Source organism: Amycolatopsis sp. ATCC 39116 (assembly GCF_000231075.2).
Lineage (GTDB): Bacteria > Actinomycetota > Actinomycetes > Mycobacteriales > Pseudonocardiaceae > Amycolatopsis_E > Amycolatopsis_E tucumanensis.
This window is the reverse complement of record NZ_AFWY03000004.1, coordinates 1-55,064: the sequence shown is the minus strand read 5'-3', so window position 1 is coordinate 55,064 and position 55,064 is coordinate 1. Positions and strand designations below refer to the sequence as shown.

Annotated in this window: 53 protein-coding genes (1 of these 53 running past the window's edge); 21 read left to right on the top strand and 32 right to left on the bottom strand. The window is 71.1% G+C overall.

Annotation, left to right across the window (positions count from 1 at the left end; genetic code table 11):
- The 3 genes in view from AMY39116_RS0306350 to AMY39116_RS0306340 are tightly spaced (at most 11 nt apart) and all read left to right on the top strand, a layout consistent with a single transcriptional unit that may run on beyond the window.
- Window positions 1–841, top strand: partial view of an aldose 1-epimerase family protein gene (locus tag AMY39116_RS0306350; RefSeq protein ID WP_020416860.1) — the 3' portion only. Its footprint begins 68 nt before the window's first position; only the last 841 of its 909 coding nucleotides appear in the window; its start codon lies off the left edge, out of view; it ends in the stop codon at window positions 839–841.
- On the top strand, window positions 834–1,298 hold the full coding sequence (locus tag AMY39116_RS0306345) for a GNAT family N-acetyltransferase (protein WP_020416859.1): 465 nt from the start codon (window positions 834–836) through the stop codon (window positions 1,296–1,298). The genes AMY39116_RS0306350 and AMY39116_RS0306345 overlap by 8 nt, the downstream gene beginning before the upstream one ends.
- A gap of 11 nt (window positions 1,299–1,309) precedes the next feature.
- The gene (locus AMY39116_RS0306340; RefSeq protein ID WP_027933879.1) at window positions 1,310–2,521 is read left to right on the top strand and encodes an amidohydrolase; all 1,212 of its coding nucleotides are present in this window, start codon (window positions 1,310–1,312) and stop codon (window positions 2,519–2,521) included.
- A 228-nt stretch (window positions 2,522–2,749) separates the two neighbouring features.
- Here the strand turns inward: AMY39116_RS0306340 and AMY39116_RS0306335 are convergent, their stop codons facing one another.
- Window positions 2,750–3,886 (bottom strand): acyl-CoA dehydrogenase family protein, encoded by a 1,137-nt coding sequence (locus AMY39116_RS0306335; protein ID WP_020416857.1) that lies wholly within the window; start codon window positions 3,884–3,886, stop codon window positions 2,750–2,752.
- Window positions 3,887–3,956: 70 nt separating this feature from the next.
- Here AMY39116_RS0306335 and AMY39116_RS0306330 point away from each other — a divergent pair, with 70 nt between their 5' ends.
- The 3 genes from AMY39116_RS0306330 (at window position 3,957) to AMY39116_RS0306320 (ending at window position 6,983) form a co-directional block, all read left to right on the top strand.
- Complete coding sequence (locus AMY39116_RS0306330) at window positions 3,957–4,562, top strand: TetR/AcrR family transcriptional regulator (protein ID WP_020416856.1); 606 nt, start codon at window positions 3,957–3,959, stop codon at window positions 4,560–4,562.
- Entirely contained in the window at window positions 4,559–5,479 is a 921-nt protein-coding gene (locus AMY39116_RS0306325; RefSeq protein ID WP_020416855.1) for a carbohydrate kinase, read from the top strand. The genes AMY39116_RS0306330 and AMY39116_RS0306325 overlap by 4 nt, the downstream gene beginning before the upstream one ends.
- A 193-nt stretch (window positions 5,480–5,672) precedes the next feature.
- Complete coding sequence (locus AMY39116_RS0306320) at window positions 5,673–6,983, top strand: citrate synthase (protein ID WP_020416854.1); 1,311 nt, start codon at window positions 5,673–5,675, stop codon at window positions 6,981–6,983.
- 650 nt (window positions 6,984–7,633) lie between these two features.
- On the opposite strand, the gene AMY39116_RS0306315 is transcribed toward AMY39116_RS0306320, so the two are convergent.
- Window positions 7,634–10,372, bottom strand: a complete 2,739-nt coding sequence (locus tag AMY39116_RS0306315) for a hypothetical protein (RefSeq protein ID WP_202961398.1) — start codon at window positions 10,370–10,372, stop codon at window positions 7,634–7,636.
- A 123-nt stretch (window positions 10,373–10,495) separates the two neighbouring features.
- Between AMY39116_RS0306315 and AMY39116_RS0306310 the strand changes: the two genes are divergently transcribed.
- The gene (locus AMY39116_RS0306310) at window positions 10,496–11,818 is read left to right on the top strand and encodes a deoxyribodipyrimidine photo-lyase (protein WP_027935684.1); all 1,323 of its coding nucleotides are present in this window, start codon (window positions 10,496–10,498) and stop codon (window positions 11,816–11,818) included.
- Here AMY39116_RS0306310 and AMY39116_RS0306305 read toward each other — a convergent pair.
- On the bottom strand, window positions 11,811–12,236 hold the full coding sequence (locus AMY39116_RS0306305; protein WP_020416851.1) for a DUF6640 family protein: 426 nt from the start codon (window positions 12,234–12,236) through the stop codon (window positions 11,811–11,813). The two genes, AMY39116_RS0306310 and AMY39116_RS0306305, sit on opposite strands and share 8 nt — an antisense overlap.
- Complete coding sequence (locus AMY39116_RS0306300; RefSeq protein ID WP_020416850.1) at window positions 12,233–13,339, bottom strand: FAD-dependent monooxygenase; 1,107 nt, start codon at window positions 13,337–13,339, stop codon at window positions 12,233–12,235. The genes AMY39116_RS0306305 and AMY39116_RS0306300 overlap by 4 nt, the downstream gene beginning before the upstream one ends.
- Before the next feature lie 191 nt (window positions 13,340–13,530).
- On the opposite strand from AMY39116_RS0306300, the gene AMY39116_RS0306295 reads away from it, so the two are divergent.
- On the top strand, window positions 13,531–14,238 hold the full coding sequence (locus AMY39116_RS0306295; RefSeq protein ID WP_039791261.1) for a TetR/AcrR family transcriptional regulator: 708 nt from the start codon (window positions 13,531–13,533) through the stop codon (window positions 14,236–14,238).
- A gap of 67 nt (window positions 14,239–14,305) precedes the next feature.
- Here the strand turns inward: AMY39116_RS0306295 and AMY39116_RS0306290 are convergent, their stop codons facing one another.
- The 7 genes from AMY39116_RS0306290 to AMY39116_RS0306260 form a co-directional block, all read right to left on the bottom strand.
- Complete coding sequence (locus tag AMY39116_RS0306290; RefSeq protein WP_020416847.1) at window positions 14,306–15,493, bottom strand: ABC transporter permease; 1,188 nt, start codon at window positions 15,491–15,493, stop codon at window positions 14,306–14,308.
- Window positions 15,490–16,392: an ABC transporter ATP-binding protein gene (locus tag AMY39116_RS0306285; protein ID WP_027935682.1), complete on the bottom strand. Its 903-nt coding sequence runs from the start codon at window positions 16,390–16,392 to the stop codon at window positions 15,490–15,492. The genes AMY39116_RS0306290 and AMY39116_RS0306285 overlap by 4 nt, the downstream gene beginning before the upstream one ends.
- 8 nt (window positions 16,393–16,400) lie before the next feature.
- Window positions 16,401–17,054, bottom strand: a complete 654-nt coding sequence (locus tag AMY39116_RS0306280) for a TetR/AcrR family transcriptional regulator (protein WP_027935681.1) — start codon at window positions 17,052–17,054, stop codon at window positions 16,401–16,403.
- Window positions 17,055–17,271: 217 nt separating this feature from the next.
- Window positions 17,272–18,453, bottom strand: coding sequence for a C39 family peptidase (locus tag AMY39116_RS0306275; RefSeq protein WP_020416844.1), 1,182 nt, complete (start codon window positions 18,451–18,453; stop codon window positions 17,272–17,274).
- Window positions 18,454–18,492: 39 nt separating this feature from the next.
- Complete coding sequence (locus AMY39116_RS0306270) at window positions 18,493–18,900, bottom strand: PaaI family thioesterase (protein WP_020416843.1); 408 nt, start codon at window positions 18,898–18,900, stop codon at window positions 18,493–18,495.
- Window positions 18,901–18,909: 9 nt separating this feature from the next.
- Complete coding sequence (locus tag AMY39116_RS0306265) at window positions 18,910–20,628, bottom strand: TIGR03767 family metallophosphoesterase (protein WP_051123486.1); 1,719 nt, start codon at window positions 20,626–20,628, stop codon at window positions 18,910–18,912.
- A gap of 64 nt (window positions 20,629–20,692) precedes the next feature.
- Window positions 20,693–22,315: a long-chain fatty acid--CoA ligase gene (locus tag AMY39116_RS0306260; RefSeq protein WP_027935679.1), complete on the bottom strand. Its 1,623-nt coding sequence runs from the start codon at window positions 22,313–22,315 to the stop codon at window positions 20,693–20,695.
- A gap of 259 nt (window positions 22,316–22,574) precedes the next feature.
- On the opposite strand from AMY39116_RS0306260, the gene mihF reads away from it, so the two are divergent.
- Together mihF and AMY39116_RS0306250 are read left to right on the top strand one after the other, a co-directional pair.
- Window positions 22,575–22,886 carry an integration host factor, actinobacterial type gene (gene mihF, locus AMY39116_RS0306255; protein WP_026153534.1) on the top strand — a complete coding sequence of 104 codons (312 nt, stop codon included), beginning with the start codon at window positions 22,575–22,577 and terminating at the stop codon, window positions 22,884–22,886.
- An 81-nt stretch (window positions 22,887–22,967) separates the two neighbouring features.
- Window positions 22,968–24,095 carry an isochorismate synthase gene (locus AMY39116_RS0306250; RefSeq protein WP_020416840.1) on the top strand — a complete coding sequence of 376 codons (1,128 nt, stop codon included), beginning with the start codon at window positions 22,968–22,970 and terminating at the stop codon, window positions 24,093–24,095.
- On the opposite strand, the gene AMY39116_RS0306245 is transcribed toward AMY39116_RS0306250, so the two are convergent.
- Window positions 24,076–24,780, bottom strand: a complete 705-nt coding sequence (locus AMY39116_RS0306245) for a 4'-phosphopantetheinyl transferase superfamily protein (RefSeq protein ID WP_020416839.1) — start codon at window positions 24,778–24,780, stop codon at window positions 24,076–24,078. The two genes, AMY39116_RS0306250 and AMY39116_RS0306245, sit on opposite strands and share 20 nt — an antisense overlap.
- A 67-nt stretch (window positions 24,781–24,847) precedes the next feature.
- Between AMY39116_RS0306245 and AMY39116_RS0306240 the strand changes: the two genes are divergently transcribed.
- A complete protein-coding gene (locus AMY39116_RS0306240) occupies window positions 24,848–25,693 on the top strand; it encodes an alpha/beta fold hydrolase (protein ID WP_020416838.1) in 846 nt (281 codons plus the stop codon).
- A 33-nt stretch (window positions 25,694–25,726) separates the two neighbouring features.
- A complete protein-coding gene (locus AMY39116_RS0306235; protein ID WP_020416837.1) occupies window positions 25,727–26,896 on the top strand; it encodes an acyl-CoA dehydrogenase family protein in 1,170 nt (389 codons plus the stop codon).
- Window positions 26,897–26,960: 64 nt separating this feature from the next.
- Here AMY39116_RS0306235 and AMY39116_RS0306230 read toward each other — a convergent pair whose 3' ends face one another.
- The 8 genes from AMY39116_RS0306230 to AMY39116_RS0306195 form a co-directional block, all read right to left on the bottom strand.
- Window positions 26,961–27,290 (bottom strand): hypothetical protein, encoded by a 330-nt coding sequence (locus AMY39116_RS0306230; RefSeq protein ID WP_026153533.1) that lies wholly within the window; start codon window positions 27,288–27,290, stop codon window positions 26,961–26,963.
- A gap of 43 nt (window positions 27,291–27,333) precedes the next feature.
- Complete coding sequence (locus AMY39116_RS0306225; protein WP_020416836.1) at window positions 27,334–27,975, bottom strand: TetR/AcrR family transcriptional regulator; 642 nt, start codon at window positions 27,973–27,975, stop codon at window positions 27,334–27,336.
- Complete coding sequence (locus AMY39116_RS0306220) at window positions 27,966–29,453, bottom strand: AMP-binding protein (protein WP_020416835.1); 1,488 nt, start codon at window positions 29,451–29,453, stop codon at window positions 27,966–27,968. The genes AMY39116_RS0306225 and AMY39116_RS0306220 overlap by 10 nt, the downstream gene beginning before the upstream one ends.
- Window positions 29,450–30,157, bottom strand: coding sequence for an enoyl-CoA hydratase/isomerase family protein (locus tag AMY39116_RS0306215; RefSeq protein WP_020416834.1), 708 nt, complete (start codon window positions 30,155–30,157; stop codon window positions 29,450–29,452). The genes AMY39116_RS0306220 and AMY39116_RS0306215 overlap by 4 nt, the downstream gene beginning before the upstream one ends.
- A gap of 900 nt (window positions 30,158–31,057) precedes the next feature.
- Entirely contained in the window at window positions 31,058–31,804 is a 747-nt protein-coding gene (locus AMY39116_RS0306210; protein WP_020416833.1) for an ESX secretion-associated protein EspG, read from the bottom strand.
- 4 nt (window positions 31,805–31,808) lie between these two features.
- Window positions 31,809–33,077, bottom strand: coding sequence for a hypothetical protein (locus AMY39116_RS0306205; RefSeq protein WP_039791281.1), 1,269 nt, complete (start codon window positions 33,075–33,077; stop codon window positions 31,809–31,811).
- 196 nt (window positions 33,078–33,273) lie between these two features.
- Window positions 33,274–33,879: a DUF3558 domain-containing protein gene (locus AMY39116_RS45240; RefSeq protein WP_084506021.1), complete on the bottom strand. Its 606-nt coding sequence runs from the start codon at window positions 33,877–33,879 to the stop codon at window positions 33,274–33,276.
- Window positions 33,880–33,887: 8 nt separating this feature from the next.
- On the bottom strand, window positions 33,888–34,289 hold the full coding sequence (locus AMY39116_RS0306195) for a hypothetical protein (RefSeq protein ID WP_020416830.1): 402 nt from the start codon (window positions 34,287–34,289) through the stop codon (window positions 33,888–33,890).
- A gap of 103 nt (window positions 34,290–34,392) precedes the next feature.
- Between AMY39116_RS0306195 and AMY39116_RS0306190 the strand changes: the two genes are divergently transcribed.
- The 5 genes from AMY39116_RS0306190 (at window position 34,393) to AMY39116_RS0306170 (ending at window position 38,355) form a co-directional block, all read left to right on the top strand.
- Window positions 34,393–34,836 (top strand): GNAT family N-acetyltransferase, encoded by a 444-nt coding sequence (locus AMY39116_RS0306190; RefSeq protein ID WP_020416829.1) that lies wholly within the window; start codon window positions 34,393–34,395, stop codon window positions 34,834–34,836.
- 43 nt (window positions 34,837–34,879) lie between these two features.
- Window positions 34,880–35,566, top strand: coding sequence for a metal-dependent transcriptional regulator (locus AMY39116_RS0306185; protein WP_020416828.1), 687 nt, complete (start codon window positions 34,880–34,882; stop codon window positions 35,564–35,566).
- 80 nt (window positions 35,567–35,646) lie between these two features.
- Window positions 35,647–36,459 carry an LLM class flavin-dependent oxidoreductase gene (locus AMY39116_RS0306180; RefSeq protein WP_020416827.1) on the top strand — a complete coding sequence of 271 codons (813 nt, stop codon included), beginning with the start codon at window positions 35,647–35,649 and terminating at the stop codon, window positions 36,457–36,459.
- A gap of 19 nt (window positions 36,460–36,478) precedes the next feature.
- Window positions 36,479–37,519 (top strand): zinc-dependent alcohol dehydrogenase family protein, encoded by a 1,041-nt coding sequence (locus AMY39116_RS0306175; protein ID WP_020416826.1) that lies wholly within the window; start codon window positions 36,479–36,481, stop codon window positions 37,517–37,519.
- A complete protein-coding gene (locus AMY39116_RS0306170; RefSeq protein ID WP_020416825.1) occupies window positions 37,516–38,355 on the top strand; it encodes a MurR/RpiR family transcriptional regulator in 840 nt (279 codons plus the stop codon). Before AMY39116_RS0306175 ends, AMY39116_RS0306170 begins: the two co-directional genes overlap by 4 nt.
- A 58-nt stretch (window positions 38,356–38,413) precedes the next feature.
- On the opposite strand, the gene AMY39116_RS0306165 is transcribed toward AMY39116_RS0306170, so the two are convergent.
- The 11 genes from AMY39116_RS0306165 to AMY39116_RS0306115 all read right to left on the bottom strand — a co-directional run bounded on the left by AMY39116_RS0306165 (window position 38,414) and on the right by AMY39116_RS0306115 (window position 49,697).
- The gene (locus tag AMY39116_RS0306165) at window positions 38,414–41,167 is read right to left on the bottom strand and encodes a PQQ-dependent sugar dehydrogenase (protein ID WP_020416824.1); all 2,754 of its coding nucleotides are present in this window, start codon (window positions 41,165–41,167) and stop codon (window positions 38,414–38,416) included.
- 146 nt (window positions 41,168–41,313) lie between these two features.
- On the bottom strand, window positions 41,314–42,483 hold the full coding sequence (locus AMY39116_RS0306160; protein ID WP_020416823.1) for an acyl-CoA dehydrogenase family protein: 1,170 nt from the start codon (window positions 42,481–42,483) through the stop codon (window positions 41,314–41,316).
- Complete coding sequence (locus AMY39116_RS0306155) at window positions 42,480–43,328, bottom strand: 3-hydroxyacyl-CoA dehydrogenase NAD-binding domain-containing protein (RefSeq protein WP_020416822.1); 849 nt, start codon at window positions 43,326–43,328, stop codon at window positions 42,480–42,482. The genes AMY39116_RS0306160 and AMY39116_RS0306155 overlap by 4 nt, the downstream gene beginning before the upstream one ends.
- Entirely contained in the window at window positions 43,325–44,065 is a 741-nt protein-coding gene (locus AMY39116_RS0306150) for an acetoacetate decarboxylase (protein ID WP_020416821.1), read from the bottom strand. Before AMY39116_RS0306150 ends, AMY39116_RS0306155 begins: the two co-directional genes overlap by 4 nt.
- Window positions 44,062–45,204 carry a CaiB/BaiF CoA-transferase family protein gene (locus tag AMY39116_RS0306145; protein WP_020416820.1) on the bottom strand — a complete coding sequence of 381 codons (1,143 nt, stop codon included), beginning with the start codon at window positions 45,202–45,204 and terminating at the stop codon, window positions 44,062–44,064. Before AMY39116_RS0306145 ends, AMY39116_RS0306150 begins: the two co-directional genes overlap by 4 nt.
- Before the next feature lie 100 nt (window positions 45,205–45,304).
- Entirely contained in the window at window positions 45,305–46,210 is a 906-nt protein-coding gene (locus AMY39116_RS0306140; RefSeq protein ID WP_020416819.1) for a LysR family transcriptional regulator, read from the bottom strand.
- 10 nt (window positions 46,211–46,220) lie between these two features.
- The gene (locus AMY39116_RS0306135) at window positions 46,221–46,769 is read right to left on the bottom strand and encodes a hypothetical protein (RefSeq protein ID WP_020416818.1); all 549 of its coding nucleotides are present in this window, start codon (window positions 46,767–46,769) and stop codon (window positions 46,221–46,223) included.
- A gap of 101 nt (window positions 46,770–46,870) precedes the next feature.
- A complete protein-coding gene (locus AMY39116_RS0306130) occupies window positions 46,871–47,443 on the bottom strand; it encodes a TetR/AcrR family transcriptional regulator (protein ID WP_020416817.1) in 573 nt (190 codons plus the stop codon).
- 28 nt (window positions 47,444–47,471) lie between these two features.
- Window positions 47,472–47,729, bottom strand: a complete 258-nt coding sequence (locus tag AMY39116_RS0306125) for a glutaredoxin domain-containing protein (RefSeq protein WP_020416816.1) — start codon at window positions 47,727–47,729, stop codon at window positions 47,472–47,474.
- Between the two features lie 16 nt (window positions 47,730–47,745).
- Entirely contained in the window at window positions 47,746–48,801 is a 1,056-nt protein-coding gene (locus tag AMY39116_RS0306120; RefSeq protein ID WP_020416815.1) for an SDR family oxidoreductase, read from the bottom strand.
- Window positions 48,802–48,869: 68 nt separating this feature from the next.
- Window positions 48,870–49,697, bottom strand: coding sequence for a phosphoribosylaminoimidazolesuccinocarboxamide synthase (locus AMY39116_RS0306115; RefSeq protein WP_020416814.1), 828 nt, complete (start codon window positions 49,695–49,697; stop codon window positions 48,870–48,872).
- Between the two features lie 98 nt (window positions 49,698–49,795).
- On the opposite strand from AMY39116_RS0306115, the gene AMY39116_RS0306110 reads away from it, so the two are divergent.
- The 3 genes from AMY39116_RS0306110 to AMY39116_RS0306100 are packed head-to-tail and all read left to right on the top strand — an operon-like array spanning window position 49,796 to window position 52,623.
- Entirely contained in the window at window positions 49,796–51,190 is a 1,395-nt protein-coding gene (locus AMY39116_RS0306110) for an MDR family MFS transporter (protein ID WP_235716071.1), read from the top strand.
- A gap of 9 nt (window positions 51,191–51,199) precedes the next feature.
- Window positions 51,200–52,099, top strand: a complete 900-nt coding sequence (locus tag AMY39116_RS0306105) for a LysR family transcriptional regulator (RefSeq protein WP_039791279.1) — start codon at window positions 51,200–51,202, stop codon at window positions 52,097–52,099.
- A gap of 59 nt (window positions 52,100–52,158) precedes the next feature.
- Complete coding sequence (locus AMY39116_RS0306100) at window positions 52,159–52,623, top strand: MarR family winged helix-turn-helix transcriptional regulator (protein ID WP_020416811.1); 465 nt, start codon at window positions 52,159–52,161, stop codon at window positions 52,621–52,623.
- Between the two features lie 198 nt (window positions 52,624–52,821).
- Here the strand turns inward: AMY39116_RS0306100 and AMY39116_RS0306095 are convergent, their stop codons facing one another.
- Window positions 52,822–53,610: an alpha/beta fold hydrolase gene (locus AMY39116_RS0306095; RefSeq protein WP_020416810.1), complete on the bottom strand. Its 789-nt coding sequence runs from the start codon at window positions 53,608–53,610 to the stop codon at window positions 52,822–52,824.
- Window positions 53,611–53,682: 72 nt separating this feature from the next.
- On the opposite strand from AMY39116_RS0306095, the gene AMY39116_RS0306090 reads away from it, so the two are divergent.
- Entirely contained in the window at window positions 53,683–54,996 is a 1,314-nt protein-coding gene (locus tag AMY39116_RS0306090; RefSeq protein ID WP_020416809.1) for a PLP-dependent aminotransferase family protein, read from the top strand.
- Window positions 54,997–55,064 lie beyond the last annotated feature (68 nt).

Sequence of the window (55,064 nt, the reverse complement as noted above, 5' to 3'; positions counted from 1 at the left end):
CGGTGCGGGCCTGCGGGCGTTCGAGATCAGCGGCGTGCCCTACCTGGAGACCTTCGCCGAGGACGAGCACCCGCCGAAGGGCGCCGGGCAGATCCTGCTGCCGTGGCCCAACCGGACCAAGGCCGCGCGCTGGACCTACCAGGGCGAGGAACAGCAGCTGGAGGTCACCGAGGAGGCCCGCGGCAACGCGATCCACGGCCTGACCCGGCACCGCGAGTGGACGCTCGTCGAGCACGCCGAATCGTCGATCACGTTCGAGATCGAGGTCGGGAAGCAGCCCGGGTGGCCGGTGCCGCTGCAGGCGCGGATCACCTACGACCTGGCGCCGCGCGAGCTGACCGTCACCCACGAGATCCGCAACGAGGGCGAATCCGCCATCGGGGTCGGCGTCGGCGCGCACCCGTACTTCCGCATCGGCGACGTGCCGACCGACGAGCTGACGCTGACCCTGCCGGCGACCCGGGTGCGCCCCTACGTGGGTGACCAGCAGCTGCCCTACGGCGACGAGCAGGACACCGCGGGCACCGAGTACGACTTCCGCGAGGGCCGGGTTCTCGCCGAGGTCGACCTGGACACCGCGTTCGGCGGTCTCGTCGCGGCCGAAGACGGCCGGTTCCACCACGTGCTGTCCCACGGCGAGCGCAGCGTCGACGTGTGGGCCGGGCCGGACTTCGGCTGGGTGCAGGTGTTCACGCCCACCGACCTGGTCGGCCGCGGCCGCGCCGTCGCGATCGAGCCGATGACCTGCCCGGCCGACGCGCTGAACTCCGGCACCGACCTGATCGAGTTGGAGCCGGGCGGCTCGTGGACCGGCAGCTGGGGCATCCGCGTCCATGGCTGACCCGGTCAGACTTGGCACAGCGGACGCGGGCGAGCTGCTGACCCTGCAGCGCGCCGCGTTCGTCACCGAGGCGCGGGCGCACCGGAGTCTCGACCTGCCGCCGCTGGTCGAGACCCTCGACGAGCTGCGTGCCGTGCTGTCCGATCCGGACGTGGTCACGTGGGGCATCCGCGAGTCGGGGCGGTTGGTCGCGAGTGTCCGGATCCGTCTGCGGGGTGAGGTGGGCGAGGTCGGCCGGCTGGTCGTCGCGCCCGACCGCCAGGGCGCGGGACTCGGCTCGGCGCTGATGAAGGCCGCCGAGGACCGGCTGCCGCCGGAGGTGCGGGTGCTGCGGCTGTTCACCGGCGAGCTCAGCGAAGGCCCGCTGCGCCTGTACGCCCGGCTGGGATACGTCGAAACCGGACGAACCCCCGAGGCGCACTACCACCTCGTGCACCTGGAGAAGCGGTTCCGTTAGCGTGGCTGACCATGGTGAAGGCGATTGTTGGCGGATACGTGGTGCCGGTCGAGGGTGACCCGATCGACGGCGGCACGGTCCTGGTCGAGAACGGCAGGATCACCGCGGTCGGCACGGCCGCGGAGGTCGACGTCCCGGAGGACGCGGAGCTGGTGGACGCGTCGGGCACCTGGGTGCTGCCCGGGTTCGTCGACGCCCACACCCACCTCGGCGTGCACGAGGAGGGCGAGGGCTGGGCCGGCAACGACACGAACGAGATGACCGACCCGAACGGCGCCCGCTTCCGGGCGATCGACGGCATCGACCCGTTCGAGATCGGCTTCGACGACGCCCTCTCCGGTGGGGTCACCAGCGTGGTGATCAAGCCCGGTTCCGGCAACCCGATCGGCGGGCAGACCGTTGCGGTGAAGACGTGGGGCCGCACCGCGCTCGACATGGTCTTCGACGAGGCGGTCAGCGTGAAGAGCGCGCTGGGCGAGAACCCGAAGCGCGTGTACGGCGACAAGCAGCAGACGCCGTCGACCAGGCTCGGTGTCGCGGCGATCATCCGCGAGGCGTTCACGAAGGCCCGCAACTACGCGGCGCAGCGCGACCACGCGCGGGCCGAGGGCAAGCCGTTCGACGTCGACCTGACGCTGGAAACCCTGGCGAAGGTCCTCGACGGCGAGCTGTACTGGGACCAGCACACCCACCGCGCCGACGACATCGTGACCGCGATCCGGCTCGCCGAGGAGTTCGGCTACAAGCTGGTGGTCAACCACGGCACCGAGGGGCACCTGATCGCCGATGTGCTGGCGGAGAAGGACGTCCCGGTGATCCTCGGGCCGCTGTTCACCACGCGGTCGAAGGTCGAGCTGCGGAACCGGACGCTGCGGTCGGCCGGCATCCTGGCGCGGGCCGGGGTGAAGATCGCGATCACCACCGATCACCCGGTGGTGCCGATCAACTTCCTCGTCTACCAGGCCGCGCTCGCCGTGAAGGACGGGCTGGACCCGGAGACCGCGCTGCGGGCGCTGACGGTCAACCCGGCGGCGATGCTGTCGCTGGACGACCGGATCGGCTCGCTGAAGCCGGGCCTGGACGCCGACATCGTGCTGTGGTCGGGCGACCCGCTGGACGTGATGAACCGCGCCATGCGGGTCTTCGTGCGCGGCCAGGAGGTCTACCGCTTCGACGACACCAGCGGCGAAGGCGTGGTGACGCCGCGCCGCTACGCGGAGTAGGTCCCGCGGGCGCCGCGCCCTCGAAGGTGGGACTCGCGGGTCTCGCGAGTCCCACGATCCACGATCCGCCACGCGAGTCCCGTGCTCAGCGGCGCTGCGATGGCTCACGCTCGCCGCGCCCCGCCCTCGCGGAACTCATGCCCGCGAGGGCCGCGCGAGTCCCGCGCTCCGCCGCGCGAGGTCTGCGTTCAGCCGCCCGAGTCGCACACGCAGCGGCGCCGCATCGGCTCAGGCGCGCTTCAAATAACGCGCGATCACCATGCGCTGGATCTGGTTGGTGCCCTCGAAGATCTGCGGCACCTTCGCCTCCCGCATGTAGCGCTCCACCGGAAAGTCCCGCGTGTAGCCGGCGCCGCCGAGGACCTGGACGGCGTCGGTGGTCACCTTCATCGCCGCGTCGGTCGCGATCAGCTTCGCGACCGACGCCTGGCGGCCGAACGGCATCCCGCGGTCGCGCCGCCGCGCCGCGTCCAGGTACGTCGCGCGCGCCGAGTCGACCGCGGCGGCCATGTCGGCGAGCAGGAACTCCAGCCCCTGGAAGTCGATGATCGGCTTGCCGAACTGGGTGCGCCCCTTCGCGTACGCGACGGCCTCGTCGAGCGCCGCCTGCGCCAGACCCACCGCGCAGGCGGCGATCCCGAGCCGTCCGGAGTCCAATGAGGACAGCGCGATGCGCATCCCGGCGCCCGCCGGGCCGATCAGCCGGTCGGCGTCCACCCGCGCGTCGGCGAAGATCATCTGCGCCGTGGTCGACCCGGTGAGCCCCATCTTCCGCTCCGGCGGCGCCGCGGACAGGCCCGGCGTGCGGCCGTCCACCAGCAGGCACGAGATCTCGGACTCGCCGGTGCGCACCATCGTCGTGTAGAAGTCGGCCTCGCCGCCGTGCGTGATCCACGCCTTCGTGCCGTTGACGACGTACTGGTCACCGTCCAGCCGCGCCCGCGTCGACAGCGCCGCCGCGTCGGACCCGGCGTGCGACTCCGACAGCGCGTACGCACCCAGCAACTGCCCCTCGAGCATGTCCGGCAGCCACCGGTCGCGCTGCTCGTCGGTGCCGTAGTGGGCCAGCGCGTAGCAGGACATGGTGTGCACGGACAGCCCGACGCCGACCGACATCCACGCGGCCGCGATCTCCTCCAGGACCTGCAGGTACACCTCGTACGGCACCTCGCCGCCGCCCCAGCGCTCGGAGTACGGCAGCCCGAGCAGGCCCGACTTGCCGAGCAGCCGGAACTGCTCGCGCGGGAAGCGCTCGGCCTCCTCGTACTCGGCGGCGAGCGGCTTGAGCTCGTCGCGGGCCAGTTCCGTCGCCAGCGCGAGCAGGTCCTCGTACTCGCGGCCGGGGAGCAGGCGGTCGACCGGCATCTTCGCCTCCGGGGGTGTACTCAAAACAGTACTCTGTAATCGTCTCCAGTACAGCACATACGGTGGTCCGATGACCAGTCGCGAGGCGCTACGACCCCCGGGCGGCAAGGCGCTGACCGCCCGGCAGCGGGCGCTGCTCGCCGAGCTGGAGGAGTTGTTCCTGGTCGAGGGCTTCGTCCACTTCACGCTCGACGACCTGGCCGCGAAGACGCACTGCTCGAAGTCGACGCTGTACGCGCTGGCGCCGAGCAAGGAACAGCTCGCCGTCCGCGTCGTGGCGCACTACTTCAAGGGCGCCGCCGACCTGCTCGACGAGCGGACCGCCGGCATCGAGGACGCGCGCGAGATCATCGGCGTCTACCTCAGCGGCATCGCCGAGTACCTGAACCGGGCGTCCCCGGCGTTCATGCGGGACATCAACGACTTCGCCCCGGCGCGCGCGGCCTACGAGCTGAACAGCAGGGCCGCGGCGGCGAAGATCCGGTCGTTCATCGCCAAGGGCGTCGCGGACGGGGTGTTCCGGGACGTGCACGCGACGCTCATCGCGGAGATGGCCGCGGTGCTCGTCGAGGCCATCCAGACCGGGGTGGTCGGCTCGCGGACCGGGGTGTCGGACGCGGAGGCCTTCACGGCGTTGTCCGAACTGTTGCTCGGCGGGCTAGCATCTCGCCCGTGATCGTGGTGGGTGGTGAGGCGCTGGTCGACCTGGTGCCGGGTGCCGAGAAGACGAACGACGGCCTGACGTCCCTGGTGCCGCGCCTCGGCGGCGGCCCGTACAACGTGGCCCTCGCGGCCGGGCGGCTCGGCACGCCGACCGCGTTCCTGTCCCGGATCTCGTCCGACCGCTTCGGCCAGGCCCTGCGGGACCGGCTGACGGCGTCGAACGTCGACATATCGATGGTGCAGGAGGGTCCGGAGAACACGACCCTCGCCGTGGTGGCGCTCGCGCCGAACGGGTCGGCGAGCTACACCTTCTACACCGAGGGCACGGCCGACCGGCTCGTCGCCGACCCGGGCCCGCTGCCCGAGGACGTCACCGTGCTGTGCCTGGGCACGCTCGGCATGGTCCTGGAGCCCGGCGCCACCAGTTACGAGACGGTGCTGCGCCGCGAAGCCGCCCGCGGGGTGCTGACCGCGCTGGACCCGAACATCCGGGCCGACCTCATCGCCGACGCCGACGCCTACCGCCGCCGGTTCACCTCGTGGCTGCCGGACGTGCGCCTGCTGAAGCTGTCCGACGACGACGGCGAGTGGCTGGCCGGCGCCGCCGGGCTGGACGCGGCGATCAAGTCGTGGCTGGACGCCGGGGTCGACGCCGTCGTCCTGACCCGCGGCGGCGACGGTCTGGCCGTCCACACCGGATCCGTGACCGTTTCGGTACCGTCCGCGCCCGCGCAACTGGTGGACACGATCGGCGCCGGCGACACGGTGCAGGGCGCGCTGCTGTCGTGGCTGCACGATCGGAATGTGGGCACGCTCACGGATCTGGGTGAGTCCGGCTGGCGCGAGGCCTTGACTTTCGCGGCCAAGGCTGCGTCCATCACCGTCTCGCGGAGTGGCGCCGAGCCGCCCACCGCGGCCGAGATGGTGTGAACCTGATCCCAACGGTTTGCTCTAGGTAACACAATGGCTGCGCGAAGGCCCGTTGTTCGACTAGCGTAATGGGAGAATTAATACCCCAGCGGGGCGGTGTGCGCGGACGATTTCCGGTCACGCGCGTTCACGAAGCTGCCTGTGTGACCTGCAGGAGCTGCCGGCCCGTGTGACCGTGAGAGGGACGACCTGCATGTCCGACGCGACTGCGGCGACCGGTGGCGGCACCGTATCGCTGCGCCTACCGACTGGCGAGCACGAGCTGAAGGTTGTCAATGCCGTCGAGGGTGCTCCCGGCATCGAGCTGGGGAAGCTGCTGGCGTCGACCGGGTACATCACGTACGACCCGGGGTTCGTCAACACCGGGTCGTGTTCCTCGGCCATCACCTACATCGACGGTGACGCCGGGATCCTCCGCTACCGCGGCTACCCCATCGAGCAGCTGGCCGAGCGCTCCAGCTTCCTCGAGGTCTCCTACCTGCTGATCTACGGCAACCTGCCGACCCAGGCGCAGCTGGACGACTTCACCCAGAAGATCAACCGGCACACCCTGCTGCACGAGGACCTCAAGCGCTTCTTCGACGGCTTCCCGCGTGACGCGCACCCGATGCCGGTGCTGTCCTCCGCGGTGTCCGCGCTGTCCACCTTCTACCAGGACTCGCTCAACCCGTTCGACGAACCGAACGTGGAGCTGTCCACCGTCCGGCTGCTGGCCAAGGTGCCGACGCTGGCGGCGTACGCCTACAAGAAGTCCATCGGCCAGCCGTTCCTGTACCCGGACAACTCGCTGGGCCTGGTGGAGAACTTCCTGCGGATGACGTTCGGCCTGCCCGCCGAGCCGTACGAGGTCGACCCCGAGGTCGCCAAGGCGCTGGACCTGCTGTTCATCCTGCACGCCGACCACGAGCAGAACTGCTCCACGTCGACGGTGCGGCTGGTCGGTTCGTCCGAGGCGAACCTGTTCGCGAGCATTTCGGCCGGGATCATGGCGCTGTTCGGGCCGCTGCACGGTGGCGCCAACAGTGCGGTGCTGGAGATGCTGAACGGCATCAAGGCCGAGGGCGGTGACGTGGCGAACTTCGTCAACCGCGTGAAGAACAAGGAAAAGGGCGTGCGCCTGATGGGCTTCGGCCACCGGGTGTACAAGAACTACGACCCGCGCGCCAAGATCATCAAGCGCACTGCGGACCAGATCCTGGGCAAGCTCGCGCCGAACGACGAGCTCCTGGACATCGCGAAGCGCCTCGAGGAGACCGCGCTCTCGGACGACTACTTCATCGAGCGCAAGCTCTACCCGAACGTCGACTTCTACACCGGGTTGATCTACCGCGCGCTCGGGTTCCCGACGCAGTTCTTCACGGTGCTGTTCGCGCTCGGCCGGCTGCCCGGCTGGATCGCGCACTGGCGCGAGATGATCAACGACCCGCAGACGAAGATCGGCCGCCCGAGGCAGATCTACATCGGCGAGAAGGAGCGCGAGTACACCGCGATCTCCGAGCGCTGAGTCTGCTGCGTTCCCTGACGGCGCGTCCCTGGCGGGGCGCGCCGTTCTTGTTTTCCGGGAGAGGCGTATTGGCGCGGTTGGCCCATTGATGCGGCTACCGGTGGCCATCTCGTGTGAGTGGTGTTCTCGCGCGAGTGTTCGTTTGGTACGGCTGCGAGTGGTCATCTCGCCCGCCGGATACCGCGCGCAGGGTCCCGAGCCGTGCCCGCCGGAGCACATCCGTGCAACCCGCCAACCCGAGCGACGCACCGGCCCGGGGAACCGCCAACCAGAGAAACGCGCGCACGCCGCCAATCGAGCACCCCGCCGGCCGGGGCACCCGGCCAACCGAGCACCCCGCCAGCCGGCCAGCCGAGCGCCGCGCCATCACCCCGCCGAGCGAGCATCGAGCCATCCGGCCAAGTCAGTACCTCGCCGTCATCCCGCCCGCCGGACACCGCGCTCAACCGGCCAACCGAGCACCCCGCCCCAACCCGAGCACCCCGCAGGCGACCCGTTTCCGGGTACCCCGCCAGCCCGAGCACCGGGCCAATCGAGCACCCCGCCAACCGAGCAGCCCGCCACTCGCCAACTCGACCCCGCCAACCCGAGCACCCCGCCCCAGCCCGAGCACCCCGCCCCAACCCGAGCTACCCCCGCAAAAGAACCCCTCACCTCGCCGCCGGGCACCCATTCGCCTCGCGGGGCTCGTTTTCGCTGTACAGCTTGCCCACCAGGTATGCGCACGTGGGCACGCCGTCCGGGCCGTCGAGCCGGGAGATGTTCGCGATCGTCAGGATCGCCAGGCTCCGGTCGTTCGCGATCCGGGACCTCGCGAAACTGATCTCCCCGGTCGCGCCCTGGAAGGTCATCTCGCGGAACTGCTGCGCCACCGCCGCCCGGTTCGGGGCCACCGCAACGGAAGCGCCCGAAGCGCCGGAAGCCCCCGCGCCGCCCCCGAGGAGCGGCAACCGCCGGGCCGCGTCCAGGAAGAACCCGGCCGCGTCGTAGAGGCCGCCCACCCGCTCCCCGGCCCACGGCGTCGTCGGCGCCTCCTCCGGGGGCAGCTTCCGCAAGTCCCGCAACAGATCGGCGTAGCCGGCGCAGAACGCGTCCAGCGCGGGCCCGCCACCGGGCAGCGCCCCGGGCCGTCCGTCCACGCACGCCTGCCCGCCGAGCACCACCGGGCTGCCCATCCCGACGTAGGAGACGGGAATCCCGTTCAGCTCGCTGCGATTCCGGTCCGGCGCGTGCGCCACGAACCGAGACACCGCGTCGTCGGCGACGATTCGCGGCAGTTTCCGCGGCTCGGCACAATTGCTCCGCACCGTGCGCAGGAAATCACCGAACTCGGTCTCCCGCCCCGCGTAGAACACGATTTCGCTGCTCCGATCGGCCGAATCCCGGCACAGCGACGGCAACGACCCGACACTCGTGGTCCAGCCCTGGCTCGCCACCTCGATCCTGGCCAACCGCTGCCGCACCACCTCGACCAGCGTGCTCACATAGCTGTTCCCCGGATCCAGCGGCGGGTGGTAGATCGTCACCTTCGGCGCACCCACGTACCGCGCGTACCCGGCCAGCAACTCGGCCTGCTGGGTGTTGTCCGGCACCAACTGGAAGTACAGCGGCGACCGCTCCGCCAGCCCCACCGCCGTCAACGTCGTGCCCAGCGCCGAAATCCCGTGCGCACCCAGCTCCGCGATCGCCTGCTCGGTCTGCGCGACGCTCCGGTCGAACCCGAGCACCCCGAGGATCCGCGGATCGCCCTCGATCAACGGGACCAGCATGTCCCGGGTCACCACGTCCGCGGCCGACATCCCGGTCCCGCCGTTGGCCACGACCACCCGCAGCAGCGGCTTCACGCTCGACGACGGGTCGTTCTGCTCACGCTGCCGGATCACCACGCCTTCCAGCTCCTCGGCGACGGCGTGGGCGGTCGCCGGCGAGTGCTCGTTGTTCGTCAGCCCCGCCAGGTACACCAGGCTCACGTACGCGCGTCCCGGGTTGGCGCGGTGCAGCTCCTCGGCCTTCGCGTTCTCCGCGAACACCAGCAACTGCGCCTGCCGCAGACGTTCGTTCTCCCCGAAGACCTGGCGTGCGTTGTCGCTGTAGCCGACGCACTGCCCGTCCACGACCTTCGTGGCCACGCCCGAGGACAACCCGGCCCGGAAGAACGAGCAGTGCGCGCCCCAGTACTCGTTCACCTGCACCGCGGTCGGCGCGAGGCTCACCACCAACAGCGCCGCCACAGCCAGTTCGAGCACCCCGCGACGCGCGATCCACGGCGGCGTGACCGGCCCGGCCTGCCGGTCCTCCCACACGCCGGCGTCCTCCGGGGTGGTCGCCACCGACGGCTTGGGCAGGTCGATGAACAAGTACCGCGCGTCGCCGGCCAGCATCTGCCGCCGGCCCGGCAGCCGGTGCTTCCACGTCGACCACGCCCGGGTGGCGCGGGCGGCCGGCTCGGCCCCCGCGACCGACTCCGCGGCCGGCGGCGGGCGTTCGTCGCTCGCGGTGATGATCAGCAGCGGGTCCAGGTCGCCCGTTTCGTTGCGCACCTCGTTGATCAGCCGGAGCAGTTCCCAGCCGCCGTTGGCCTCGGTCACGTTGTCGAGCAGCACGGTCACGTACGCCGTGCGCCGCCAGCCCCGCCGCCGCGGCAGGAACCGCAGCTTCCGTCGGCGGTACGCCTCGCGCAGATCCTGCAGGAACGCGTGCACGAGCAGTTTCTTGAGCTGCTCGGGGTTCTCCGATCCGAGCCGGTCCCGGGTCAGGCGCTCGGCGAACCCGAGGAAGTCCGCCGAGTGGCGCGGGACCATGAACGGCTGGCGCATGAACCAGCGGCTCTCCCGGCCAAGCCCGGGCACGCGGTGACGGCCCCACCGGAACCCGAAGTACCGCAGGATCCACCACAGCACGCTCAGCGCGACCTTGCTCCACCCACCGGCTGGCACGTGGTCGACCGCCGCGTCCGCGCCACCCGGCCCGCGCTGCCCGGTCCAGTCGCGCAGCAGCCGCACGATCGGCCGGTCGCCCTTGCCCTCCGCGCGTGGCAGGGAGCGCTCGGTCAGCCAGGTCGCGAGGCGGTAGTGGTCGAAGTGCTTGAGGTGACCGCGGCCGAACGCGTCCGCGCCGAGGCGGTCGTGCAGCTCCTCCAGCAGCGGCAGGACCGCCGGGTTGCGCACCGCGTTCGCGTCGAGGTAGGCGTGCGGGACCTGCCGGAGTTCGACGTCCAGCTGAGCGCCCAGCCGCGGCAGGAACTTCGCCGAGCCCGGCTTGCGCAGCAGGCAGACCAGGGGGAGCGGCACGTCGCCGCGGATGCGCAGCTCTGGGTCCCGCCTGCTCAGACCCGGGCGCCGGTACAGCGTCCGGACGAGGTCGACCAGGGCATGGGCGCCCTCGAACACGGGGTTCTCCGGTGTCTGCCGCACATGATCTAGACGTACGCAGGGTCACCGGCGTTCCCGATCGAGTAGTCGCTGAGCCGGATTACCCCGGATCGCCTAGAGTCGGAGGCCGTGAGTACCGCCTTGTTATGGTTTCGGCGCGATTTGCGGCTCGCCGATCTGCCCGCGCTGGTGAGCGCGAGCGAACGCGCCTCACGGGTGCTCGCGCTGTACGTGCTCGACGACGCGTTGTTGAAACCGGCGGGCAAGCCACGGCAGGCGTTCCTGTACGGGTGCCTGGAGGCGCTGGCGGAGAGCCTGGACGGGCGGTTGATGGTGGTGCGCGGCGATCCGGTGCGCGAGGTGCCCCGGGTGGCGCGGTCGATCGGTGCGGAAAGCGTGCACGTCAGCACCGACACGGCGCCGTACGGGAGCCGCCGTGACCGGGCGGTGGCCGACGCGCTGGGGGAGATCGAGTGGGTGGAGTGCGGTTCGCCCTATGCGGTCACCCCGGGGCGCATCACGAAACCCGACGGCGAGCCCTACCGGGTCTTCAGCGCGTTCTACCGCGCCTGGCGCCGGCACGGCCGGCGTGCCCCCGCCCCTGGCTCCACAGTGGACTGGATCGAACCGGAGAAACCCTTCCGCCTCCCCGAGAAACCCGACCTCGGCTCGATGACCCTGCCGCGACCGGGTGAAGCCGCCGCGCACGAGGTGTGGGAGAAGTTCCTCGACGGCGGCTTGGACGGCTACGCGACCGACCGCGACCGCCCGGACCGGCCGGCCACCACGCGCCTCTCGCCGTACCTGCGCTGGGGCTGCATCCACCCGCGCACCCTCTTGGCCGACCTCGACACGCGGCACGGCAAGGACGTCGAATCGCTGCGCAGCGAGCTGGCCTGGCGCGAGTTCTACGCCGACGTGCTCCACCACCGCCCGGAAACCGCGCGCGAGAACTACGACAAGCGCTTCGACAAACTGGCGTACGACACCGACCAGGAGTCCTTCGACCGCTGGCGCGACGGACGCACCGGGTACCCGATCGTCGACGCCGGGATGCGGCAGCTGCTCGCCGAGGGCTGGATGCACAACCGCGTCCGGATGATCGTCGCGAGCTTCCTGGTCAAGGACCTGCACCAGCCGTGGTGGCTGGGCGCCCGGCACTTCATGAACCACCTCGTGGACGGCGACCTGGCGTCCAACCAGCTGAACTGGCAGTGGGTCGCGGGCACCGGCACCGATCCGGCGCCGTTCTTCCGCGTCTTCAACCCCACCACCCAGGGCGAGAAGTTCGACCCGGACGGCGCCTACGTGCGCAAGTACGTCCCGGAGCTGCGTGAGATCCCCGGCAAGGCCGTGCACCAGCCGTGGAAGCTGCCGCGCCCGCCGAAGGACTACCCGGCCCCGATGGTCGACCACGCGCAGGAACGCAAGGTCGCGCTGGACCGCTTCAACGCCATCACCTAGCCGGCTCGGCGCGTGCCGCGAGGACGGTCGCGGCGAGTAAGACCAGGAGCAGGACGATCGCCAGGAAGACCTGCCCGTGCATCCCGAGCACGAACAGCGTCCGGTCGGCGAACTCCGGGTCGTGCGTGGCGGTGCCGGGGAAGGCGAGCGCGCCGACCATGCCGAGCCAGGGCGTGGCCAGGACGGCGGCGGCGCACCACAACCCGCCGCGCGTGTTCCGGCGCGCGAGCACCAAGCCGATGACGCCGAGCAGCACCGTCATGACCAGGTACTGGGCGTCGTGGAACTTGGCGTGCGGCGGCCAGGCCGGGTTGAACGCGTGTTGCGCCGCCAAGCCGGGGATGACCAGGTCGGCGAGCACGGCGCTGACCGTGGTGACCACACCGACCACGGCGATCAGGACGCGGGGGAGGGTCATCGGGCCGGCTCCCAGACGTAGGCGGGCGTGATGGAGCGCCCGAAGAGCGCCGCCGGCAGCCGCGGCAGAGCCACGTCACGCACCGCCGCCAGCGGAGCCGCCCAGTGCGCGGGCGCGCCGGCTTGCCGGGAACGGCGCACGATCATCCGCGTGCGCGGCCGCCGGATCCGGTCGTACTCGGCCAGTCCCGCGCCGACGCCCCGACTGTCCACTGTGGTCGCGAGGGTGACCGCGTCTTCGAGCGCCTGGCACGCGCCCTGCCCGAGGTTGGGGGTCATGGCGTGCGCGGCGTCGCCGAGGAGCGCGACCCGGCCGCGGACGAACGTGGGCAGTTCCGGCAGCTCGTGCGTGTCGTGCTGCAGGACTGCGTCGGCCGAAACCGAGTCCAGCAGCGCGGGAACCGGCGCGTGCCAGTGCGCGAACCGGTCGCGCAGCGCGGCCAGGCCGGTGCGGGAGCCGGCCTCGGCGTTCGCCATCAGGTAGCAGTAGACGCGGCCGTCGGGCATCGGCACGTGCCCGAACCGCTCGCCGCGGCCCCAGATCTCCACGCTCCCGTCCACCGGGTGCGGCGGGGCGAGGAACCGCCAGGTGGTGTACCCGACGTAGCGCGGCCCGGGGTGGTCCGGCCAGAGCGACAGCCGCGTCACGCTGCGCACGCCATCTGCGCCCACCACCACATCCGCGGTCGAGGTTCCTCCACTGTGGACGACTGAGCCGTCGGCGCGCACGGTGTGCACCTCGGCGCCGGGCCGCAGTGCGTCGGCCGGCAGGGCCGCGACGAGCAGGTCGACCAGCGCGGCGCGGTGCACGACCACCCACGGCCCGAACCGGCGCCGCAGGTCGCCGACGTCGTTGCGGACCAGCCAGTTCCCGTCCGCGCGGCGGATGCCAGCGGGCGGGTCCGCCAGTCCGCCGGCGCGCACCGCGTCGCCGAGCCCGATCTCGTCCAGCGCGCGGAGACCGTTGGGCTGGATCGACAGTCCCGCGCCGATCTCCGAGAACTCGGGCGCCCGTTCCAGCACCTCGACCTGCCAGCCGCGCCGGTGGAAGGCGACGGCCGCGGCCAGCCCGCCGATGCCGCCGCCCACGATGGTCGCCTTCACCGCCCGGACTCCGCCCGCCGCAGGTGCACGGTCCTGGACCTGCGCCACCACACGGCCGTCGTCAGCAGCACGAACGCGACCGCCGCCCACCACCAGTTCATCGGTTCTCCTTATTGCTTCTAAGTTGGCTTAGAGACATTAAGTAAACATAGATGCTCTAGGATGTCAACGGAGTGACGAGAGGGGTGACGATGCCCGCAGGCACGAGCAGTAGGCGGGAGAAGCTGCGCCGGTCCACGCTGGCGGAGATCCACGCGGCGGCACGCGCGCTGCTGGTCGAGCAGGGGTCGTCCGCGGTGACGATCAACGCGGTCGCCCGGAAGGTGGGCATGAGCGGCCCGGCGCTGTACCACTACTACGCCGGTCACGAGGAGCTGGTCAGTGCGGTGACCGCCGACTTCTTCCGTGAGCTGACCACGGCCATGGAGGAGGCCAGGGACGCCCGCGCGGACGCCCCGGCCGGCGAGCGGATCCTCGCGGCCTGCCGGGCCATGCGGGCCTGGGCGATCGCGCACCCGGCCGAGTTTGGGTGGATCTTCGCCAGCCCGATCCCGCCGTCCGACCGGGAGTCGCCGCGCCACCAGGCCGGGCAGCGGTTCGAGCAGGTGCTGCTGGACCTGGTGGCCGAGCAGTGGCGGACCCGGCCGTTCCCGGTGCCAGACCTGGCCGAGCTGCCCGCGTCACTGCGCGAGCAGCTGACCGCCTACTCCGCCGCCATCGACGGACAGCTGCCGCCCGCGGCCGCGCACGTCTTCCTGTCCTGCTGGATCCGGCTGTACGGCCTGCTGTGCATGGAAGTGCTGCACCAGCTCGACTTCGCCTACTCCGACCTGGAGCCGGTGTTCGAGGACTGCCTGCGCGACCTCGCCGGGATCCTCAATTTGGAGTTCGGCGCCTAGGGTGTGTTTTGGACGTGACCTGCCTGACGGCCCACCGCAAGCGGCTCCGCCGCTCATGAAACAGAACCTACATCCGCAGCGCCGTGCGCAACCGCACGCGGCTGCCGGTGTGCAGCACCGCGTTGCGGTACACCCGGCCGCTCACCCAGGTCAGCAGCGCGCCGAACACGACGGTCAGCGCCAGCGCCGCCGCCACCTCCCACGACGCGGCCACCCCGGCGGCGATCCGGCCCGGCATCAGGATCGGCGAAAACACCGGGATCAGCGACAGCACCTGGGCGCCCGTGGAATCCGGGTCCTGGATCAGCACGTTGAACCCGGCCACGAACCCGACCATCAGCGTCATGCTCACGGGCGTCACCACGGACGCGGTGTCCTCCTGCCGCGACACCAGCGAGCCGGCCGCGGCGTAGACCGTCGCGTACAGGAAGAAGCCCAGCAGGTACCACAGCAGCCCCCAGGCGACCGTGCCGATCGCGACCCCGCCCAGCGTCACGGCACCGCTCCCGACGGCCATCGCGAGCCCGGCCACCGCCAGGATCAGCAGCTGCACCAGGCCGACCAGCCCGAGCCCGATCACCTTGCCCAGCATCAGCTGCCACGGCCGCAACGTCGACAGCAGGATCTCCACGACCCGGCTGGCCTTCTCCTCGACCACGCCCTGCGCGACCATGCCGCCGTAGGCCTGGATGCCGAAGAACATCAGGAACACGATCACCAGCCCGATCGCGAGCCGCTGGCCGCTGTCGGCGTCGCGGGGCTCCAGCTCGGTCAGCCGGACCTGCGCCTGCCCCACCTCGCGCATCACCTGCGCCGGATCGAGGTCGGCCTCCAGCAGCTTCGCGTTCAGCACCTGCTGCTGCGCGATCCCGTTCAGCAACGCCCGCAGCTGCTGGTCCAGCTCCGCCTTCACCACCACGCGCAGATCGGCCGCGCTGCCGGACACCAGCGCGTCCAGGTCGCCGTCGCGCACCTGTTGCTCGCCCTGCTCCGGGTTCGCCACCGGCACCGTCTCGACGTGCGCGCCTGCCGCCTCGGCCGCCTCCCGCAGCTGCTCCGCGACGGCCGTGGCCTGCCCGGTCAGCCCGACCTTCGACGTGTCCGCGCCCTTGATCAGCGTCGCCTGCAGCAGCAGGTACCCGCCGATCACCAGCAGGATCACCAAGGTCCCGACCACGAACGACCGCGTGCGCAGGCGGGTGTTCAGCTCCCGCCGCGCGACCAGGACGACACCCTTGATGGGTGAGACCGTCATTCCCCGCTCCCCGTGACCACGTTCCGGAACAGCTCGGCCAGGCTCGGCCGCCGCCACCGGAATTCTCGCACCACGCCCGTCGCGAGCGCGGCCGCCAGCACCCGCTGGTCGTCCACCCCGGGATCCAGCTCCAGCACGGTCCGCCCCGGCTCGTCGGCCACCACCCGCACCCCGGGCAGCTGCCCGGCCCAGCCGCACGGCGCGTCCGGCGCGGACACGACCAGCAGCGCCGCGGAAGTCAGCTCCGCCACCGTCCCGCACGCCACCATCCGTCCCTTTTGGATGATCCCGACGCGGTCGCACAGCCGCTCGACCAGATCCAGCTGGTGACTGGAGAACACCACCGGCACCCCGGTCGCCGCCTTCTCGCGCAGCACCTCGCTCATCACGTCGACCGCGATCGGGTCCAGCCCGGAGAACGGCTCGTCCAGCACCAGCACCGCCGGGTCGTGCACGAGCGCGGCCGCCAGCTGCACTCGCTGCTGGTTGCCGAGGCTGAGCTTCTGCACCTCGTCCCGGCGCCGCTCACGCAGCCCGAGCCGCTCGATCCAGCCCTCCGCCGCCTGGTGCGCCCGCGTGTCGTCCAGCCCGTGCAGCTCGGCGAGGTACACGAGCTGGTCGAGCACCCGCATCTTCGGGTACAGGCCCCGTTCCTCCGGCATGTACCCGATGCGCGTCCGGGTGGCGTGCGTGACCGGCTCCCCGCCGAACCGCACCGCGCCGCTGTCCGCCGCGAGCACGCCCAGCACGATGCGCATCGTCGTGGTCTTGCCGGCGCCGTTGCTGCCGACGAACCCGAACAGCTCACCCGGTGCGACCTCGAAGGAGATCCCGTCGAGGGCAACCACCGATCCGTAGCGTTTGGACAACCGGCCAATTTTCAGTGCCGGTGCGGGCATCCCTGGGGTCACAGCGGCCGCAGGGCCGCGTTGAGGTGGTGGGCCAGTTCGCCGAGCAGCGCCTCGGCCGCGACGTCCGCGGTGGCCGGCCGCAGCGACAGCACGAACGACTGCACCACGAGCAGGACCGACCGCGCCTGCACGGCCGTGGCCGCGCGCCGGATCGAGCCGTCCCGGTGCCCGGCCTCCAGCAGCGCGACGATGAACTTCTCGCCGAGCCGCTGGGTGCCGCCGAGCCGTTCCAGGACGTAGGGCACCACCAGCGCGGTGTCGACGTCGAGGACCGTGCGCATGAGCGGATCTGCGTTGAGCAGCCGCACCGCGGTCACCGAACTGCGCACCAGGCGCGCGCGGGCGGTCGGGGCGTCGGCCCCGCTCACCGTCGCCTGGTGCAGCAGCGCGCCGAACTCGCGGGTCATCAGCGCGGACAGCACGCTGCGCACGTCCGGGAACCGCCGGTAGAGCGTCATGCGGCTGACCTTCGCCGTGCGCGCGATCTCGGCCAGCGTGGTGCGCCGCAGCCCGGAGGCGAGGACGCACCGGCGCGCCGCGTCGAGCAGGACGTCGTCGGACACGCGTGCCGCCGTGGGACGTCCGCGGGCGTTCGCGAGCGCGCTGGAGGGCCGGGCCTCGCCGATCACAGCGCGACTCTCATCGTCCATCTGTCGCACTGCAGCCCGTTGCCGCCATTGTTGACCACCATGCCTCGTGGTTCGTCGCCCCCACCGGTACCGAGGGTATCGGGAAATCCGGTGTGAGGCGCGGTGCCTTTTGTAGGCGGGCGATATTAGACGATCGCGGACGAGGTCACCGCCGTGACCCGAACGGGTTCACCAGTTACCAGTAAGCGCTCTGACCTCGATGTCCCCGTTCGCGCCGTCACGGGGTGATCAGGTAGACGACGCCGCCGGGGCCGCTCGCGACGGAGCCGTCCTCGGTGTGCCGCTTGGTGCGCTGCCAGATGTTCTCGAACTGGGCCCGCGGGTAGATCGTGCGCACGTTCGCGTTGCTGTTCGCGGCCGGGTCGTTGGCGATGACGTCGCCGTCCGCCGTGAACCCGACGACGACCATGATGTGCCCCGCGGTGCCGTAACCCGCGCCGTCCAGTTCGTCGGCCCGGAACGACTGGGACGTGATCACCGGGATGCCCCGGGCGATGTAGTCCTCCAGCTCGGTCAGCGAGTGCAGGCGCGTGACGTGCCCGCGCAGGCCGAAGGTTGCCGCGTACGCGGTGTTGAACGGCCAGTTGCCGGTGCCCTCGTAGGAGTGGTCGTAGGTGTGCCGGGCCGCGTAGTCGACCGTCCGGTCCGGGTAGTCGGCCGGGATCCAGGTCATGTCCTCCTCGCGCGGCCGCCTGCCCCAGTACTCGACGACCATCTCGGTGGAGGTCGGGCTGCACCAGCTCTCCCCGCCGCCGCCGTACTCCGGGAAGTGTCCCTTGTGGATGTTCTGCGCGTACGCGGGGACCGGCAGCTCGATGCCGGAGGCCTTGCCCGGCCGGGAAACCGGCACCTCGAACCGGTCCGGCACGTTGGACGTCATCGCGCCGACCGCGCTCACCGTGGCCGTGGCGCGCGTGCCCGGCGCGCGGTAGAGCGAGACCCGCAGCCGGTACGAGCGCAGCAGCACGCCGGGCTTCATCACGAGCGTGTCGACCGAGACCTGCGCGTGCGCGTCGTCCTGGCCGTCCACGCTCGTCCGCTTGATGTCACCGTCGCCCGCGGCCCACCGGCCCATCACGTACCACGCGGTCTCCGCGCCCGTCGCGGTGCGCGCCTGCGCCTCGACCTGGATCCAGGTGCCCGGCGGCGTCTGCGCGTTCCACGACGCGATCAGCTCGGTCGCGTCGAACCCGGGCGCGTGGAACGGCGAGGTCCACTGTGCCCGCTCGTAGTCCCGGCCCTCGTACGACTCGGTGCCGGCAGGCGCGAACGGGCCTGCCGGCGTCCACTCGTGGTAGTCGACGGCCTCGTCGGCCCGGCCGGGGGCGGCGGACGCGGGTTGCACGGTCACCGTCGCCATCATGGCGGCGGCCAGCACGGCGAGCAGGGCGCGGGTCATCCGGGAATTCTCCCCGCCGCCGCCGGTGGTGTAAACCAGTCAAAGGACTGATTGCGACTGCGTCACCTTCGCGACCAGCTTGCCCGCGTCGTCGTGCAGCTCGGTCTCCACCACGATCACCTTGCGGCCCGCGTGCAGCGGGCGGGCGGTCGCGGTCACGTGCCCCTCGCGCACCCCGCGCAGGAAGTTCGTCTTCGACTCGATGGTCGAGGTGCCCTGCGCGCCTTCGGGCAGGTTGAGGAACGCGCACACCGCGCCGGTCGAGTCGGCCAGCGCCATCAGGGCGCCGCCGTGCAGCACGCCGCCGATCGTGCAGAGGGTGGCGTCCCAGGCGAGCCGCGCCCGCACGACGTCCTTCGAGTGCTCCAGGACCTCGATGCCGAGCCGCTCGGAGAACGGCATCGACTGGTGGAACAACGCCGTCCCGGCCTCGTCGAGCTGAGTCATGATCCGTTCCTACCGCAAGGGGTGGACCAGCAACAACTCCGTGTTGTGGTCGGCCGCCGCGCCGGTGCGGGCCGGGTCGGCGTGCAGGTCGTTGAACGACAGCTCCCGGTACAGCGACGCCAGCGCGGACGGCGAGGTGTCGCCGTAGTCGGCCGAGTACGGCGCCTGCGCCTCGATCAGGGTGGTGAACAGCGACAACGTGCCGTCGGCGTTGTCCGCCACCTCGATCACCCGCGCGTGCTGCGGGAAGTCGACGTGGGACGCGGTGTTGATCTCCCAGAACCCCTGCCCGGGGGTCGCGCCCGGCCGCGGCGTGATGCGGTTTTCGTGCGTGTGCCCGTTGACCCACGCGAGCACGTTCGGGAACCGGTGCAGGAGCGCGACGAACGCGTCCCCGGTCAGGCGCGGCTCCAGCGGGTGGCGGGCGTCGGGCAGGACGTTGCCCATCGTGTCCGAGGTGTGGTGGCTGAACAGGATGAACAGCTCGTCGGTGACCGGCCGGGTGACGCGGTTGCCCCAGAAGTCGTAGTGGACCGAGCTGCCGCGCTTGAGCGTCTGCTCGACCCACAGGTACTGCCCGAGCCCGATCGAACCGTCCGCGAACCCGGCGAGCGTGGTGGTGTCCAGGCTGATGCCGGTGATGCCCGGGGCGATGCGGAACGTGTAGTAGACGTCCACGCCGTCGGCGTTGCCGCCGGTGAAGCCGTGGCCTTCCGGGCCGGACCCGGTGTTGGCGGGGTCGAGGTGCGCCTGCACGAACTCGGCGGTGGTGAACGGCCGTCGCCGCTCGTCCGGCGTGATCTCGCGGATCGTGCCGCTGCCGCCGAACAGCTCGGTGACCGGCACGCTCGCGCCCGGTGTCCGGATGGCCCGCGCCAGCTTCTCCGCGGTCCCGGAGTCCTTGCCGATCACCTTGTAGCGGCCGGTGTACCAGTGCGCCATCCCCGGCAGGTCGGGCAGGCTGCCGACGATGCTGTCGTCGTGGTTGCCGAACGTGCAGTACCAGGGCACGTCGAGTCCCGCCGACGTGAACGTGCGCGTGCCTGCGGTCAGGATGCCGGGCAGCACCGGGAACGCCGACCAGTCGCCGTCCAGGCGGCGGTCCGGGTTCCAGTACAGCGGGTCGCCGGAGGCCTGCACGCCCTCGTAGGCGCCCGGGTCGCCGGAGTTCGGGGTGACCTCGCCGCCGCCCAGCACGCCCAGGAACCAGCCGAGTTCGAGGTGCTCGTGGTTGTCCGTGTTGTCGCCAGTGGTCATCACGAAGTCCAGCGGCCGCCCGGTGAACGGCCCCTGCCGCAGGCTGTTCACCCGCTCCACGAGCGCGGCCGTGGCCACCGAGCCCAGTGTCTCCTGTGGACGGTGGGCGGACCCGATCAGCGGGTGCAGGTACTCGAACCGCGCCGGCGATTCGGAGTCGGTGATGTGCAGGTCGGTGAACTGGACGAACGCGGTGAGCGCCGTGCGCCGATCGTCCCGGCCCGCCTTGCCCGCCGCCAGGTCCTCGCGCACCACCAGCGGCCAGCCCGGCCCGCCGGTCAGTCGCGTGTACGCCGCGGCGCCGTCCAGCGGGGTAGCCACGCTCTCCAGCGTGGTGCCGGCCGTGCCGACCGCGCGCCGGCTGCTTTCCCGCAGCGCCCGGTCGATCGCCTGCGCCGACGGCGCGCCGACGACGAGCCCGAGCCCGGCCGCACCGGTCGCCGCCAGCACGTGCCGCCTGCTGATTCCCATGCATCCCCCAGATGTGCGAAGGCCACCCGCATCGAAGCAGACGCGGGTGGCCTCCCGGTGAACGTCAGAAGTGCGTCACGTCCAGCTTGCCCTGCGAGTGGAAGGCCCGCAGCCGCTTCTTGTCGAACTTGCCGACGCTGGTCTTGGGCACCTCGTCGATGAACGTCCAGTGCTCCGGCAGCTGCCACTTCGCGACCTTGTCGGCCAGGAACTCACGCAGCTCCTCGGCGGTCACGCTCTGGCCCTCCCGGACCACGACCGCGACCAGCGGCCGCTCGTCCCACTTCTCGTCCGGCACGCCGACCACCGCGGCCTCGGCGACCGCCGGGTGGCTCATCACCGTGTTCTCCAGGTCGACCGAGGAGATCCACTCGCCGCCGGACTTGATGACGTCCTTCGCGCGGTCGGTCAGGGTCAGGTAGCCGTCCGGGCTGATCTTGCCCACGTCACCGGTGCGCAGCCAGCCGTCGTGGAACTTCTCCGGGTCCGCGCCGCCGTGGTAGGCGCCGGCGATCCACGGCCCGGCGACCTCCAGCTCGCCCACGCTCTCGTTGTCCCACGGCTGCTCGTTGCCGTTGTCGTCGATGAGCCGCGCGCGCACCGACGCGGGGAAGCGGCCCTGCGTGTACCGGTACTTCCAGGCCTCCTCGCCGGTCGCGCCCGCGGGCGGCCGGGCCACGCTGCCCAGCGGGGACGTCTCGGTCATGCCCCACGCGTGCAGGATCGGCACGCCGTAGCGCTCCTCGAAGGTGTGCATCAGCGCGGGCGGGCACGCCGACCCGCCGACGACCACCTCACGCAGGTGCGAGATGTCCTGCGGCTGGGCCTCCAGCTGCTGCAGCAGGCCCTGCCAGATCGTCGGGACCGCGCCGGCGAACGTCGGCTTCTCCGAGGCGAGGATCTGCGCGAGCGGACCCGGCTGCAGGAACCGGTCCGGCATGACCAGCGAGGCGCCGACCATGAACGCCGCGTACGGCAGGCCCCACGACATCGCGTGGAACATCGGCACGATGACCAGCGCGTTGTCGGCGGGCGAGAGCTGCATGCTGTCGGTCATGCAGACCTGCATCGAGTGCAGCCAGATCGAGCGGTGCGAGTAGACGACGCCCTTCGGGTCACCGGTCGTGCCCGACGTGTAGCACATCGCGGCCGCGGAGCGCTCGTCGATCTCCGGCCAGTCGAAGGTGTCCGGCTGTGCGGCCAGCAGTGCGTCGTAGGAGTGCACCTCGACGCCGTCCGGGGCCTGCAGCGTCGCCGGGTCGCCGTTGGCCACGATCACGTGCCGGACGGTCTTCAGCTCCGGCAGCTGCTTGGCCAGCAGCGGGACGAGCGAGCCGTCCACGATCACGACGTGGTCCTCGGCGTGGTTCGCGACGAAGGTCAGCTGCTCGGGGAACAGCCGGATGTTGAGGGTGTGCAGCACGGCGCCCATCGCGGGGATCGCGAAGTAGGCCGCCAGGTGCTCGGCGTTGTTCCACATGAACGTGCCGACCCGCTGATCGCCGGTTACACCCAGACTACGGAGCGCATTCGCCAGTCGCGCAGCGTTACGACCCAGATCCGCGTACGACTCGCGGCGGGGCCCCTGGTCGGTCCAGGTCGTCACCTGACTGGTGGCATGCACCCGGCTTCCGTGTTGCAGCAGGTTGGCAAGGGAAAGCTGTCCGTCCTGCATCGTGCTCAGCATGGGCACTCCCGCGCGGTGAAGTTCGGCGTTGAACGTGTTGCGGTCACTCTAAGTGGAAGACACCGCCTGTTGCCAGGACTGATCGCCCCCGCCCCGACCGGGGGTTTCCTCGCGTGTCGGTGTCGCGGCATCAGCCCAGGTGGCGTTTACTGGGCGCGTGGACCAGACGGCCTGGCCAGCGCTTGCACGAGCAAGCACCTCGCTGGGTGCCAGCCGTCGCCGCGAGAGCGGATATCCGACACACGGAAGGACTACTACGTTGGCTCTGCCCACGTTGACCCCGGAGCAGCGTGCGGAGGCCCTGGCCAAGGCGGCCGAGGCCCGGAAGGCTCGCTCCGAGCTGCTCGCGTCGATCAAGTCCGGTCAGCAGTCGATCGACACGGTGCTGTCGAAGGCCAAGGACGACAAGACGATCGGCAAGACCAAGGTCACCCAGCTGCTGAAGGCGGTTCCCGGGCTCGGCGCCGTCAAGGTCGCCGCGCTGCTGGAGAAGGCCGGGATCGACCCGGACCGGCGGGCCGGCGGACTCGGCGAGCGCCAGCGCGCGGCGCTGATCGACGCCCTCAAGTAACCGTTTCCGCAGGTCGGCGGCGAAGTGTTGCGCCCGTGACACTTCCGCTCGCCGCTGCCTGAGCGGGAGCACAATGGGGGTGTGGATGCCAGGGAGACGCTCGAGGAGTACACGCCAGGCGACTTCTACTTCGCCACCTCACGGCACACGATCTTCGGGTCCGGCTCCCGGCTGACCTTCACCGGCACCGATGTGCCGGCACTCGGTGACGCGGTCCCGGCCGCTCTGGCCGGGACCCCGGGGTCGCTCGCGGTCGGTGTCCTGCCCTTCGACACCACCGCGACGCCCGGGCACCTCGTCGTGCCCGAGGCGGTCCAGGTGGCCGCCCCGGCGCACCCCGCGGCCGCTGACCTGCCGCGGATGACCGTCGACGGTCCGGACGTCGTCCGGGCCGTGCCCGAACCGGTCGACCACGCGGAGGCGGTCGCCCGCGCCGTCCGGGCCCTGTCCGATCGCGGTATGCGCAAGGTCGTGCTCGCGCGCGCCCTCGACCTGGAGTTCTCCGGCGAGGTGCCGGTCAAGGCCGTGCTGCACAACCTGGTCAAGGACAACCCGCACGGCTACACGTTCGCCGCGGCCCTGCCCGGCGGGCGGTCCCTCATCGGCGCGACGCCGGAGCTGCTGCTGTCCCGCAGCGGCCGGCGCGTCGTGTCGCACCCGCACGCCGGGTCCGCGCCGCGCTCGGCCGACCCGGCCACCGACCGGGAGAACGCCGAACGGCTGGCGGCCTCGCGCAAGGACCACGTCGAGCACGCGGTCCTGACCGAGGCGATCGTCGAGACGCTGCGGCCGTTCTGCCGCGACCTGCACGTGCCGCGGACCCCGTCGCTCGTGTCGACGCCCACGATGTGGCACCTGAGCACCATGGTGACGGGCGAGCTGACCGACCCGGACGTGACGGCGCTGCACCTGGCCGGCGCGCTGCACCCGACGCCCGCCATCTGCGGCTCGCCCACCGAGGACGCGCGGCAGCTGGTCGGCGAGCTGGAGCCGTTCGACCGCGGGTACTACGCCGGAACCGTCGGTTGGATGGACGCCAACGGCGACGGCGAGTGGGCGGTGTCGATCCGCTGCGCCGAGGTGTCCTCGTCGCGGCTGCGGCTGTACGCCGGCGGGGGCATCGTGCCCGCGTCCGACCCGAAGGCCGAGCTGGACGAGACGTCCGCGAAGTTCCAGACGCTGCTGCGCGCTATGGGGTTGGAGCTGTAGGGCTCCACCAGCGCTCGGTGACCTTCAACTCGTCGTCGCTCAGCACGGCGATCGCCGCCCGGTAGCCCTCGCCCGGGTCCAGGTCGGCCAGCCGGGCGCGCGCCGGGTCCAATGCCGGGTCGGTCGAGGAGAGCAGCCGGGGCGGTTCGTCCGGACCGGCCAGCGTGATGCTCTGCAGCGGGATCCGCAGCCCGCGCCCGGTGGCCTTCATCAGCGCCTCCTTGCCGGTCCAGTACCGGAAGAACGCGGCCACCCGCTCGGCGCCGGTCAGGCCGTCCAGCGCGGCGACCTCCGTCTCGTTCAGCGCGTAGGCGATCAGCGAGTCCTCGGCGCGGCGGGTGGCCGTCTCGACGTCCAGGCCCACCGGAACGCCGCTGGTCACGGCCACCCCGATCCGCTCGCCGGAGTGCGAGATGGACAGGTCGAACCCGGCGCCTGGCACCCGCGGCCTGCCGTGGGGCTTGCCGCAGTCGTCGCAGGTCGCGTCGAAGGACACCTCGTGGGGCGCGCGACCGAGCAGCTCGGCGGCGACCGTCTTGGCCAGCACCCGCCCGGTGAGGAACCGCCGCTGGTCGATCTCCTTGCGGTAGCCGGCGTGCCGTCCGCGCTCCACGTCGTCCAGCAGGTCGAGGTACCCGGGCTCGTTCGGCAGCGGCACCGCCCACCACACCGCACACTCGATCACGCCCCCAAACCTACGCGGTGCGCGAACACGGGCGCGAACAGCGGATGATCCTCCTACGTTGGCCGTCATGAACCTGGTTCACGTCAACGGGGCAGACCTGGCCTACGACGAGGCCGGCGCGGGCTCGCCGGTGGTCTTTGTGCACGCCGGAGCGGCCGACCGGCGCATGTGGGCCGCCCAGTTCGACGGGCTCGCCGACACCCACCGGGTGATCCGCTACGACCAGCGCGGCTTCGGCGACTCCAGCGACGCCGTCGGCGACCACTGCCACTACGAGGACCTCCTCGGGCTGATGGACGCGCTCGGCGTCGGCCGGGCGGCCCTGGTCGGCTGCTCGATGGGTGGGTCGTACGCGCTGGAGGCCGCGCTCGCGGCGCCCGACCGGGTCAGCGGGCTGGTGCTGATCTGCTCGGGGCTGTCCGGCCGTGAGTGGCCGGAGTCGATGCGCGCCCGCGCCGCGCGCGAGGTGCACAGCGCGGTGCCGGCCGAGCGGCTGCGCGCCTACGCGGCGCGGACCCGGGCGCCCGACCCGGCCGACGTCGAGGCGATGGCGCTGGCCCAGGCGCGGTTCCTGGTGCCGGAACCGTCCGAACTCGTCCTCGACATGCTCCGCGGCGTCTTCCAGCGGACCTGGAGCGGGCCGCAGCGGACCGAACGCCATTTGGAACCGGGCCCGGCCGGCCGGCTGGCCGAGGTGGTGGCGCCCACGCTGGTGGTCAACGGCCTCCTCGACGTGCCGGAGATCCAGGAGGTGTCCGGCCTGCTCAGCGCGGGTATCGCCGGAGCTCGGCGGCTCGACCTGCCGGACACCGGTCACCTCCCGCCGGTCGAACGGCCGGACCGGGTCACGGCCGCGCTGCGTGGGTTCCTCGCCGAACGCCATTCCGGGAACGAGCCGCGTGCGCTAGCCTGACAGGTAAGCAAGCGCTTAGTAGGAGGGCCGACGATGGACTTCAGCTTGAGCACCGAAGAGCGGGAAGTGCGCGACTGGGTGCGCACGTTCGTGCAGCGTGAGCTGATGCCGCTCGAACAGGAGGTGCTGCGCCGCGAACGCCGCGGCGAACCCGGCCTCACCTCGGACGAGCTGACCGCGCTGCAGCTCAAGGCGAAGGAGTCCGGCTTCTGGGGCGTGCAGACCCCGGAGGAGTACGGCGGCATGGGCCTGTCGGCCGTGATGACCGCGCTGCTGGAGGCCGAACTCGGCCGCACCTTCGTGCCCTTCCGCTTCGGCGGCGCGGCGGACAACATCCTGTTCCACGCCAACGAGGAGCAGAAGGAGCGCTACCTGCTCCCGACGATCTCCGGCGAGCGCAAGTCGTGCTTCGCGATCACCGAGCCGGGCGCCGGCTCCGACGCGAAGAACATCCGCACCTCGGCTCGCAAGGACGGCGCGGACTGGATCATCAACGGCGAGAAGACGTTCATCACCGGCGGCAACGAGGCCGACTTCGTGATGGTGTTCGCCGTGACCGACCCGGAGAAGGGGGCGGGCGGCGGCGTCACCTGCTTCCTCGTCGACCGCGACATGGGCTGGAAGTCCGAGCCGATCGACACCATGGGCGAGTGGGGCCCGGCGTCGCTGGTGTTCGACAACGTGCGCGTCCCGGAGAGCCAGATCCTCGGCGAGGAGGGCCAGGGCTTCGCGCTGGCGATGCAGTGGATCGGCCGCGGCCGCTACCTGCTGCCGGCTCGCGCGATCGGGTCCTGCGAGCGGCTGATTTCGATGGCGATCGAGCACGCCAACACGCGTGAGACGTTCGGGGCGCCGATCGCGACCCGGCAGGCCATCCAGTGGATGATCGCGGACTCCGGTGTGGAGCTGGAAGCGCTGCGCTGGCTGGTGCTGCACGCGGCCTGGCAGGTCGATTCCGGAATGGACTCCCGCCACGCGCAGTCGATCGCGAAGCTGTACGGCGGCATCAAGGCCAACGAGATCGTCGACCGCGTGCTGCAGATCCACGGTGGCATGGGTTACACGCGGGAGCTGCCGATCGAGCGGTGGTACCGCGAGCTGCGCCTGCTGCGCATCTACGAGGGCACGGACGAGATCCAGCGCCGCACCATCGCCCGGAACCTGTTGAAGGGGCACGTCAAGGTCGGCGGCGCGCTGGGTTGAGAACAACCCTCAGGGCCGCCCCCGGAAAGTTCCGGAGGCGGCCCCGAGGGATCTGACAACTGACTCAGGATTCGTTGGCGGCGTCCCGCAGTGCGCGCGGCGCCCCGGCCAGGTCCTCCTCGTTGCAGAGGAGCTTCAGGTCGTAGTACGGCGCGCCTTCGCGGTCGTCGTAGTCGAGGTGGATGGAGACCACATCCACCGGCTCGCCCAGCCACTCCTGTGCCGACCTGAGCCAGTGCGCACAGCGCTCGAGCGCGGTGGGCAGGTCGTCGTCACGGAACTGGACGGGGCGGTAGGGCACATCGTGTACATGATCCTGAGGGTGGGACGGTGCAGGGAGGCCCAGTGCGAGACCCTGCTCATCCAATTCCAGTTGGATCGTTCGCTCAGTCACCCTTCGAGGGTCCCTCAGCCCGGCCGAGTCGGCAAGACCCCAGCTAGGGCCGTATGCGCCACACCTCAGCGGCGACCTCGCGTGCCCGTTCGGCGCCGTCGCCGCCGAGGAGCGCCGGGCTTCCCAGCATGCGCAGCGCGAGCTGGGCATATCGGGCGGCGAGGCGGTCCAGCGGCAGTGGACCCCGTGGTGAGTACCAGCGGGCGACGCCGGTGCACATCTCCAGCAGGGCGAGCCTGGTCACGGCCGGTTCGGGGGCGTCGAACACGCCCGCCGAGACACCCTTGTCGATGGTGTCCGCCCAGATGGCCTCGTACTGGTCCCGCAGCGCCACGATCCGCCGCCGCGGGGCCCGGGACAGGGCGCTGACCTCGTTGTCCACCACGCGGGTCTCGTCCGGCTGGGCGGCGTGGGCCATGACGTGCAGCGTGACCAGGGCGGACAGCGCGTCGGCCGGGTCGTCGACGGTGTCCAGGGCCCGGCGCGCGGCCAGCAGGAGCCGGTCGAGGCACTCCCGCATGATGTCGACGAGCAGGTCCTCCTTGGTGCCCATGTAGTGGTAGAGGCTCGCGCTGGAGATCTTGGCGGCCTGGGCCAGGTCGCGGATGCCGGTGCCGTGGAACCCCTTGGCGGCGAACAGCTTGACCGCGGCGCGGCGGACGCGCTGCTCGGTGGTCAGAGCCATGTGCCCGCCACCCGGTCGTAGGTCGGGGTGTCGAGGGCGGCGAGCTTGCCCTTCGCGATGCGTTCCGACGGGGTGCGCGGCAGGTCCGCGGTGAGCGACCAGTAGCGCGGGACCTTGAAGTAGGCCAGCTGGGACGCGCAGTGTTCGGCCAGCTCGTCCGGGGTGGTGTCCTTCGCAGGCACGATGAAGGCTTTGACTTCTTCCCCGCGCAGGTCGTCGGGCACCGCGATGACGGCCGCCAGCGCGACGGCGGGGTGCAGCAGGAGCGCGCGCTCGACCTCGTCGGCCGAGATGTTCTCGCCGCTGCGGCGGATCATGTCCTTCGTGCGGCCCACGTAGTGGACCCGGCCCTCGGCGTCCATTGTGGCCAGGTCGCCGGTGTGGAACCAGCCGCCGCGGAAGGCGCGGGCGGTCGCCTCGGGGTCGTCGTGGTAGCCGTGCATGAGGCCGACGCCGCGGATGAGCAGCTCCCCGGTCCGGCCGCGGGGCACCGGCTTGCCGTCGTCGTCGGCGATCACCACCTCGCGCTCCCGGATGGGGCGGCCGATGCTGCCGCTGCCCGGCCGGTGGTCCTCGGGGCGGTCGCGGATGTCGCCGCCCGTTTCGGTCATGCCGAACGCCTCGTACCAGGGCACGCCCCACCTGGCTTCGAGTTCGGCGTGCCGGTCGCGGGGGATGGCCGAGGCCATGACCGAGCGGACGCGGTGGTTCTTGTCGTCCGGGTGCTCCGGCTGGCGCAGCAGGAGCGTCGGCATCAGGCCGAGGCAGTAGAACCAGGTGACGCCGTGTTCGCGGACCTTCGCCCAGAAGGTGCTGGGGTGGAAGCGGTCGAGCACGACGAGCGTCGCGCCCGCGGCGAGGCCGGCCGCGACGTTCCACTGTGGATCAATGTAGTGGAACGGCTGGGCGGTGAGGATCGTGTCGTCGTCGGTGAGGTGGGGGAAGTCGTCGACGAGGCTGCGGGCGAGGGTGGTCCAGTAGCGGTGCGGCAGGACGCAGCCCTTGGGGGCGCCGGTGGTGCCGGAGGTGTACTGGATGTTGGTGGGCGCCTCGGCGGCCGGGTGGTGTTCGGGCGGCGTGCCGGCGGGCAGGTCGTCCGGGGTGCGGGTGGTGATGCCGATGCGGGTGAGCAGGTCGGTGAACTCCGGCGCGGCGATGGCGAGGCGGGCGCCGGAGTGGCGGATGACGTGGGCGCCGTCGAGTTCGCGGTAGTTGGTGTTGACGGGGACGAGGACGGCGCCGCGTTTGGCGAGGGCGAGCCAGAGCAGGGGGAAGGCGGGCTCGTTGCGGAGCATGACGGCGACGCGGTCGCCGGGGTTGACGCCGAGCGCGGCGAGGCTGCCGGCGAGGCGGTCGGTTTCGCGGTCGATGTCGGCGAAGGTGAAGCGGGTGCCCGTCTCGTCGAAGAGCCACGCGGTTTTGTCCGGCCAGTTCCGCGCGGCGCGTTTCGTGAGGGCGACCAGGTCGTCGGGGATCATGCGCGGCTGCCGAGTGCGTTGCCGGGCAGGTGCTCGGTGATCAGGGCGTGGCTGACCTCGAGTTCGAGGGCCTGTTCGAGGGCGCTGTCGATGCCCGCGTCGAGGGCGCGCTTGGCGAGGGTGGTGGCCGGGTGGGCGGGGATGCGGCGGGCCCAGTCGCGCGCCGTCTCGTGCACGTCCGGCACGACGGCGTTGACGAGGCCGAGCTCGTGGGCGGTGCGGGCGTCGACGCGCTCGCCGAGGAGGAGGAGCTCTTTCGCCTTGAGGGGCCCGACGATGAGGGGCAGGAGGCGGGACGCGGCGCCGGTGACGCTGAGGCCGAGGCTCGCCTCGGGGAACGCGAAGACGGCGTCCTCGGCGGCGAGCACGAGGTCACAGCCGAGCGCGAACTCCGCCCCGGCGCCGATGGCGTACCCATGCACGGCGGCGATGACCGGCTGCGGGATGGTGCGCAGCCGGCGGGTGACTTCCTGAAGGCGCTCGATGCGTGTACGGGAGTCGCCCTGGGGGTTTTCCTTCAGGTCGTGGCCCGCGCAGAAGGCCCGCCCCCGCCCGCCGAGCACGACGGCTTTGGTGCCGGTCGTCCGGTCCAGCGCGGTGAGCAGGTCGTCGACAAGTTCGGGCGCGACGGCGTTCAGGCGGTCCGGCCGGTTGAGCCAGATGTGCGCGACGCCTTCGTCGATCTCGAGGTCCACCGAGGTCATGGGAGGAGCTTAGGCGATCGATCGATCGATCGGCTATGGGTGCGGTGGGTGGCTTTGCTCTTCGGGCCTCGGCGACTGGTGATGCGGGATGCGTCCCTCCGCTGTGGGCGTGGTGGGAGGGCTGTGCTGTTCGTCCCTCGGCTGTGGGTGTGGTGGGAGGGCCTTGCTCTCCGTCCCTCGGCTACTGGTGGGGGGATGGCTTTGCTGTCCGGGTCTTCCGCTGCTTTGGCTGGCGGGGCTGCTTGGCTTCGTTGTCCGCGGGCGTGCGCGCTGCCCGGCGGTGGTGCTCGGTGGTGCCGTTCGGCGGGTCTTCCGCCGCCTGGTCCTGCTTCGGCCGCAGGTGGTCCCGCTCCTTCGCCCGGTCCTGCTTCCGCCGACGGTGGTCCCGCTTGTTTCGCTGCCGACCGGGCCTCTTCACGCTTCAGCTCTGCCGCGAGCAGGGCTTGCGCTTGGCCCGCTCCTGCCTGGGCCTCCGTCTTCGGTCGGGCCTGGTTTCCACCGGGCTTCGCCCTCTTTGGCTGCACTTGCGCCTGAACCCTCGAGCGGCGTTCAGCGGCCGGCCCGCACCACCACCTGGCCCCTGCACGACTGTGCCTCTCGTGGCGTCACGAGAGTGCCGCTCGTGCGATCGCGGCCGCTCCTGCCGCCTCACGCTCTGCCCTGGCCCTAGCCCCGGTCTGCCTGCCCTGGCCCTGGTCTGCCTGGCCTGGCCGCCTGCCCCTGCCTCCTGCACGACTGTGCCTCTCGTGGCGTTACGAGAGTGTCACTCGTGCGATCGCGGCCGCTCCCGCCGCCACGCGCTCCCCCCTGGCCCTGGTCTGCCCTGGCCCCCTGCCGCCTGCCCCACCCCCTGCTCCTGCGCGAGTGTGCCTCTCGCGCGGGCGTGAGTGGCCCAGTCGCTCAGTTCAGCTCGCGGCGCAGCTCGTCCAGGCGGTCAGCAACGTCGGTGGCCGTGGCGGGGGCGAAGTGGAGGAGCTGGTCGTCGTAGTGGGGTTTCGCCTGGACGGTCCACCGGCCTTCGGCGTTGTCGTAGACCCGGAGCGGGAAGCGCGTGTGCCGCGGCTGTCCGGTGTGGTCGCGGACCTCGGCGTGCAGCTCCGCGATGAAGTACGGCTCCAGCGAGGCCAGGTAGTCGGCGCGCATCACCGCCCGGCTGGGCCGGGTGCCGTTCAGCTCGGCCTGGCGCGCGCCGCGGACCTCGCTGCGCAGCACGGTCAGCGACGGCTCCGGGGACTTGCGCACGTCCTGAGGGAGGACGTCGGCGAGGACCTTGCTGAGCCGGTCGCGCTGGAAGGTCCGGACCGAGACCTCCTGCCCGTCCCGGACGGCGACGACCCCGAACCGCTGGTCGGCGGCAACCAGGGTGGAGATGTTGACGCCCCGCGTGGTGTCCGACAGCCACCCGAACCGCGCCTCGGCGGGGGTGGAGAGCAGGCGCGCGAGGTCGGCGAACGTCGGCTCGTCGCGGGTGGGCACGTGGAAGCGCGCGAGGGCGGCGTCAGCGGCGCGTCTGAAGGCGAGATCGGCGTCGTCGGGGCGCCACACGGCCTGCGGTGCGAGCGCGAGGTGCAGTTCGGCGCCGGTGACCTTGGCGACCATGGCCGCGAGGAGGTCGACCTGGAACCGTTCCGGTTCGGCGAACCACATGGCGTTACTGGCCGAGTACCGGCGGGGAGACGGTCATGCCCGTGACGGGGTCGACGGCCTTCTCGCCCTCCGCGGTGAGCTGGAAGTGCTCATCTTCGTCCACGATGTACTTCCGCTGGTGCTCGCCGTCGTCGTCGCCCTTGCCGCGGTTGCCCGCGCCGGCGCCCATGGCGCCCGGACTGCCGGCGGCGCCACTCCGCCCGGCCGCACCGGCGCCGCCACGGCCGAACGACTCACTCGCCGCGGCGGGGTTCCCGGCGCCGAAGCGCTTGCCGTCGCTGAGGGGGTTGCCGCCGCTGCCGGGACCGAAGCCACCGCCACGGCCCGCGCCACCTGCCCCGAAATCGCCCGCACGGCCGGCGCCACCCGCGCCGAAGCCCCGTCCGGAGCCGACGCCGGCCCGGCCCGCTCCAGCGCCCGGCCCACCCGCGGGGTTGGCGCCGCGATAACCCGCGGCGTTCCCGTACCCGGGGACGCCGTACGCGCCGGGGGTGCCGTAGTTGCTGCCGCCGCCGTACCCGCCCTGCTGAGGAGGGCTGTAGGAGCCCGCCGAGGGCGGCGCGTAGGCCGCGTCGGAGGCGACGGTGCGCCCGTCGGCCGGGATCTGACCTGCGGGGGCCTGGTAGGGCCCCGACAGGGACGAGGTGCCGCCGGTGACGCCACCGCCGCCTCGGGAGGCACCCCCAGCGCCCCCGAAGCGCGGCCCGTCACTGGTCGGCTTGTTCTGGATGTCGACGCTGCCGCCCGGCTGGGCACCCTGGGTGACACCGAGGACGCCGGCGTCGAGGGTGCCGTAGGTGGTCGGCATCTTCGCGCCGTTGTCGCCCGAGGTGGTCGACCAGGCTTGCATGGCCTCGACGTTCTGCTTGGCGGCCGCGTTCGCCGCCGCGACCTTCACCATCTGGCTGAGGTCGCCGTTCGAGTCGCCGATGATCTCCTTGAGCCCCGGAGGGATCTGCGGAACCTCCGGCACCGGGACGACCTTGTTCTTGGTGTCGAAGAAGGCCTGGGACTGGTTCTCGATCAGTTCGTAAGCTGTGTTCATCGCGGCAGCAGCACTGGAATGGGCAGCAGCCAACTTGCTCACGCTCTGGGACGCGGCGTCCGCTGCGCCACCCGTCCAGCCCTCCACCATGGTTCCGGTCAGCGCCGCGACCTGCCTACTTCGAATCTGATACTTCTTCATGACCGTGCCGAGATGGTGCTGGCCCTGCTGGAGGTTCACGGGGCCGGGAGCGTGCTGGAAGTTCTCGTAGATCTGCTGCCCCGTCATCCCGCCGAGGGAAGCGGTCGAACCGAGGACTGCGCCAGTCATTCGTTTCCCCCAAAATCCACGGCCTCGATCACAACAGGTGCCTGCGGACGAGGTGGCCAGGTCAAGAACATAGTTCAACCAAAGGGTAGCGTGAGTCGATCATGGCCCGTGCGAGTATTGCCAGGTTCGCCGAGATGGGTGAATTGCCTGCGGCTCATGATCCGATGGTCTCGATGATCTTGCCTGCCACGGTGGAGGCAGCGCCGCAGTTGTCCTCCCCTGGCTTGCCGGTGACCGAAACGTCCAGAACGGTTCGGTCATCGATTCCCACCACCAAATCGCACGTGCCGTCAGGGCGTGCATCGGTGACGTTGCTGTAGACGGCAGGATAGCCGGAAACCGACGTCGGTTCGAAGTAGCCGTTCTTGAACCAGCCGGCGGCGTTTTGGTCGTAGGTGTTCTGCAAGCCCTTGTCGTTCACTGTGTAAAAGGCTTGGACTACCCACTCCAGATTCGGGCCGAATTTCCATGAGCACGCGTTGTTGGTGTGCCTGCCCTCATTGCTTATCGTCAATTCGGCGGTTTGGGCGCTGGTCAGGCTGCTGCATGGATCGGCGATGAAGGCAGTCGCGTCGAGTGGGGTGTGCACAGGGGGTGCTTGGTCGGTTGTTGCAGTCGACGAAGGTTGTGTGGACGTACCTGGCGATGTCGGACTGAAGCTCGTCCCGATTCCGCTTCCGTCCGAATCCGAACACGATGTGAGAACGAGCAGAGCCGCGCCTATGGTTGCCGTGACGCTGATCTTGACCTCGCGCACCATTTCCCCTATCAGTACAGCCCGCTGCCGTTTGTCGAGTCGCCCGTATCGTACAGGCCGCGACGAGTGTCGTCGTCCTGCTCGATGAAAGTGCCGTTGGCTTTCCTCAATTGCTCGATCCAGGTCGTCGCATAGGACCGCATGTGACGATTGTGGTCGATGGCGAGTCGAATCGAGTTCTTGGTGGCTTCGGCGTTCTGCGCCGCCGGCGCATCGGCTGACGGCGGCTGAGCCAGCCGTAGGGCCTCTCTGAGGCTGTTGTAGTCGTCATCAAGACCGTCCCGCAGCTCCTCCCACTTTGGGATCAGCTCGGCGATCTGGTCGGGGTCGAAGCGGTACCCGGCGCCTCCCACGGCGCTCAGGCCCGCGCCCACCGTCGGCCCCAGCGAGACCTGCCCGTTGCCCTCGGTCATCTGTTCCCTACCCCCCGTGTGGAACGCAGTTCAAGCAGAGACTAGCGCGACCGGATCACCCACGGCCTCCGGTTGGTCGAAATCGCCGCATAGCATGGGTCACATGCCGGTACGAGAAGCCGAGGTCAGGGACGTCGACGAGATCTGCGCGCTCATCGAGGAGCACGCCCGCTACGAGGGCAACGACACGCTCACCCTCGACCGCGCCGAGATGACCAAGCACCTGTTCGGTCCGGAGCCCAAGGCGTGGGTCCTCATCGCGGAACCGCCCGGCTCCGGCACCGTCGCGGGGATGGCCTTCTGCTCCTGGAACTTCTCCACCTGGGAGGGGCGCCCCGGCATCTGGCTGGACGACCTGTACGTCCGCCCGGAGCACCGCCGCCACGGGCTGGGCAACGAACTGCTCGCCGCGCTGCGGGCGCGCACCGATGGGCGCGTCGAGTGGGACATGCAGGAGGGCAACGAGCGCGCCGCGGCCTTCTACGCCCAGCTCGGCGCCCAGCCGGTGCCCGGCTGGATCCGCTACCGCTGGTCCCCGGGGAGTTAGGCAAGGCTGACTCCCACCGGGGGCCGCACGTAGAGTTATTAGCATGCCTGACAGTCCGCACCGCTCGTCCTCCTCGTCGATCGAGGACTACATCCGGGTCATCTACGGCCTGGTCGAGCGCGGTGAGGCCGTCACCAACACGACCCTGGCCGGCCGCCTCGAGGTGAGTCCCTCGTCGGCGTCCGGCATGGTCACCAAACTCGCCCAGCAGGGCCTCGTCGAGCACGTCCCCTACCGCGGCATCGAGCTGACCCCCGAAGGCCGCCGCCTCGCGCGGGGTGTCCTGCGGCGCCACCGGCTCATCGAGACCTACCTGGTGCAGGAACTCGGCTACACGTGGGACGAGGTGCACGGCGAGGCCGACGCGCTCGAACACGCGGTCTCCGACCGGCTCATCGAGCGCATCGCGGCCAAGCTCGGCAACCCGGTCCGCGACCCGCACGGCGACCCCATCCCGGCCGCCGACGGCAGCGTCGAGGAGGTGCCGACCCGCCTGCTCGACGAGATGGAGCCGGGCGCGGTCGGCCAGATCGTGCGCGTGTGGGACACCGACCCGGACATGCTGCGCTACCTCGCCGACCACGCCATCGCCCTCGGCGAGCGGATCGAAGTGGTGGAACGCCAACCGTTCGGCGGCTCACTCGTGGTCAAGGTCGGCTCGGGCGCCGAAGCGGCGACCCACGCGCTGGGCAAGGAAATCGCGCAGGCGCTGAGCGTCGCCGTCTTCTGACCGTGCGCCTCCCGACGTAGGCCGCAGAGCCGACGACGAACGGACGCGGTGACGAGGCCCACGGGTCCACCATCGGCCGCATGACTGACAAACCCTTCCGCTTCGGCCTCGTCGCCGGGCAGATCACCCACCTCGCCGACTGGACCGCCCTCGCCCGCCGCACCGAGATCCAGGGCTTCCACACGCTCCTCTCACCCGACCCGCTCGGCGGTCTGGACCCCTTCACCACCCTGTCCGCCGCCGCGGCCGTCACCACCGAACTGCACGTCGGCACTTTCGTCGCCGTCGACGGGTTCCGCGACCGGCGGCTGCTGGCCTGGCAGGCGGAAAGCCTGCACCGGCTCACCGGCGGCCGCTTCGAACTCGGCCTCGGCACCGGCCGCCCGGGCGCCGAGGCCACGCTCGGCCGGCTCGGCCGCGAGTTCGGGACACCGAAAGAGCGGGTCGCGCACATCGCCGAAACCGTGCGGCACCTCAACGAGCAGGCGAACCGCCCCAAGCTCCTCCTCGCCGCGGGCGGCCCGAAGATGCTGGCACTCGCCGGCCGGGAAGCCGACGTCGTCACCATGGCCTGGCAGCCCCGCGCCACCGAAGCCGAAGCACGGGAACTGGTCCGCGCCGTCCACGACGCCGCGCACGGCCGGGACGTCGAACTGGCCATGAACCTGCTCGCCGTCGGCGACGAACCCGCGCCGTGGCTGGAGCGCTACATCGGCACCACGATCGCCGACCTGGTCGCGCACGGCTCCGTCAGCGTCCTGCCCGGCACCGCGCAGCAGGCCGCCGACACCCTCCTGCGCCGCCGCGACGAGCTGGGCATCTCCTACATCACCATCAACTCCGGCTACGCCGACCGCTTCGCCCCGATCGTGGAGCTGCTCAAGGGCCGCTGACGCCACGTAGGGTGTCGGGGTGCGCGCAGTCGTCTTCACCGAGTTCGGAGCCCCACCGCAGGTCCGCGACGTGCCCGACCCGGCGCCGGCCCCGGACGGCGTGGTCGTCGCGGTCGAGGCGACCGGCGTGTGCCGCAGCGACTGGCACGGCTGGCGCGGCCACGACAGCGACATCACCCTCCCGCACGTGCCCGGCCACGAGCTCGCCGGCCGGATCGTCGCGACCGGCGACCGGGTGCGCCACTGGTCACCCGGTGACCGCGTCACCGTCCCGTTCGTGTGCGCCTGCGGCACGTGCGAGCAGTGCGTCACCGGCAACCAGCAGATCTGCGTGAACCAGACCCAGCCCGGGTTCACGCACTGGGGATCGTTCGCCGAGCTGGTCGCCCTCGGCCACGCCGACGTCAACCTCGTCCGGCTGCCTGATGACCTCGCGTCCAGCACGGCCGCGGCGCTCGGCTGCCGCTTCGGCACCGCTTTCCGCGCCGTGCTGCGGCAGGGGCGGACGACCGCGGGCCAGTGGGTCGCCGTGCACGGCTGCGGTGGCGCGGGCATCTCGGCGGTCATGCTCGCCGTCGCCGCCGGCGCGCGGGTCGTTGCCGTCGACCTCTCTCCCGAAGCCCTTGCGCTGGCCGCGAAACTGGGCGCGGAAGCCACTGTCGACGCCGGCCAGGACACCGCCGCCGCCATCCGCGACATCACCGGCGGCGGCGCGCACGTCTCCCTGGACTGCGTCGGCCTGCCGCAGACCTGCGCGGCCTCGGTGGCGAGCCTGCGGCCCCGCGGACGGCACGTCCAGGTCGGGCTGATGCCGCCGGGGCAGGGCATCCCGCCGATCCCGATGCACCGCGTGATCGCCGACGAACTGGAAATCCTCGGCAGCCACGGCATCCAGGCCCACGAGTACCCGGAGATGCTGGCGATGGTCGAACGATCCACAATGGACCTGAACGCGCTGATCGGCCGCCGGATCACGCTGGACGAAGCACCGGCAGCGTTGATGGCGATGGACGACCCGGTCGGCGGCGCCGGCGTCACGGTCGTGGAGTTGCGCGTGTGAAGGCCCCCGGGAGCTACCAGGAGCTGGCGGAACTGCTCCGGAGCCGGTTGCCGAAACTGGCCTCGGGGCAGCTGCGCCTCGCCCACCTGCTGCTCGCCGACCCGGAGGGCACGGCCTACCGCGGCATCTCGGAAGCCGCGCGGTTGCTGGAGATCCGCGAGTCGACGGTGACGCGGTTCGCGAACTCCCTCGGGCTCACCGGGTACCCCGACATCATGGAGCTGTGCCGCACCTGGGTGGCCGAGCAGGCCCAGGTGGCCCGGCGCACCGAGCACGCCGCCGAGCCGGAGCCGGGCGGCCTGCTCTCCGCGGTGCTGGAACAGGAGCAGACCAACCTCTCGCGCACTTTCAGCCACCTGGAGCGGCCGTCGTGGCTGCGGGCGGTGGAACTGCTCGCGCGGGCGCCGCGCGTGCACGTGATGGGGCTGCGCGAGTGCCGGCCGGTGGCGGACCTGGCGGCGCAGCGGCTGGGTGAGATCCTGCCCGCCGTGCACCGGCTCGGCGGCGGCTCGCTGCCGGACGAGCTCAAGGAACTGTGCGAGGACGAGGTCCTGCTGGTGTTCTCGGTGCGCCGATACGCGGCCGACACGGTCCGGGTCGCCGGGTACGCCAGGGAGACCGGGCTGCCGGTGGTGGCGTTGACGGACAACGCCGCGTCGCCGCTGGTGGAGTCCGCCGAGGTGGCGTTGTTCGCGGAGACCTGCGGCGTCTCGCACAGCCGCTCGCTGACCGCGCTGACGGCGCTCACCCAGGCGCTGATCACCGAGGTCGCGATCGAGCTCGGCGACCCGAAACCGGACCACCGCCTGCTCGACACCCTGCACTTCTACTACTGAGCAACGAAAAACCGCCCTCCCCGCACGCGGCGGGGAGGGCGGTTTTTCGCATCAGAACTCAGTACCGGCGGTCGATCACGGTCCCGTTCGGGTACCACTGGATGTAGCCCCGCTGGAAGTTGTTCCGCCTGCCGCCGTCCGCGGCGAACTCACCCGTGGTCGGGTAGCCGAGGTACGACGTCTCCCAGCCCAGAGCCGCCCACCGCGCCCGGATCGCGCCGTAGATCTCGTGCGCGCCCGTCGACGGCGAGAAGTAGATCGATGCCGCCTTGTCGAAGTGGTTGTACCGGCCGATGCCGTCCGGCGTGATCAGCTCGTCCGTGGCCGGGTAGCCCATCGGGCCGGCTTCCCAGCCGGTCTGCTGCCACACCTGCCGGATCAGGCCCCAGATCGAGTGGGCGCCGTTGGCAGGCGTCCAGTAGATCGAGCCGTCCTTGCTGAAGTGGTTGTACCGGCCGATGCCGTCCGGCGTCACCAGCTCGTCGGTCGTCGGGTAGCCGAGCGGGCCGGCTTCCCAGCCCTTCTCCGCCCACTTCTCCCGGATCACACCCCAGATGGCGTGCGTGCCGGTGTTCGGCGAGAAGTAGATCGACGCCGTCAGCGTGCCGGGCGTGCCGATGTAGTGGTTGTACTTGCCCACCCCGTCCGGCGTGGTCAGCTCGTCGGTCGTCGGCGCGCCGAAGCGGGTGTGACCGCCCAGTTCCAGGTACTTGCCCAGGATCGCGCCGTGCACCTCGTGCACGCCGGTCTGCGCCGACCAGTACATCCGGCCGTTGGCGTACACGCGGTAGTTGACGTTGCCGTCCTGCGCCTCGGGCGCGGTCGGAGCGCCGAGCAGCGAGCGCACGGCGGCGTCGCTGTTGTAGCGCTGGTCGATCGCCGTCGCGTAGGTCGCGGTCAGCGTCAGGTCCGAGGTGACCGTCAGCGTCCGCGTCCGGCTGGTGGATCCGTTCTCCCATGCGGAGAACTTGGACGCGCCGTCGGACGCGGTCTCCGCGGCCACCACGTCGAGCGTGACGCCCTCGGTCACCAGCGCGCTGTTCACGCCGCCCTCGGACGGGATCTGCAGCGACGCGGGCACGTTCGACTTCAGCGTCAGCCGGTGCTGGCGCGGCCAGGCCGTGTAGCTGGTGCTGGTGGACACGCCCGCGCTGTCGGTGGTCGTCGCCGTCAGGACCATCCGGGAGTCCGGGTGGTCGGTGAACGGGACGCTGAAGGTCGAGCCGCTGGCGCCCACGCCGGGGTGCGAGTGGCAGGTCTCCTCCTCCGGGCAGTGCAGCACGGTGGAGGTCCAGGTGACCTGCAGTGCGCCGTCCTCGGTGTCGGTCGCGGTCGCGGCCAGCGACACCGCCTCGCCGATCGCGAAGTCCCGCGCGGACGGCTCGGTCAGCGTGATCACCGGCGTGTGGTTGGCCGGTGCGACGGTGAACGACGTGGTCCCGGCCTTGTTGAGCGGGTCGCGCACGGTCAGCGTCGCGGTGAACGGGCCGTCGGAGCTGTAGGTGTGCGTCGTGGTGACGCCGGTGCCGGTCGTGCCGTCGCCGAAGTCCCACGTGTAGGTGAGCGCGTCACCGTCGTAGTCCGTCGACTCGGACGCGTCGAACGTGACGGTGCGGGTCGCCGGGTCGCTGGTGGTCGTCGCCTTCGCCACCGGGGTCGTGTTGCCGGTGACGTAGCTGAGGCGGCGCAGGTTGCCGGTGTAGATGTCGGCGTAGACGACGTCGCCGTTGGGGGCAGCGGCGAACTTGACCGGACCGCCGATGTCGGTGGCCAGCGGCGGGTCCTGCGGCGCCTGGGTCAGGGTGCCCGCGGTGTTCCAGCGCGCGGTCCACAGCTTCTTGCCGACGTAGTCGCCGAAGAAGAACGCGCCCTGGTACTCGGCCGGGTAGCTGGATCCGGTGTAGACGAGGCCGGCCGTGACGCTGTTGCCCTGGTTGGAGGCGTCACCGTGGTGGTACTCCCACAGCGGCGCGCTGTTGGTCACCGACGCGCAGCCGGGCAGGTCCGCGTAGCCGGGGGTGCGGTGGTTGCCCTCCCAGCACGGCCAGGCGTAGTTGCGGCCCGGCTGCACGAGGTCGAGCTCCTCCCACTCGTTCCAGCCGACGTCGCCGACGACGGGCAGGCCGCTGCTGGGGTCGAGCGTGAACCGGAAGGGGCTGCGGAAGCCGCTCGCGAACACCTTGCTGCGGGTCGCCGTGGGGTTGGCCGCGTCGTAGTACGGGTTGGTGGACACCCCGCTGCCGTTGGCGTTGATGTGCAGGACCTTGCCGTTGAGGGCGTTGACGTCCAGGGTCTTCAGCGCGTTCTCGTCGACGCGCGTGTAGTCGGAGTTGTCACCGATCGACACCCACAGCGTGCCGTCGTCGGCCGCGATGAGACCGGTCATACCGTGCACATCGGACCCGCCGGGCATGTCGATCAGCGTCTGCTCGCCGGTGATGCCGGTGGGCTCGGGGGAGCCGGTGACCGTCCACTTCGCCAGACGCAGCGTGAACGTCGTGCCGTTGGGAACCGAGCGGATCAGGTAGATGGCCTTCGACGTGGCGTAGTCGGGCGCCACGGCCACGCTGACGAGACCCAGGTCACCCTGGTTGCGCACGGTCAGGGTGCGCAGGGTCCGCGTGGTCTTGCCGTCCGTGGAGGTCCAGTTGAGCTTGCCGCTCTTGCCGGTGCTCAGGTAGCTCCCGTCCGGCAGGTAGGCGAAGTCGGTGAGGTCGAAGGCGTTCTGACCGGTCGGCTGGTCGAGCAGCACGAAGCCGGGCGGTGGCGCGGCGGCGGCCTGCGGGGCCGAGATCGCCGTGACCAGGCCCAACGTGATCAGTCCCGTCCCGATGAACGCGAGTAAGCGTTTGGCTAACCACCGAGAGTGCATGTATCCCCCTTCCAGGCGTACGACTTCTCTTCGCCTGAAAGGGGGATTTCGTTGCTGAGAGTTATTGATCTGTGATGCGAGATCTACTACACGAACGCGCTCTGGCCGGTGACGGCCTTGCCGACGATCAACGTGTTCATCTCGCGGGTGCCCTCGAAGGAGTAGATGGCCTCCGCGTCGGCGAAGAACCGGGCCACGTCGTAGTCCAGGACGATCCCGTTGCCGCCGAGCAGCTCACGGCACCAGGCCACCACCTCGCGCATGCGCGCGGTGACGAACGCCTTCGCCAGCGACGACTGCTCGTCGCGGAAGATCCCGGCGTCCTGCAGGCGGGCCAGCTGGACCAGCATGCCCCACGACGCGGTGATGTTGCCCAGGCTCTTGACCAGCAGGTCCTGGACGAGCTGGAAGCCGGCGATCGGCTTGCCGAACTGCTTGCGCTCCTTCGCGTACGCGAGCGCGGCCTCGTACGCGCCGATCATGACGCCCAGCGCCTGCCAGGCGACGCCGCCGCGGGTGGCGCGCAGGATCTCGGCGACGTCCCGGAACGAGCGGATGTTCCGCAGCCGGTTCGCCTCCGGCACCCGCACGTCGCTCAGCGTGATCTCGGCGTTCTCGACGATGCGGAACGCCACCTTGTTCTCGATCTTGACCGGGACGAAGCCGTCGGCCGGAGTCTCCACGACGAACCCCTTGACGCGGTTGTCGTCGACGTCCCGCGCCCACACGACGACCAGGTCGGCGAAGGTGGCGTTGCCGATCCACTGCTTGGCGCCGTTGAGCACCCAGGTGTCGCCTTCCCGCTTCGCGGTGGTGCGCATGCCGCCCGCCACGTCGGACCCGCCGAGCGGCTCGGTCATCGCGAACGCGCCGATCTTGTCCATCGCGGCCATGGCGGGCAGCCAGCGGTCGCGCTGCTCCTGGTCCCCGCCCGCGTACACGCTGTACATCGCGAGTCCGTTGTGGACACCGAAGAAGGTCGCCACGGACGGGTCGACGCGCGAGTACTCCGCGGCGAGCATCCCGGTCAGCAGGTGGCTGCCGCGGGGCAGCGGGTCGCCGTAGCCCTCGTAGGCCACGCCGGCCAGGCCCAGCTCGCGGAACTTGCCGATCAGCTCGCGCGGGAACTCGCCGCGCGCCCAGTAGGAGTTGACCAGCGGCTTGACCTCGGTCCGCATGAAGTCGCGGGCCTTCAGCAGCGTCTTGCGCTCCTCTTCGGACAGCAGGTCCTCGTAGCCGTAGAAGTCGGCGCTCATTCGGTGTCTCCTTGTCCTCGGGCGGCGAGGATCGCGAGCTGCTTGCGGTCGCGCTCCGCCGCGAGATCGGTGTATGCCTTGTCGCCGTAGGCCTTCTCCACGGCTTCGATGACTCGCTCGGTGGCTGCCGGGTCCGGCTGCCCGGGCGTGATCCGGTCCATCGATGCGCCGATGTGCGTCGCGAGGTGCCGGTACCCGCCGGGACCACCGCCGAGGTGCGCGCCGAGGAACGGCCCGACCGCCGCCCAGCGCAGGCCGAGCGAGTTGACCACGACCTCGTCCAGCCCGGCCGGATCGACCACGCCCTCCTGCACCAGGTGGATCGCCTCGCGCTGCAGGGCGTTCTGCAGGCGGTTGCCGACGAAGCCGGGCACCTCCTTGCGCTCGACGACCGGCACGCGGCCGAGCGAGCGGTAGAACTCCACGGCTTCTTGCACGGCTTCTTCTTTCGTGCGCGGGTTGGGAACGACCTCGACCAGGGGCATGATGTGCGGCGGGTTGAACGGGTGTCCGATGAGGACACGCGAGCCGTCGATGTCCGCGGTGAACTCGCTGGACGGGATCGCCGACGACGAGCTGAGCAGCAGCGCCTGCGCGGGCGCCTCGGCGACCAGCCGGGCGAACAGCTCGCGTTTGAAGTCCAGGCGCTCGGGTCCGTTCTCCTGCACCACGTCCACGTCGCGCACGGCCTCGCCGACCGAGCCCGCGATGTGCACGTCGAGGTCGCCCAGCGCGTCCGCGAGGTCCGGCCGCGGATCGCTGACCCGCACCTCGTGCCCGTGCGCGGCGAACAGGGCGGCCCAGGACAGCCCGATCGTGCCCGCGCCGATCACCGCGATCTTCATGACGCCTCCAGGTAGTCGTGCACCGGGGTGACCGGCGCCAGGGTGAGATCGGTGAGCACGTGGCTCGCCGAGACGACCTCCCGCACGGGCAGGTCGGCCAGCGGGGCGAGAACGTGCTCGAACAGCTGCAGCCGCGCGGGACCGGTCCAGGCCTCCTTGACCGTCACGTCGGTGATCCGGGTGCGGACCAGTTCCGCGACGCGCGGACGGCCGTCGTAACCGGGGACGATCTTGAGCATGAACGTCGGGACGGCGATCTGCTCGCGTGCTTCGGCGGGGTCGAGCGGGTGGTGCTTGTAGCCCATGGTCGCCGTCGCGACCCGGAGCGTGCCGTAGTCGAGCGTCCCGACGAGGGCGCCGTGGTCGACGTACAACCGCGGCGCGCCAACGGTTTTCGGGTAGGCGCTGACCTCGCGGCCGGACGCGGTGGCCGGGAAGTTGTCCAGGTGCATCGCGTGCAGGTACTCGCCGCGCTCGTCGCCGAGCCGCACCGGGATCGCCTGCCCGGCCTCGGTGTACGGGCCGTAGCCGCTCACGTCGCCCATGCGCATGACCTCGAAGCGCACCAGCGGCTCGTCGATCTCCAGCGGCTCCGGGACGACGGCCCGCAGGGCGTCGAAATCGGTGCGGTAGACGACGTTGAGGTACTCGCGGTCGGTGAACCGCGGCACGACCGGCGCGTAGGCCGGGTTCGTCAGCGGGGTCGTGTGGCGCCGCGCGACGTCGGTGGCCTTCATCGTCCGCTCACCTCGCGCAGCACCTCTTCGGTGTCGGCGCCGGGTGCCGAGGGCAGGCGGCGGATCTCTGCCGGGGTTTCCGAGAACCGCACCGGGATGCCGGCCGTGCGGACCGGGCCTTCGGTCGGGTGCTGGACCAGCCGGATCAGGCCGCCGTCGCGGACGTAGGGGTCCTCGTCGGCGCGGTCGAGTTCCAGCACCGGCGCCATCGGGATGCTGTGCTTCGCGCACACCTCCGCCCACTCCGCGGTCGTCAGCGCCGGGGCGCACTCCTCGATCAGGTCGGCCAGCGCGTCCTTGTCCGCGGAGTCCACGTAGTCGCCGTTCACGCGCGGGTCCTCGGCCAGCTCGGGCCGTCCCGCCGCGGCGAAGAAGTCCCGGAAGTTCTGCGGGTTGTACGGGATCACGCACGCCAGTCCGTCCTTGGTGCGCACCGCGCGGTGGCCCTGCCCCATGGACAGCGGGAACCCGGTCGGCGCCGACGGCGGCTCGAACGTGTGCCCGGCGAGGTGCTCGACCAGGTTGAACGCGATCAGCGTGTCCGTCATGGGGACCTCGACGTGCTGGCCCCGCCCGGTCTTCTGCTGGTGCAGCAGCGCGGCGAGCACCGAGTAGGCGATGGTCAGCGCGGAGACCTTGTCGCCGAGGATCGTCGGCAGGTACACCGGCTTGCCCAGCGCGCGGTTCGCGATGTCGACCAGCCCGGACGCGGCCTGGACGGTCTCGTCGTAGGCGGCGTGGCCCGCGCGGTCGGAGTCGCCGCGGAAACCCTGCGCGTGCGCGTAGACCAGCTTCGGGTTGCGCCGGGACAGCTCGTCGTAGGTCAGGCCGAGCCTGCCGAGCGCGCCAGGGCGCATGTTGGTGATCAGCGCGTCGGCGGTGTCGATCAGGTCGAGCGCCCGCGCGCGCTGCTCGTCGTCCTTGAGGTTCAGGGCCACGCTGCGCTTGTTGCGGTTCACCGCCATCGCCAGCGCGGTCATCCCCGGGGTGTTGCGGTAGTGCCCGTTGCGGGCCGAGTCGCCCGGCGCCTCGATCCGGATCACGTCCGCGCCGAGGTCGCCCAGGATCTGCGCGGCGTACGGGCCCATCACCACCGTGGAGAGGTCGATGACCCGGATCCCGTCGAGTGGACCACTCATCACTGCTCCTCGTTCTCGTCCTCACCTGACAATTCGACGGTAGGTCCGAAAACGCGGAAAGGGAATGATCAATGGGCGAACAATGGTATGACCGCAGTGGTCATACCATTTGCCGGAAAACTTCTCTGGCGTCCGCGACGAGTCCGGCCAGTTCCGCCCCCGGACAGGCCCGGTCCCGTCGCCAGATGAGCCCGGTCTGCAGCTCGGGGCGGAAATCGGTGATCGGGAGCACGGCCACGTTCTCCACGCTGTAGTTGCGCATCGGACTGCGCGGGTCCAGCATCGAGACGGTGAACCCGAGACCGCTCGCGACGATTTCGGCGACCCCGGAATAGTCCGTTCGCGGCGGCTTGAGACGTTTCTTGACGCCTGCCGCGCGCAGTTCCTGGTCCATTCGTTCGAAATAAACCGGCTGCGCCTCCGGCGGCACCGGGACGTACGGGAGGTCCACGAGGTCGGTGAGGCTCAGCGCGTCGCGGCCGTCGAACCGGTCCGCGGGCACGACCGCGCCCAGCGGCTCCGACAGCACCCGCACGACCTCCAGCGCGGGATCGCTCACCGGCAGCCGGACCAGCGCGAGGCTCAGCCGCCCGTCGTGCACCGCCTCGATCAGGTCGCTGGTGCGGCCCGGCCAGCGCTTGAGGTCGAACCGGTCGCGGCAGCGTTCCTCCAGCTCCTGCACGCGGGCGCGCAGGTCCGGGTGCAGCCCGGCCGGCACGCCGATGAGCGCCATCCGGTGCCGCGGGCCGAGGGCTTCGCGTAGCCGCCAGGGGATCGCGTTGAAGTGTTCGAGTGCTTCGCGGGCCAGCGGGAGGAGCGCGGCGCCGGCGTCGGTCAGCTCGACGCTGTGGGTGCTGCGCCGGAACAACCGGTGCCCCAGCTCGTGTTCGAGGTCCTTGATCCGCTGGCTCAGCGGCGACGCCGCCATGTGGAGTTTCCGCGCGGCCTGCGAGAAGTTCAGCTCCTCGGCCACCACGACGAAGTAACGCAGGTGAAAGATCTCCACCCGGCCGAGCTTACGGGCGGCAGAGGATGATCAGGATGCAACTCGGCGGCGTGCGGGACGGGGTGGTCGTGGTCGCGCCGGTGCTGGTGCCGCCGGTGGGGGCGCTCGTCTGGCCGGGGTCGGTCGGATCGCCAGGGGCGCCGGGGTCGGTGCTCGACGCGGGCGGCAGGTTGGAGTCGGTGACGGTGACCGTCTCGGTGGACGTGCTGGTGCGCGACCTCGTGGCCCACGGCACGATGTCGCCGCCGTTCCCGGCGCCGGGGGAGGCGTTGGTGACCGTGATCCGCGACGAGCTGTTGGTGCGCTCGGTGGTGCTCTGGTTTCCGGGGACGCCGCCACCGGCGAGGCCGCCGGTCGGCCCGGCCGGAAGGCTGAACAACGCGGCGTCGTCGTTGGGCGAGGTGTCTGCGCCGACCTTGACCAGGATCGCGGCGAGCCCGCAGCCCAGCACGACCGCGAGCATGACCGCCATCACCTGGAACCGGGATCTCGGCGCGCGGGGCTGTTCCGTCCAGCCCTCGCGCTCAAGCAGTTCGGCCACCGACACTTCGTCGTTCACCGGACCCACCTTTCGGACGCGAAGGCATACCGACAGTTGCGCGCATTTGTACCGCAACCGGGTGAAGGTGACTCAGCCGGGGCCGTGAAACAACGTCCAAATTACTGACGGTGTTGGGAAATCGCTCCAAGCAACTTGCGTGCGCCGTCAATGGCACGATCGAAGTGATCGACGGAGCCCGCCGCGCGGGCGAGCACGTACCCGCCCTGCACCACCGCGGCGATGGTGGCCGCGGTGGCGCCGGTGTCCAGGTCCGCGGGCAGCTCCCCGCGCGCCACACCGTCGGCGAGGACCCCGTCGAGCCGTTCCTGCAGCCAGCCGAGGGTCTCCTTTACCGGCTGCCGGAGGGCCTCGCTGGCCACGACGTCCGGGTCCTGCGCGAGCCGCCCGATCGGGCAGCCGCGGAGGACCTCCCGTTCCCGCAGGAGGTACGCGTCGATGCGCTCCAGGGCGGTGCCGCCACTGGCGAGCGCCGTCTCGGCCTCGGCCCGCATCTCCTCCGCGCTGCGGCGGATCGCGGCCAGCGCCAGGTCCGGCTTCCCGCTGAAGTGGTGGTACATGCTGCCCTGGCCGGCCTGCGCGTGCTGCTGGATGGCCTTCGGGCTGGTGCCCACGTAACCGCGGTCCCGCAGCAGCTCCTGCGTGCTGCGGATCAGCCGCTCCGAGGTGTCCACCCCGTCACTGTACCTATCGGTAGGTACGTCAGAGCAGCTCGGGAGCGTGCTCGCGCACGGCGGACAGCACCTCGTCCACGCTCGGGTTGACCATGGCCGCCGGGCCGACGAAGACCGTCGGCACCGTCTCGTTGCCGTTCGCGACCTCGCGCACCCGTTCCGCCGCGCCCGGCTCCTCCCAGATGTTCACCTCGGTGAACGGCAGGCCGGCCCGCTCCAGACCGGCCCGCAGCGCCATGCAGAAGCCGCAGCCGGGGCGCCAGTAGAACTCGACGGGAGTGCTCATGCTTTCAGGTTAACCATCAGGGGATCACTTTGCGCTTGCGCAGCTCCTCGAAGATCGACCGGAACATCTCCCTGGTGTCCACGAACTCGTGGAAACCGAACCGGCGGGCCTTCGAGCCGTCGGCGATCACGTCGTAGTCCCAGCCGAAGACGAAGTCGCCGAAGCGCCACGACGACACCTCGGCGAACGACGGCTCCAGTCCGTACCGCTCGCGCATCGACTCCCACAGCGGCTCCTTGTCCGCCATCGCGGTCTCCAGCGACATCGGCAACGGCGGCGCGACCTCCAGGTCGAACCAGCGTGCCAGCTCGGGCCACAGCTCGCTCCACCGGAACAGGTCGCCGTTGTTGATGTTGAACGCCTGGTTGCCGCAGCGCTCGTCGGTCGCCGCCCACACCGTCGCCTTCGCCAGCAGCCCGGCGTCGGTCATCTCCAGCAGGGACGTGTACGCGCCCGGCTTGCCGGGGAACCGCAGCGGCACCCCGAGTTCCTTCGAGATCGACGCGTAGACCGCGATCACGGTGGCCAGGTTCATCGGGTTGCCCAGGGCGAACCCGCAGACCACCGACGGCCGCAGCGCCGACCACGTCCACGCCTTGCCGAGTTGGCGCTGCTCCAGGAAGTTCTGCTGGTCCACGTTGAACTCGGGCGGCAGGTGCCCCGGGTCGTCCTCGCGGGCAGGCGTCTTGAACGGGCCGAGGTGCGCACCGTAGACCTTGTAGCCCTGCATCAGGCTGATGTGCCGCAGCCCGCGCGCGGCCGGCTCCACCGCGTCGACGAGGTTGACCAGCATCCCGACGTTCGGCGCGACCAGTTCGGCCCACGTCGGCTTGTCCTGGTAGGCCGCGTAGAAGACGTGCGTGACGTCTCGCAGCCCGCCCAGCTTGTCCCGCGCGTCGGCCGGGTCCAGCAGGTCGACGGCGATGTGGCGGACGGGCCCGCTCGAGGGACCGCCGCGCCGGGACAGCCCGATCACCTCCCAGTCCCCGAGCGAGACCAGGTGGTCGACGAGGTTGCGGCCGATGACCCCGTTCGCCCCGGCGACCAGGGCGACTTTGCGTTCCGTGCTCATGCACCCAGGTTCGGCCGCCTGCGGCTATAAGTCCAAGTCCCGTTGGTACCGGGACCCATGAGCGTTGTTTATGCCCAGGTCTTCCCGGTGATCCGCTCGTAGACCTCGATGTAGCGGGCGCGGGTGGTGGCCACGACGTCGGCCGGGATCTCCGGCGCGGGCGGGGTCTTGTCCCAGCCGGTGCCGCTGACCCAGTCACGCACGTACTGCTTGTCGAACGAGAACTGCGGGCGGCCCGGCTGCCAGCGGTCGGCCGGCCAGAACCGCGACGAGTCGGAGGTCAGGACCTCGTCGCCGAGGGTCAGCACACCGTCGGCGTCCCAGCCGAACTCGACCTTCGTGTCCGCGACGATGATCCCGTTCTCCGCGGCCCGCTCGGCGCCCGCGCGGTAGATCGCCAGTGTCAGCTCGCGCAGGCGCTCCGCGGTCTCGCGGCCTTCCTGCGCGACCACGTCGTCGAAGGTGATGAACTCGTCGTGGCCCTCGGTGGCCTTGGTGGTCGGCGTGAAGATCGGCTCGGGCAGCTTGCTGCCCTCGACCAGACCCGGCGGCAGCGCGACGCCGGAGACGGTGCCCTGCTTCTGGTACTCCTTCAGGCCCAGCCCGGTCAGGTAGCCGCGTGCGATGCACTCGACCTGCACCATCTTCAGCGGCTTGACGCGGATCGCGCGGCCGGCGAACTCCTCGGGCACGTCGGTGGACACGACGTGGTTCGGCACGATCTCCGCCAGGTGCTCGAACCACCACAGCGACAGCTGGGTGAGCAGCTTGCCCTTGTCCGGGATCGGGGTGGGCATCACCACGTCGTAGAGCGAGATCCGGTCGGAGGCGACGAGCAGGATGTCGTCCCCGTCGGAGTAGAGCTCACGGACCTTGCCCGCATAGATGTGCTTCATCGTCCCGTCCCGTGTCGCCGGATTTCGCCGCACCCATCCTACGGTGCTGCTCAGCGGGCATTGACCTCGACATTACTTGAGGTTTTAGCTTCGGGATCATGCAACGGATTCCCTGGCCCGTGTGGCGGATCTCGCTGGTGATCGTGTTCGGCGCCTTCGTCGGCATGCTCGACTCGTCGCTCGTCAACGTCGGACTCGACCGGATCGGCATGGACCTGGGCGCCTCGCTCGACGAGGTGCAGTGGGTGTCGACCGCCTACCTGATCGCGCTGGCGGTGTCGCTGCCGCTGTGCGGGTGGCTCGGCCGCCGGATCGGCGTCGGGCGGCTGTGGCTGGGTGCCTTCGCCGCGTTCACCATCGCGTCCGGGCTGTGCGCGCTGGCCGGCGACATCGGGTGGCTGGTCGTGCTGCGCGTCGTGCAGGGGCTGGCCGCCGGGCTGCTGACCCCGGCCGGGCAGACGATCCTCGGCCAGGCGGTCGGCCCGGAGCGGCTGGGGCGGGTGATGAGCATCCTCGGCATCGCGGTGAGCAGCGCGCCCGCGATCGGCCCGACCGTCGGCGGGGTGCTGCTGGACTCGCTGTCCTGGGAGTGGCTGTTCCTGATCAACCTGCCGATCGGCGCGATCGGCATCGCGCTCGGGTGGAAGTACGTGCCGCGCGGTGAGCCGGGTGGCGCCGGGCGGCTGGACTGGACCGGGTTCGCGCTGGTGGGGCTCGGGTTGCCGCTGTTCGTCTACGCGCTCACCTCGGTCGGCGAGGGCGGCGGCGGGATCGGCCCGTCGGTGCTGGTGTCGCTGGCGCTCGGCGCGGCCGGGCTGGTGGCGTTCGCGCTGCGGTCGTGGCGGCGCGAACGGCCGCTGCTCGATCTGCGGCTGTTCCGCAACCAGGTGTTCGCGGCCGGGACGGTGTCCAGCCTGTTCTTCGGCGCCGCCATGTTCGGCGCGATGCTGCTGTTCCCGCTGTACTTCCAGATCCTGCGCGGCGCGGACGTGGTGACCACCGGCCTGTCCCTGCTGTCGCTCGGCCTGGGCACGATGGTGGTGATGCCCCTGGCCGGGTGGCTGACCGACCGGCACGGCGGCGGGATCGTCGCGCTCGTCGGCAGTGTGTGCACCGTGCTCACCACCGCGCCGTTCGCGTTCCTCGGCGCGGACGCGGACCCGGTGCTGCTTCAGGCGTTGCTGTTCCTGCGCGGCATGGCGCTGGCGTTGTCGGCGTCCCCGGCGGGTACGGCGGCGTTCGCGTCGGTGCGGCGCGAGCAGCTCCCGGACGCGACCACGGTGCTGAACATCCTGATGCGGGTGGGCGGCGCGGTCGGCGGCGCGATGTCGGCGGTCGTGCTGTCCCGGCTGCTGCCCACCGGGGCCGAGCACGCCTTCCAGGTCGCGTTCTGGTGGCTGACCGGCGCTTCGGCCGTCGCGGTGGGTGCCGCCTGGTGGCTGTGGCAGGTGCAGCGGCATGAACGGACCCGAGCGGTTCCGGTTCCGGCATAAGCTGTGCTCATGACCCTGCGGCAGCTGGAGTACCTGGTGACGATCGTCGACGCGGGCTCGTTCACGCGCGCGGCCGAGCTGCTGCACGTCACGCAACCCGCGCTGTCGCACCAGGTGCGGGCGCTGGAGCGGGCGACCGGCGGGCCGCTGCTGGAGCGGCTGCCGCGGTCGGTGCGGCTGACGCCGATGGGCCGGGCCATGCTGCCGCACGCGAGGGCGGCGCTGGCGGCGGCGCGGAAGTCGGTGTCCGCCGCGCGGCAGGCGGCCGGGCTGCAGTGCGGCGAGATCATGGTGGCGACCCTGTACTCGGTGAGCCTCGGCGTGCTGCCGCCGGTGCTCAAGGCGTGGCGGCGCGCCCACCCGGACGTGCACGTGCGGTTGTTCGAGCACCGGCACGCCGACGAGCTGGCCGCCGCGATGGCCCAGGGGCAGGCCGATCTCGCCGTCGGGCCGGAACCGTCCGATTGGGACGGTCCGGTGCACCCGCTCGGCGAGGAGGAGTTCGTCGTGGTGGTGCCGCCGGACGATCCGGTGGCCACGGCGACCACGGTCCGGCTCGCGGACCTCGCCGAGCGGGAGTGGGTCCACTACGCGCCCGGCAACGGTCTCGCCGACCTGCTGGACCAGGTGTGCGCGGCGGCCGGGTTCCAGCCCAGGGCCGCGGTGCGGACCGAGCAGACGGCCGCCGCGCCGTCGCTGGCCGCCGCCGGTCTCGGCCCGGCGCTGGTGCCCGCGAACGTGCTGCCGCCGCGGTTCGCCGCGCACCTGCTGCGGCCGGACCCGCCGGTGCGACGCCGATTGGCGGCTTACACGCGCCCGGGTGGCGATCCCGTCGTGTCGGCGTTCACCGAAATCCTCCGCCGCAAGGCGATTCTGGTGCCGGGCCACGTGCGGCGCTGCCTGGATTGACCCGTTTTCCGGCGCGCCATCGGCTATATTCCAGCCCTGCCGATCAACTGGGAGGGCCCATGCAGGAGAGCCGGTGGCTGTCCGATGACCAGCTCCGGGCCTGGGTGCACTACCTCGGCGCGCAGACCCTCGTGCAACGCGCGATCGAGCGCCACCTGCACGAAACCGCCGGGATTTCCCATGCGGAATACGAAATCCTCACCAGGCTGGACGCCGCGCCGGACCGCCGGATGCGAATGGGCGAGCTGGCCGCGGTGCTGTTCTCGCCGGGCAGCAGGCTGAACTACCGGATCACCCGGCTGGCAGGCCTCGGCTGGGTCCGGCGCGAACAACACCCGACCGACCGCCGCGGCCTGTACGCGGTGCTGACCGCGGAGGGCGCCGAATTCCTCCACGGCGTGGCACCCGGATACCGCAGGGCGGTGCACGAATCGGTGGTGAACCCGCTGACCGACGACGAATTCGCCGAGCTGGGCCGGATCAGCCGGAAACTGTTCCAGCACCACCTCGGGCGCGGTGATTGAGTCAGCAGGACCAGACGACCGCGCAGCCCGCCGTCCCGGAGCCGTGCCGCGCTTTCGCACCCGCTTGCGCCCATCTCGGCGAACAGCCCGGCCGTCGTGGCGAGGTCCATCGGGTTGACCGCGGCGGCCGACACCCGGATCCGCACCTGACCCGGACCGGGCACCGGGACCGGCATCCCACTGCGAGGCGCGCGCTGCCTATGACGATTGAGGAATCTTCGCGAGGAAGCTCGCCAGGGTGGAATTGAACTCCGCGGGCCGTTCCAGGTTCGGCATGTGCGCGGCGCCTTCGATGACCGCCAGCTCCGCGCCGGGGATGAGTGAGTGCAGGAACTCCGCCTCGGCGACCGGCGTGTACTCGTCCTGGTCGCCGACGACCACCAGCGCCGGTACGCGGACCCCGGCCAGCGTCGGCACGTAGTCCGGGCGTTCGGCGCGGCCCCGCAGGGCCGCCGCGGCACCCTCCGGCGCGGTCGAGCGCATCATGCGGTGGACGTGCTCCGCGACGTCCGGCATCGCGGCGACGTTGGCGGGCGCCACCATCTTCGTGAGCACCTCGTCGGCGTACGGCCAGAGTCCTTCTCGGAGCAATCGTTCGGCCATCTCGGTGCGATTCCGCTTGCCCTCCGCGGTCTCCGCGCGCGGTGAGGTGTCGGCGAGGACCAGCGCGCGGATTCGCTCCGGGAAGAGCCGGTGGCACTCCATCACGATCTGGCCGCCCATGGACAGCCCGCCCAGGACGAACTCGCCGACGTCCAGGCGGTCGAGCAGGCCGGCCAGGTCGCGGGCGAAGGTCTCCAGGGGCGTCTTGCCCGGCACCACCGTGGTCTCGCCGTAACCCCGCAGGTCGGGCGCGATGACTCGCCAGCCGCGCTCGCTGAAGTGGTCCAGCTGGGGCCGCCACATCGAGCGGTCGAACGGGTGGCCGTGGACCAGGACGAGGGCCGGGCCGGAGCCCTTGTCGTCGTAGCCGATTTCGATCGTCATGCTCCGACGGTAGATCGGCTGCTATGCTCGGTGCAATACAAATATTGCTCTCGGTGCAATGTGGAGGTGCGGGTGGACTACCGGACGATCGCGGACGACGTCGCCGCCGATGTCGCCGCCGGGCGGCTCCGGCCGGGCGACCGGTTGCCCCCGCAGCGCCGGTTCGCGCGGCAGCGCGGCATCGCGGTTTCCACCGCGGCCAGGGTGTACGGCGAGCTGGTCCGGCGCGGCCTCGCGGTCGGCGAGACCGGGCGGGGCACGTTCATCCGGGCCGCGCCGGAGCCGGGTTCCGCGCTGGCCGAACCCGCCTCCGCGACAGTCGACCTGGAGCTGAACTTCCCGGTGCTGCCGGAACAGGCCGAGTGGATCGCCGCGAGCCTCGGACCGTTGCTGCGGCCGGACCTGCTGGTGCAGGGGCTGGGGCCGGCCGTGGTGACGGGTACGGCCGAAGCCAGGGCGGCGGCCGCGTCGGTGCTGGCGCGGGGTGGGTGGGCGCCGTCCGCACCGGACGTGTTGTTCACGGGCAACGGCCGCCAGGCGATCGCCGCCGCGGTGGCCGCGCTGGTCCCGGCCGGGGAGCGGCTGGGGGTCGAGGCGCTGACATACCCGGTGGTCAAGGGCATCGCGGCGCGGCTCGGGGTCACGCTGGTGCCGCTGGAGCTGGACGAGCACGGTGTGGTGCCGGACCTGCCGCCGCGGTTGCGGGCGGTGTACCTGCAGCCGGCGCTGCACAACCCGCTGGGGCTGGCGATGCCGGCGGCGCGGCGGGCGGAGCTGGCCGAGGTGTTGCGGGAGCGGGATCTGCCGGTGATCGACGACGGCATCAACGGTTTCCTGCGGCCGGACCTGGCGCCGCTGGCGGAGGTCGCGCCGGAGCGGACGGTCGTGCTGGACAGCCTCTCGAAGCGGCTCGCGCCCGGGCTGACGCTGGGTTTCGTGGTGGCTCCGCCGGCGCTGCGTGACCGGGTGGTCGCCGCGGTGCGTTCGGGCGGCTGGGCGGCGGCGCGGTTCCCGATGGCGGCCGCGACGCGCCTGATGGCGGACGGCACGCTGGCGAAGATCGAGGCTGCCAAGCGCGCCGACGCGGTGGCGCGGCAGGAGCTGGTGGCCGAGCGCCTGGCGGGTTTCGAGGTGCGGTCGGACCCGCGGGCGTACCACTGCTGGTGGCGGCTGCCGGAGCCGTGGCGGGCGGAGACGTTCGTGGCGGCCGCCGCACGCCGCGGGATAGCCGTCACCCCGGCCGCGGCGTTCGCCGTGAGCCCGGGCAGAGCCCCCACCGCCGTGCGGCTCGCACTGGCTTCCCCGCGGACCGACGTACTGGCCGGGGCGCTGGACACGCTGGCCGCGCTGGCGCGTTCAAGCCCGGAGGACAGCGGAATCGAGTGATTCGTCGCGGCGGTATCGGCAAGGGGCGGTGCCGCGCGCAGCCTTCGCCGCGCCGCGGGCCGCGCTGT

What these genes read in the sequence shown, in the direction of transcription:
- AMY39116_RS0306345 (WP_020416859.1), top strand. Translation starts at nt 834, where the DNA reads ATGGCTGACCCGGTCAGACTTGGCACAGCGGACGCGGGCGAGCTGCTG.
- AMY39116_RS0306340 (WP_027933879.1), top strand. Translation starts at nt 1,310, where the DNA reads ATGGTGAAGGCGATTGTTGGCGGATACGTGGTGCCGGTCGAGGGTGAC.
- AMY39116_RS0306335 (WP_020416857.1), bottom strand. Translation starts at nt 3,886, where the DNA reads ATGCCGGTCGACCGCCTGCTCCCCGGCCGCGAGTACGAGGACCTGCTC.
- AMY39116_RS0306330 (WP_020416856.1), top strand. Translation starts at nt 3,957, where the DNA reads ATGACCAGTCGCGAGGCGCTACGACCCCCGGGCGGCAAGGCGCTGACC.
- AMY39116_RS0306320 (WP_020416854.1), top strand. Translation starts at nt 5,673, where the DNA reads ATGTCCGACGCGACTGCGGCGACCGGTGGCGGCACCGTATCGCTGCGC.
- AMY39116_RS0306305 (WP_020416851.1), bottom strand. Translation starts at nt 12,236, where the DNA reads ATGACCCTCCCCCGCGTCCTGATCGCCGTGGTCGGTGTGGTCACCACG.
- AMY39116_RS0306295 (WP_039791261.1), top strand. Translation starts at nt 13,531, where the DNA reads ATGCCCGCAGGCACGAGCAGTAGGCGGGAGAAGCTGCGCCGGTCCACG.
- AMY39116_RS0306290 (WP_020416847.1), bottom strand. Translation starts at nt 15,493, where the DNA reads ATGACGGTCTCACCCATCAAGGGTGTCGTCCTGGTCGCGCGGCGGGAG.
- AMY39116_RS0306285 (WP_027935682.1), bottom strand. Translation starts at nt 16,392, where the DNA reads ATGCCCGCACCGGCACTGAAAATTGGCCGGTTGTCCAAACGCTACGGA.
- AMY39116_RS0306280 (WP_027935681.1), bottom strand. Translation starts at nt 17,054, where the DNA reads ATGGACGATGAGAGTCGCGCTGTGATCGGCGAGGCCCGGCCCTCCAGC.
- AMY39116_RS0306275 (WP_020416844.1), bottom strand. Translation starts at nt 18,453, where the DNA reads ATGACCCGCGCCCTGCTCGCCGTGCTGGCCGCCGCCATGATGGCGACG.
- AMY39116_RS0306270 (WP_020416843.1), bottom strand. Translation starts at nt 18,900, where the DNA reads ATGACTCAGCTCGACGAGGCCGGGACGGCGTTGTTCCACCAGTCGATG.
- AMY39116_RS0306265 (WP_051123486.1), bottom strand. Translation starts at nt 20,628, where the DNA reads ATGGGAATCAGCAGGCGGCACGTGCTGGCGGCGACCGGTGCGGCCGGG.
- AMY39116_RS0306260 (WP_027935679.1), bottom strand. Translation starts at nt 22,315, where the DNA reads ATGCTGAGCACGATGCAGGACGGACAGCTTTCCCTTGCCAACCTGCTG.
- AMY39116_RS0306240 (WP_020416838.1), top strand. Translation starts at nt 24,848, where the DNA reads ATGAACCTGGTTCACGTCAACGGGGCAGACCTGGCCTACGACGAGGCC.
- AMY39116_RS0306235 (WP_020416837.1), top strand. Translation starts at nt 25,727, where the DNA reads ATGGACTTCAGCTTGAGCACCGAAGAGCGGGAAGTGCGCGACTGGGTG.
- AMY39116_RS0306225 (WP_020416836.1), bottom strand. Translation starts at nt 27,975, where the DNA reads ATGGCTCTGACCACCGAGCAGCGCGTCCGCCGCGCCGCGGTCAAGCTG.
- AMY39116_RS0306220 (WP_020416835.1), bottom strand. Translation starts at nt 29,453, where the DNA reads ATGATCCCCGACGACCTGGTCGCCCTCACGAAACGCGCCGCGCGGAAC.
- AMY39116_RS0306215 (WP_020416834.1), bottom strand. Translation starts at nt 30,157, where the DNA reads ATGACCTCGGTGGACCTCGAGATCGACGAAGGCGTCGCGCACATCTGG.
- AMY39116_RS0306210 (WP_020416833.1), bottom strand. Translation starts at nt 31,804, where the DNA reads ATGTGGTTCGCCGAACCGGAACGGTTCCAGGTCGACCTCCTCGCGGCC.
- AMY39116_RS0306205 (WP_039791281.1), bottom strand. Translation starts at nt 33,077, where the DNA reads ATGACGGGGCAGCAGATCTACGAGAACTTCCAGCACGCTCCCGGCCCC.
- AMY39116_RS45240 (WP_084506021.1), bottom strand. Translation starts at nt 33,879, where the DNA reads ATGGTGCGCGAGGTCAAGATCAGCGTCACGGCAACCATAGGCGCGGCT.
- AMY39116_RS0306195 (WP_020416830.1), bottom strand. Translation starts at nt 34,289, where the DNA reads ATGACCGAGGGCAACGGGCAGGTCTCGCTGGGGCCGACGGTGGGCGCG.
- AMY39116_RS0306190 (WP_020416829.1), top strand. Translation starts at nt 34,393, where the DNA reads ATGCCGGTACGAGAAGCCGAGGTCAGGGACGTCGACGAGATCTGCGCG.
- AMY39116_RS0306185 (WP_020416828.1), top strand. Translation starts at nt 34,880, where the DNA reads ATGCCTGACAGTCCGCACCGCTCGTCCTCCTCGTCGATCGAGGACTAC.
- AMY39116_RS0306180 (WP_020416827.1), top strand. Translation starts at nt 35,647, where the DNA reads ATGACTGACAAACCCTTCCGCTTCGGCCTCGTCGCCGGGCAGATCACC.
- AMY39116_RS0306160 (WP_020416823.1), bottom strand. Translation starts at nt 42,483, where the DNA reads ATGAGCGCCGACTTCTACGGCTACGAGGACCTGCTGTCCGAAGAGGAG.
- AMY39116_RS0306155 (WP_020416822.1), bottom strand. Translation starts at nt 43,328, where the DNA reads ATGAAGATCGCGGTGATCGGCGCGGGCACGATCGGGCTGTCCTGGGCC.
- AMY39116_RS0306150 (WP_020416821.1), bottom strand. Translation starts at nt 44,065, where the DNA reads ATGAAGGCCACCGACGTCGCGCGGCGCCACACGACCCCGCTGACGAAC.
- AMY39116_RS0306145 (WP_020416820.1), bottom strand. Translation starts at nt 45,204, where the DNA reads ATGAGTGGTCCACTCGACGGGATCCGGGTCATCGACCTCTCCACGGTG.
- AMY39116_RS0306125 (WP_020416816.1), bottom strand. Translation starts at nt 47,729, where the DNA reads ATGAGCACTCCCGTCGAGTTCTACTGGCGCCCCGGCTGCGGCTTCTGC.
- AMY39116_RS0306120 (WP_020416815.1), bottom strand. Translation starts at nt 48,801, where the DNA reads ATGAGCACGGAACGCAAAGTCGCCCTGGTCGCCGGGGCGAACGGGGTC.
- AMY39116_RS0306115 (WP_020416814.1), bottom strand. Translation starts at nt 49,697, where the DNA reads ATGAAGCACATCTATGCGGGCAAGGTCCGTGAGCTCTACTCCGACGGG.
- AMY39116_RS0306110 (WP_235716071.1), top strand. Translation starts at nt 49,796, where the DNA reads ATGCAACGGATTCCCTGGCCCGTGTGGCGGATCTCGCTGGTGATCGTG.
- AMY39116_RS0306105 (WP_039791279.1), top strand. Translation starts at nt 51,200, where the DNA reads ATGACCCTGCGGCAGCTGGAGTACCTGGTGACGATCGTCGACGCGGGC.
- AMY39116_RS0306100 (WP_020416811.1), top strand. Translation starts at nt 52,159, where the DNA reads ATGCAGGAGAGCCGGTGGCTGTCCGATGACCAGCTCCGGGCCTGGGTG.
- AMY39116_RS0306095 (WP_020416810.1), bottom strand. Translation starts at nt 53,610, where the DNA reads ATGACGATCGAAATCGGCTACGACGACAAGGGCTCCGGCCCGGCCCTC.